Raw genomic sequence first — 57,671 nt, 5'->3', positions numbered from 1 at the left:
GGCCGGCGGTGCCGACGCCGAACACGGAGACGACCGAGCCGCCCTTGCGGTAGTCGTCGAATTCCAGCTGGTAGGGGACGAAGAAGGCGTGGCCGTCCGTGTAGAGGATGAACGAGAACTCGGGGTTGTCCTGGACTTTCCCCCCGTATTTCTCGGTGCCCTGCGGTAGGTGGAACAGCAGGTACGGGGTCTCCTTGCCGGTGCGCGGGTTCCAGTCGACCATGGCCGCGGGCTGCACGTCGTCCAGGCTGCCGCGGTAGAGGATCAGGTCGTCGCCGTTCATACGGACGGGGAGGACCGACTGGAAGCCCCGGCCCTGGAAAGTGGCGACGGCCTTGCCCTTCCCGATGTCGAATGCCGTGATGTGGTTCGCGGGCTTGAAGAGCGCGGTCGAGTCCTTGCTCATGACGAAGACCCGGTCGCGGCCGACCACGATGCCGGTGCACTTGTCGACGACTCCGAAGTAGCCGAGGATCTCGGGGTCGCAGTAGGGCTCGTACTTCTTCAGCGAGATGGTGGCCCGGAGGCTGCCCTTGTCGGGGTCCAGGGTGATCAGGTCCGTGACCGTGGTGTCCCCGGCCGCGACGGCGATCACGGGCGGGTCGGAGGACGGCAGGTAGACGGCCTGGATGCCCTTGCTGACCGGGTACTGCCAGAGGACCTTGCCGCTGCGCGGTGCGAGCTTCTCCACCCGGTAGGTCTTCTCATCGGACTGCTTGCAGACGACCAGGGCCAGCAGGGCAGGGCCCCCGGCGTAGCCCATGTCGTGGCACTGGGAGGTGGCGAGGGTGGTGTTCCACAGCCTCTTGCCGCTGTCCATGTCGTACGCCGCCGAGCCGTCGCCCCAGGCGATGGCCACGACGCCCCTGGTCAGGGCGATGTTTGTGTCGCTGACGTAGGCGAAGTCGGCCGCCGGGATCTTCTGCTTCCAGAGCTGTCTGCCGGTATCGACGTCGAACATGAGCACTTGGTCGCAGATGCCGTGCGCCGGCTGGACGACGACGGCGGTCCGGCCGTCGACGGTGACATCACGGCTGACGGCGCACACGGAGCCGTCGAGGCGCAGGGTCCAGGCCGTGTTGTCGGGGTCCAGCGTGTTGCCGATCTTGTAGCCCGTGATCCGGTTGGCGACGGCCCGCGCGACGATCTTGTCCGTGGCCCAGACACCGGGCGAGTACCGGGTGACGCCCTTGGCGAGGTCCTCGTCGTGCTTGACGACGGTCTGGCCCTCCGGGGAGACGGGCGCCCTCTCCGCGTTCAGGCGGTTGTCGCGCACCTCGTCCGGGGACTGCCGGACCGGCTTGGCGTCGGTGCGGCCCTTTCCGTTGCCGGCCGAGTGGTACCAGAACAGGCCACCGCCGACGCACAGCACGAGCGCCACGGCCGTGGCGATCGCCCCCAGCAGGCGTCGGCGGCGGCCGCGCGACCGGTCGGCCGCCAGCGCGGACTGCGTGTACACGGACGGGGGCGGGCCGAAGCTCACGCTGGGGGATCCTCCTCTTCGCCGCCTCGCCAGGGGCGGGCGGCCCGGCGGTGCGGGGCCTGGGTCACTTGCTGGTCATCGCGCGGGCCGCCGAGTACACGTCGAACACGGCGAGCGCGAGGGGAACCAGCGTGAGCAGGACGAAGCCCTCGACGATCTCCAGGAACCGGCCCCAGAAGGGGCTCAGGCCCTGGCGCGGGACGATGAGTCCGAGGGCCGCCACGAGGGCCGCGCCGCCCGCGATCGCCGCGGCGAGCCAGATGGCGCGGATGTCGAGGCCGGAGCGGTCCCCGGTGAGCGCGTCACGCAGGACGGACTGCGGCGGGTTGAGCGCCAGTCCGAGGCCGAGCAGGACGAGCGAGCCGAGTCCGGCTGCCAGGAGCGGGGCGACCTGGCCGGTGTAGCGGAAGAGCTGGGCGCGCATCAGCAGGGCCACGGCCGTGGCGAGGGCGAGCAGCTGGGCCCAGAGGTCGTCGGAGAAACCGAGCACCGCGCAGGAGGCGAGGGCGGTCAGCGCGCAGCCGCCGACGAGTCCGACGAGGATCTCGTGGCCGCGGCGGGCCTGGGCCTCGATCCGCTTCATGTCGACCGGCTCCTGTACGACGGTCTCCGTGCCGTAGGCGCTGCTCTGGGCGGAGTTCGGCGGCTCGAAGCCGATGGGCAGCCGGGCGAAGCGCATGGACAGGCCCGGCAGGAAGGCCAGGCCGCCGACCGCGAGGGGCGCGCACAGGGCGGCGATGTCCTTGGGTGTCCAGTGCACGAGGATCGCGGTGAACACGGTGACCAGGCCGAGCGCGGAGGCCAGGACGAAGGCGACGAACGGGGCGTCCCCGCCGGGCGTGCACAGGGTCAGGACGACCGAGGCGAGCAGGACGGCGGCGCAGGCGAGCAGGAACTGGAGCTTGCCGATGCCCTGGCCGTGCGCGAGGGCGAGAAGGCCGGAGCCGGCCACACCGGCGTTGGGCAGGGCGCCGAGACCCAGGGCGATGGCCGCGCCCCGGTCGTCGTAGACCCGGCCGCGGACGGCGGCGAAGACGACGAGGAGCACTCCGGCGACGGCCGCGAGGATGCCGGGCAGGCTGTGCATGTCGTGCCGGGGGTCGGCCTGCCAGGTGACGAAGGCGAGCAGCGTGGCCAGGACGCCCGCGCCGACCAGGCCCGCGGCGCGGGTGAGGTCGTCGCTCCACAGCGTGCGGTGCCGGGTCACCGAGGAGGCGACCGCCTCGGAGACGTCGTCGAAGACGGCCGGCGGCAGCGACTCGGAGAAGGGCCGCAGGGTGAGCAGTTCACCGTCGAGGATCCGCTGCGCGGAGAAGGAGCGCGCGCTGTCGAGGACGGTGCCGTCCCGGCGGACCAGGTGGTAGCCGACCGGGGCCCCCTCGGCGGGGTCCTGCCGGGAGAGCCGGAGGATCTCCGGGTAGATGTCGGCGACCGGGATGTCGTCGGGCAGCGCCACGTCGATCCGGCTGTCGGGTGCGACGATCGTGACCCGGCAGAAACCGAGCCCCGACCCCGGACCCGTGCCGGGCACCGCTGTTCCCGTGGTCGTCGTGGTCACCTCGTACTCCCCCTCAGTAATGGTCCTGCGCCCGTGATGTGAAAATCCTGCGCCTTCCCCCGGATGGAATTCCCGGGAATCGACGCAGTGGGCGCCGGCCGGCTCCACCGGGGGTGGTATGCGGCGACGCCTCGCACGGAATACCCCGGTTCACGGGGTTTGTTCGCGTGTGCTCAAGCGAACACCCGGCACCCTACCCCGCACCGGTGACTCATGGAGTCAGTAGGATCACGCGGCGGCCTGCGTCCGTCCGTCAACGGGGGACGGACCTCATTCGTGGGGCCTGGCAAAGGAATTGGGGAGCAGTGAGTCACATCGTCGTGAAGCGCCCGGCGCGGGCGCTGCCGTCCGAAGTGCCCACAGGGGAGGTCGTTCTCCAGCCTCCTCCGGAATTGCCGCGGGGGCCGCAGGAAAGCGTGCTCATGCAGTTGCTGCCGACGCTCGGTATGGGCGGTTCGGTGGTCTTCTTCTTCACGAACGGACAGCCGTTCATGAAGATCATGGGCATGGTGATGATCGCGTCGACCGTCGGTATGTCCATCGCCATGGTCATCCGATTCCGGCGCGGTTCGCAGGGCCAACTCGCCGATGTGCGGCGCGACTACATGCGCTATCTGTCGGAGACCCGCGGCGCGGCCGTGGACACCGCGAAGGCGCAGCGCGACGCGCAGTACTACCTGCACCCCTCGCCCGAGCAGTTGTGGGCGCTGGTCGCCGAGGGCAGCCGGGTGTGGGAACGCAGGCCGGGCGACGAGGACTTCGCGCAGGTGCGCATCGGGCTCGGCTCCCAGGAGCTGGCCACGCCGCTCATCGCGCCCGAGGCCGGCCCGGCCGGCCGGCTGGAGCCGCTCACGGCCGGGGCATTGGAGCGCTTCCTCGATGTCCACGGCACCCTGAACGATCTGCCGATGGCCGTGTCCCTGCGCGCCTTCTACCACGTCACCGTCAGCGGCGACGCGGAGTCCGCGCGCTCGACCGTCCGCGCCCTGACCGGTTCGCTGGCCGCGCTGCACGCCCCCGAGGACCTGATCGTCGCCTTGGCGGCGGGCCGCGAGACGCTGCCGCGCTGGGAGTGGGTCAAGTGGCTGCCGCACGCCCAGGCGCCCGGCGCCGTGGACGGGGCGGGCACGCGCCGGCTGATCGGCCCCGACGCCCGTGAGCTGGAGGACCTGCTGGCCGACCGGCTCGCCGGCCGCCCCCGGTTCCACCCGAGCGGCGCGCCGCTCCTGGACGAGCCGCACATCGTCGTCGTCCTCGACGGGGTGTCCCTGCCGCAGGACTCCGTGCTGTCCAACATGGAGGGGCTGCAGGGCGTGACGGTGATCGAGGTCGTGCCGGGCGAGCTCACCGCCGCCCGCGGCGACCTCATGGTCATCGCCCAGCCCGCCCTGCTGCGCCTGGAGTCGGCGAACGGCGACATCTACGAGGGCACTCCGGACGTCCTGTCGTACGAGTCCGCCGAGGCCCTCGCCCGTCAGCTGGCCCCGCTGCGGCTGGCCTCCGGCGGTGACGACGACGAACCCCTGCTGGCCAACCTGGAGTTCACCGAGCTGCTGAACCTCGGCGACGCGGCGTCCGTCGATCCGCAGCGCACCTGGCGGCCGCGGGGGCTCGCCGAGCGGCTGCGGGTGCCGATCGGTGTCGGCCCGGACGGCCGCCCCGTGATGCTGGACCTCAAGGAGGCCGCCCAGGAGGGCATGGGCCCGCACGGCCTGTGCGTGGGCGCGACCGGTTCCGGCAAGTCGGAGCTGCTGCGCACCCTGGTGCTCGGCCTCGCGGTCACCCACTCCTCGGAGACCCTGAACTTCGTCCTCGCCGACTTCAAGGGCGGTGCGACCTTCGCCGGTATGGCGCAGATGCCGCACGTGGCGGCGGTCATCACCAACCTGGCCGACGACCTCACCCTGGTCGACCGCATGGGCGACTCGATCCGCGGCGAGCTGAACCGCCGCCAGGAGATGCTGCGCGACGCGGGCAATTACGCCAACATCCACGACTACGAGAAGGCGCGCGCGGCCGGTGCCCCGCTGCAGCCGATCCCCTCGCTGGTGCTGGTGATCGACGAGTTCTCCGAGCTGCTGACCGCCAAACCCGATTTCATCGAGATGTTCGTGCAGATCGGCCGCATCGGCCGTTCGCTGGGCGTGCATCTGCTGCTGGCCTCGCAGCGCCTGGAGGAGGGCCGGCTGCGCGGTCTGGAGACGTATCTGTCGTACCGGATCGGTCTGCGCACCTTCTCCGCGGCCGAGTCCCGCGCGGCGCTCGGCGTCCCGGACGCCTATGAGCTGCCGAACGTGCCCGGTTCCGGCTTCCTGAAGTTCGGCACCGACGAGATGGTGCGCTTCAAGGCGGCGTACGTCTCCGGGGTGTACCGCTCCGGGGGCAGGCAGGGTGCCGCGGGCGGGGGGCTGCTGCCGGTGGACCGGCGGCCGGTGCTGTTCACGGCCGCGGAGGTGCCGGTGCACTATGCGCCGGTGCCGAAGCAGCGCACGGAGTCGGCGTCCCAGGTAGACGACGCGCTCGCGGACACGGTGCTCGATGTGATCGTGCGCCGGCTGGAGGCGCAGGGTCCGGCGGCGCACCGGGTGTGGCTGCCGCCGCTGGACAGCCCGCCCTCGCTGGACGGGCTGCTGCCCAGGCTCACGGCCGTCGAGGGGCGCGGGCTCACGCAGCCCGGTTACGAGGGTGCCGGACGGCTGGTCGTCCCGGTGGGCCTGGTCGACAAGCCGTACGAGCAGCGTCGTGAGCCGCTGTGGCTCGACTTCTCCGGTGCAGCGGGCCATCTGCAGCTGCTGGGCGGCCCGCAGTCCGGCAAGTCCACGCTGCTGCGCTCGCTGATCTGCTCCTTCGCGCTGACGCACACGCCGCACGAGGTGCAGATCTACGGCCTCGACTTCGGCGGCGGCGGTATGGCGGCGGTCTCCGGGCTGCCGCACGTGGGCGGCATCGCCTCGCGGCTGGACCCCGAGCGGGTGCGGCGTACGGTGTCCGAGGTCTACGGGGTGCTGCGGCGCCGCGAGGAGTACTTCCGTACGTCGGGCATCGCCTCGATCCAGGACTTCCGCACCCGGCGCGAGCGCGGCGAGATCTCGGTCACCGACCAGCCGTGGGGCGATGTCTTCCTGATCATCGATGGCTGGGGCAACTTCCGCACGGACTACGACAGTCTGGAGCCGGCCGTCCTGGAGATCGCCTCGCGCGGACTCGGTTACGGCATCCACCTGGTCCTGACGGCGTCGCGCTCGATGGAGGTCCGCGCGAACCTCAAGGACCACATCATGAACCGCCTCGAACTGCGGCTCGGCGACACCATGGACTCCGAGATCGACCGCAAGGTGGCGGCGAACGTGCCGGCGGGCGTGCCCGGTCGCGGTGTGTCGCCGCAGAAGCTGCACTTCATGGCGGCGGTGCCGCGCATCGACGGCCTGACCTCCGACACGGACCTGGCGGACGCGACGGCGGCGCTGGCCGCCGAGGTCTCCCGGCACTGGCAGGCGCCGGGTGCGCCGCAGGTGCGGATGCTGCCCCGGGAACTCCCCGTGGCGCAGCTGCCCGCGGGCGACCGGTTCCCCCGGCAGGGGGTCGCCTTCGGCCTCGACGAGAACGATCTGGAGCCGGTCTTCGTCGACTTCGAGACGGACCCGTTCTTCATGGTCTTCGGCGAGAGCGAGTCGGGTAAGTCGAACCTGCTGCGGCTGCTCATCACGCAGCTGACGCAGCGCTATTCGGGCGACGAGGCGAAGTTCTTCGTGGTCGACAACCGGCGCTCGCTGCTGGATGTCACTCCGGCCTCGCATCTGGCCGAGTACATCCCGATGTCCAACTCCATGGACCACCACATGGTGGCCCTCGCCGACCTGATGAACCGGCGTACGCCCACGGCCGATGTGACGGCCCAGCAGCTGCGGGATCGCAGCTGGTGGCGGGGTCCGACGGTGTACGTGGTCGTGGACGACTACGACCTGGTCTCGACGTCCAGCGGAAACCCGCTGAGCGGCCTCACCGATCTGCTGCCGTTCGCCCGTGACGTCGGCGTGCGGTTCATCATCGCGCGCTCCACGGCGGGCGCGGGCCGGGCGTCGTTCGAGGCGTTCATGCAGCGGATGATGGAACTGGGCGCGCAGGGCGTGGTACTGGCGGGCGACCCGAGCGAGGGCGACATCCTCGGCGGCGTACGCCCGCGTCCGATGCCGGCGGGCCGGGGCGTCTTCGTGTCGCGCAGGCGGGGGAAGATGCTGGTGCAGACGGGGTTGGTGGAGGTGGAGTACTGACGCGCGCGTCGAAAGGACACGGCAGCGCCTCCGCCGCGTCCTTTCGAACCGGGGGCCCGATCACTGAGCGCTGAGCGCGGCATGGGCCGATCCGCCGGTGACGGGCGAGTCCAACTGCGGCTGAATATAGGAGCCTTGGCGAACCGTAAAGGCTGAACTGGGCTCGTCGCCGCGGCCGACCGACGGCTTGCCGAGGCCCCCGCGCCGGGCGATCTCAGGAGACGGGGGAGGTGCCACGCGTGGCATGGGACGAAGGGGAACGGCTCAAGTCGGACGTGAAGCAGCGCGGTGCGCATATGCAGTTGAACCAGCTCGCCGTTCCGGACGGAGGGGGAGGCGCGGTCCCCACCGGTGATCTGACGGTGAGCCAGGGGATCTCAAAGCTGTGGGCGACGCCGCCTACTCGCTGTACACGGACTTCGATCAGTGCAACGACATGGCGCGCATATCGTCGATGAAGGCCGCCGGGGGGCTGACCGATCAAGGCTTCCTCCTGGGCGAGGCCCTCGACCATGTGGTGACACGGTGGGTGGATCAGGTCCAGTCCGCATCTCGACCCTGGACAAGGGCTTCGACCAGCACCGGGGGTACTGATGGATCTGAACGTGCTGCTGAACGGCGATTTCGCGGAACTCGGCCAGGCGATCACCGACTGGGAGTCGATGCCGAAGCGGCTCGCCACCCTTGAGAACAACGCGCGGAACAATCTCAAGGCCAAGGCCGAGAAGGCGCGTTGGGCAGGCGTCAACGCCACGGTCTCCCGGGAGTTCGTGGCGAAGACGGCGGACGAGTTCACGGACGCGCACACGCAGGCGCAGCGCATCACCAACATCCTCACGGACACCCGCGAGGAACTCATCGGCTATCGCCAGAATCTGCAGGAGACTCTCGACACCGCACGCAAGAAGAACCTGACGGTCGTGGACGACGGCTGCGGCATGTTCCACGTCCAGATGATCATCCATCCCGACCGGGCCGCCAAAGGCACGACCGTGCCCGAGCACACCGACGTCGACGAAGACCTGCTCCGCGACGAGGTGAAGCCGATCCTCGGCAAGGCGACGGAGAGCGACAGCTCGGCGGCCCGGGTGCTCAAGTCCCTCGTGCACAGCGTCAAGGAGGGCTTCGCGGACTCCGCCTCGCGAGTGAGCTGATGAACGACCTGAACTACCGCGGCCGGGACAGCCAGGAGGAGCTGCTGCTCGCCCAGAACCTGGCGGGCGGCGGGCTGAACGGGAAGATGTCGGACACCGAACGCCGGCTGCGCGACGCCCTGTCAGCCAGCCTCGCCACCGCCACGCGCCCCGACGCGCCCCTCGGCCCTGACGGCGGAGTGCCCTCGGAATGGGCGCGAAAGCTCCCGAAGACGGCCCGCGACGGCAACGACCTGCCCCCGCAGGCCCCGGCTGCCTCAGCGGCGGGGACACCGGCCTGAGGATCCTCACCAAGCTCATGGGCTCGGGCAACGCGGTCTACGACGGCAGCCTGTATCTCCGACAACTGGCAGGGCACCCAGGAGAACCCCATGGGTGGCCTGATGAAGGCCATGAGTCGTAACCCCCAGGCAGCGGAGTCCTACTTCGACCCGCACAAGAACGATAATCTCGACTACTTCCTCAAGGAACGCGACTGGCCGGGCTCCAACGTCGAAAGCCAGATGCCCGACGATCGACAAGACCATCAACTACTACGGTGATCAGTCCAAGGGGCAGCAGGACGCGCTGCCCGCCGTGCTACGCGGCGCCATGGGGCACATGATCGGCGACTACGCCTCGGACGTGCACGGCATCCTCGGAAAAAATCTCAACGGCCCCACCCAGTTCAACCACCTCGACATCAGCAGAAAAGCTCTGACCCGTGTGATGCGCGGCGCCGCGGAGGACCCCGATGCGTTCACGTCGATGCACCAGTCGCAGACCACCGTCATAGCCCATGGCCTGCAGCAGTTCGGGAAGGAATCCTTCGAGCATCCCGATCCCGCATTGCGGGACTGGATCAAACAGTCGTCCTCGGTCCTGGGATACATAGACGGTGTCCGAGGCGACGTCATCTACGACCCGGGACAAGCACACAAAGATGTCAACCCCTGGAACAAGATGATCAACTACCAGGTCATCGGTACACCGATCACCGCCATCCCGGTCGTCGGTGACACCATGCAGCGGCTGGTGGACGTGGGCACAGCCCAATACATGAACGACCTCAATGGCCAGGTGGACGAAGACACCCGGAAGCACATGGCCGATCACTTCTCCGCCGGCCGCCACCAGATGGACGCCATGCTGGAACGGCAGGCCCTGGACACAGGTATGAGCCGTGCGGACCTCGATCGCTCCCCCGGGGAGTACGAGGACAACCTGCAGGGTCTGGAGGAGACCTGGTACGACCTGGGGATCAGGGGGGCCGACCAGGCCACGGGAGAACGGTACTGACGCCATGACGCGACCCGGTTCTTCGCACTGCTCCGATCCCGACGCTGTCGTCTCGCCGCCCGAACCGAAGAAGGTACGCAACGTTCTGATCGCCGCGGTGGGTTTGGTCGCCGTCCTGGTCGTGTGCGCCGGGATCGAGTGGTGGCCGAGGGACAAGGGCACTGTTCCAGACGCACTGTGCTGGGGCGCGCTCTCCCCGGCACAGGCCAAGCCACTGCTCAGCACCGGGAAACCCGCCGCCACGGAAACACCCACAGCTGCGAACGACGCGAAGTGCGACGTCAAGACCGGTCCCGCCTTGCAAGACACACAGTTCGTAATGACGTTGGCCGATGGAATGCCGGACAGTCTCACCCCTCCCCAGGGAGCCCAGCCCCTGACGGGGGCTCGCACGGGGTGGGTCACGCAGGCCGAAGCCCGGATCGGTCTCGCGGATGCCTGCGCCTACAAGCTTCGCCCCGACGGTGGCGGCCAGGTTTACCTGGTCCTCAACACCACGATCGAGGTACGCAAGCACTTCGACTGGAAGTCCGCGGTCCTGATACCACGGATCAGCCGGGTGCTGACGGAAGCGGCGGAGGGAATCGAGCAGCACTACAAGTGCGGGACGAAGTAACGCGGGCGGGGCGAGGGGCGAGATCCCAGGACGACCGGAGTCATGCGGTGCGTGCGGGAAACGACGAGGCGCACTTCGCCGTCACGCCGGACCCGTACCTGCTCTGGTTGAACGGCTCGGGCTCGGATCACTGGTCTGCGACCTTGGCTCCCAAGGCAACCGCACGGAACAGGAAGAGAGGTGGGCACCTCCCGCGCGTGCCCACCCCTCGCCGTGCTCATGGCCTTCGATGTACTCGATCCGCTTTACTCGAAGTAGCTGGCGCCCTTGAGGTCGCCACCGCGGTAGTCACCGCCGGCAGAGTGCACCCGCTGGGTGATGGAGAGCAGCGCCTGGTGGATACCGTTGGCGTGCTGGTCCCACTTCACGGACTTGCGCTGGAACGAGTCGTACGCCTCGCCGCCCCAGCCCTCGGCCACGTCGAGGACGCCCTTCTTCAGCGCGCCGAGGTCTTCCTCGAGCTGCTTGGCCACGTTGCCCAGCTCGGTGGCGAGCGCGTCCATGGCGCCGTACTTGACGGACAGATCCTGGTAGTGCGGAGTCGTCATGTCTTCCTCTTCCTCGGGGGATCGATCCCGGTCAGTACAGGTTCAGCGCGGAGGTGCTCGCGCCCGCGTCGACCTCGATCTTGTTGATCGTCGAGTGGAGCTCGTCCTCGAGCGCGGTCTTGTCCTTCTTGTTGAGGTTGATGCCCTCAAGGAAGTCCTCGAGCATGCGGCCGATGGCGGCCATGTGCTCGTTGATCTCGTGCTGCTTCGTCTTGAACGCGTTGGAGCCGTGGCCCGTCCACTGGGTCTCGATCATGTCGATCGTGCCCTGGAGCCGGCCGAGGCACTTCTTGACCGAGTCGTAGCGGTCGATGACGTTCGTCTGGAGCTTTTGCGCGTGTTCATCTACAAACTTACGGCCGTCGGCCATTGCGGCACTCCCCTTCGTGAGAGCTGTGCTCTTGTTGACTGCGCATCACCGAGTGGTGACGCCTTTCCTGTGAACCGTCAGGCACGTCGGCGCGACCGGATCACGGCGAAGGCCGCGCCACCGATCACCACCAGTGCGGCGGCGGCTCCGACGACGACCCACGTCAGGTTGTTGCCGGACGACTTCGAGCTGGTGTCGGCGGCGGAGGTCTCGCCGCGGGGGGTGGATTTGGCGGGGGCCGAGGACGAGGTCTTCGGCTTGGCCACCCCGTCCTCCACAGCGAGCGGATCGACGTTCGCCGAGCCGGGGTTGAAGTTGGAGTTCTCCAACACCTTGCGGGGGCGGATGACGCCGTACCCGAGATAGCTGCTGGGGGTGTCCTTGGACCACTGCCGGCTGGCGGTGTCGATCAGCGAGCTGAGGACTTGGTTGGCGGTCCAGTCGGGATGGGCCGACCAGATGAGGGCGGCGGAGGCAGAGGCGATGGCCGTGGCATCACTGGTGCCGTTCACATGAGAGCAGTACGACTGGAACTTCGCGTTGCACCATGCGGGCAGGTCCACACCGGGAGCCGCCAGATCGACGGAGAAGCCGTGGTTCGAGAACTTCCCCACCGTCGCGGTCTTGTCAACGGCAGAGACGCCGACGACGTAGGGATACGAGGCCGGATACATCTTCTTGTTGGTGGTTTCGGCATCATTACCGGTGCCAGCGAACATCAGCTTGCCCTTGGAGGCGGCGTATTTGATCGCTGCTTGCTCGTCGTCATAGCTGATGTCGTCGGCGAAGGACATGTTGATGATCTTGACGTCACTGTCGGCGATGGCCTTGAACACCGCAACTGGGTCTGGTGCCTTGTTCTCCTCGGACAAGCTCATCCCACGCATCGCGACCCGGTAGGGAATGATCTTGGCACCGGGAGCAAGTCCCTTCAGCCCTCCTCCGTGACCAGTCCCGGCGATGAGCTCAGCCATCGTCGTACCGTGGCCATTGATGTCCGTCGTGGCTCCATAAGAGAGGGACTTCGGCACTTCGTCGCCCAGCACCTGTCCCTGGAGAGACGGGGTCGAGGGATTGACACCCGTGTCGACGACGGCGACCTTGACCCCCTTGCCCGTGCTCGTCTTCCACATCTCGTCGGCCTTCATCGCCGACAGGTACCACTGCTGCGACTGGACGTCGGCGGCAGCCGCGCTGGGAGCCAGGCCCACCGGCAGAGCCATCAGTGCGCCGAGCGCTGCACACGCGGCGGTCAGTCGTCTCGTGCTCGCTGACAACATGCCTCTCGTACGTCCTCGCTTCATCTCGTTACTCGGTCTCCGGCGCCTGCCGCCGGCGCGACTTCTTGTCGTCGCGGTCCCGCTTGGCACGTCGGGATGACGAACGTCCCGGCATGTGCTCGTCGTGGTCGGCCGCGCGAGCGCCGTTCCTCGCCGTCGGCGCCTTGCTGTTGGGCGCCCCGACCGCGCCGCCGGGGGTCACAGGCCTGCGCGAGGCCTGTCCCTCGGCACCCTCCGGCTCGGCGGCCCGGATCACTCCGCGCTGACCGGGTCGCTCGACGGCGTGCGGGTCACGCGCGGCGGGCTCGCCTCCGATGACCTTGCCGCGCGGCACCCTGGAGCCGTTGACGCCCTTCGCGGAGGGCGTGGTCGGCCGACCGCCGATGACACCACCGGTGCGCGCCGCACCGGTCGGGCCCGATTCACCGCTGCGCTCACCGGGCACGCCACCGGTCCGGGGCGTTCCACCGACGATGCTGCGGCCGACCGGCCCCCGGCCCACCGGAGCCTTGCCCATGGGGGACTGCCCCATGGGGGTCCTGCCCATCGGCGACGCCGGACCGCGTGCGCCTGCCTGACCGGGTACGACGGACTGCCGCACCCCGCTGATGGGACCGCGCCCCGTGCCGGTTCCGGCTTCCGGTTCCTCGACGGGGGGTACGGTCATCCGCGAAGTCCCGACCGGGCCCCGGACGCCGCCCGTTCCACCACGTGGCACGGGCATGCCCGCGGTCGGAACCATGGGGCCGGTGGGGAAGGGAGTGATCGGCCCCCCACCGCCGCCAGGGCCGGGTGCGGTCGGCGGCGCGACCGGCACCGTGGGCTTCGCGGTGTCCGGGGGAAGGGTGTTGACGCTGTCGATGTTGGTACCGACGTGCTGGGTCGGGTCCACATGCACAGGCTGGTCCGGTGGCAGGACCACGTGATGCAGCTTCGTCCCGGAATCGCTCCCCACCGCACCGGGACGGGCCGGGACGGCTACGGAGTAATCGTGCGTCTTTCCAGTCTCCGGTGTGTGCGCAAGAGACGTCTGGCCTCCATCTGCGCCGCCTTCAGTGACAGGAGCGCTGTGAGCCCTGGGCACCCCCATGTCCGGCATCTTCCCGAACTTGGGCTCCTCCAGCCCCCGCAGGTTCCCCTCCGAGACCGCGTAGTACGACGCCAGGCGGTTCATCTGGGTGATCGCCTCTTGGCGATGGTTCTCGACGGCCTGGGCCTGGATGCCGCCCGGGTCCAACTTGGCCTGCTCGGCCACCGAGAAGATCTTGGGCCGGTTGTCGCGGGGCGGCATGGAACTGCTCACGGAGGCGAGTCCCATGCTGGCCGCGGAGACCTGGGTCGCCACGTTGTCCGCGTAGAAGCCGAGTTCGTACGAGTGGTTGACGAGATCGCCGGCCCAGCTGTGGAACGAGTTGGCCGCCTCGCCGTGCCAGTCGACCCGGCCGATGTGCTCCAAGAGCTCGTCGGCGGCGCTCCAGATGGCGTCCCGCGCGTCCCAGAGGCCGTTGGCGGCATTCTCCAGGTGCTCGTGGTTCGCGGACTTCACCATGTCGACCATGTCGTTCAGCTGGTGGCCCTCGAAGTCGCTGACCTGGCAGCCGCCGCCCTTCTTGTTGAGGCTCGGCGCGGCGCACTGGCCGCCGCCCATGGCCGACTTCTCCTGCTTGAACTGCTGGTCGGCCGCCCAGCGATCGAACTGATGCAGATCCGGCTGCTTGTTGTGGTCGCCCATCAGAAGCCCCCGTCGGCCTTCTTGTCGCCGGTTTGCTTCTTGTGCTGCTGATCCTTCTGCGCATCGGCGTACTGCTCGTTGATCTTCATACGGATCTCGTGAAAGCGGCGCCGCTGATCGTCGTCCAGGTTGGCGAAACCGATATCCGCGCCATGCACCGCGATCTGCATCGCCTCGATCTGCAGCGTCAGCGACTGAGAGAGCGTCATCAGGCGGTCATGGACCCGCGTGTACTGACTGTGCAGTCCCGTGGCCTCGGGAAATCCGCCATTGCCGCAGAACGACGCGGCGGTGATCGTATGCATCGCCACCTTCTTCGCCGAACCGGGCGAACCCTCGAAAGTCTTGAGCACCGAGTCCACACGCGTCTTGAAGGTCTTCAGGGCCTCCAGACCGACCTTCAGTCCGCCCGTGCCGTCGTCAGGCCGCACGTTGCGCCACCCCCGTTTCCGTCCCCTGCTCGGGGCGGCAGCACTCCCCGAGCGTTCGTCTTCGCAATGCAATCACTGTAGTCAACGTGACTGACACCCCCAACTGACTTGTGTGACAAGTCTGCTGTAGCCCTGTGACCTTCACGCATCTTTCACGCCGTCGGGCGTCCCGGACCGCCACCCGCCGTACGCCGACGCGCGTCCCGAATCGCCACCGCCACCCCCGCGAGCGCGGCCACCAGCACGGCCGCTCCGACCGCGACGTACGTCGCCAGGCGGGTGTTGCGTTCGTCGGCGGTCTCGCCGAGCACCAGCCGGGCCGGGGTCGGGGCCTCGGCGCGGCTGAGGCCCTCGTGGGCGTCGGGCTTCTCGATGGGGTGTTCGTCGTCCGTCAGGGCGCGGACGGGGTCGACGACGCCCCAGCCGACCAGCATGTCGTGCCCGGCGACCGACCGTTCCGCGGTCTGCTCGATCTGGGCGACGATCTCGCGTGCCGTCCAGCCAGGGTGCTTCGCCTTGATGAGCGCGGCGACACCGGCGACATAGGGCGCCGAGAAGCTCGTACCGTTGTCCGAGCAGTGGCCGCCCTTGGGCACGGTGGAGATCATGTCGACGCCGGGGGCGGCGACGCCCACGAAGTCACCGGACTGGGAGAAGGACGCGCGCTCGTTGTTGCGGTCCGACGCGGCGACCGCCAGGACACCCGGGTAGGACGCCGGGTAGGTGAGCTTGACGTTGCCGTCGAGGCCGTCGTTGCCCGCGGAGGCGACCACCACGATCTGGTGCGCCAGCGCGTCGTTGATCGCGGTGTGCAGGCCGCCGGCCGGCTGGATGGCGTTCGCGGTGTCCTGGGAGATGTTGATGACCTGGGCCTTCTCCTGGATCGCGCGCTCGATCGCCTGGGCGAGCGTGGCGGCGGTGCCGTCGCCCTCCGCGTCGTTCTGCTTGATGGGGATGACGGTCGCCTCGGGTGCGAGGCCCACGAATCCCGTTCCCGACATGGGGCGGGCGGCGATGATGCCCGCCACGCGGGTGCCGTGGCCGACGGTGTCCGTCGTGCCGTTCGCCTTGCCGCGGTCGATCTTCTGGCCCTTGCCGTTCTTGGCCGGCAAGAAGTTGGCCCCGCTCGACGCGTCCACCGCGTGGGCGAGTTGGGGGTTCTGGATGTCCACGCCGGTGTCGATGACCGCGACGCGTACGCCCTTGCCCTTGGACTGGCTCCACAGCTCGTCCAGCAGCACGCGTTGCAGGGCCCAGGGGCGCCCGGGATACACCTTGTTGGGGAAGTTGCACTGGTCGGAGAAGGAGTCGGCGGCGGCGGGCGGGGCCAGGGTGACTGTGGCGGTGCACAGCGTGGCGGCCGTGATCGCCGCGGTACGGAGCAGACGCGGGTACGACACGTGGCTTCTCCTACGAACCCTGCGGCTGGCTCGCCGCGGTGGTCGACAGGCGGGGGCCGGTCGGCAGGAACACGGACCAGGCGACCGGGATCGGGGCGGGGTCGAGACCGGCGTATCCGAGCCGGGTCTGGGCCAGTTGGGCCTCCTGCTGGAGCTCCTTGCGCTGCTTGTCCGTCATGCCGTACTCGGTGCCCGTGGAGCCGCTGTCGGCGTTGGACTGCATGGCGTAGCGCAGGCCCGTGTCGGTGACGAGGAAGACACCGCCGGCCTTGGTGTCCGTGCCCTGGAACTGGCGGTAGAGCTGGCCCGAGCCGGGGGTGACATAGGCGCTCGACGATCCGGTGGGCAGCTCGGCCGGGAAGTCCGTGCCCGCCCAGGTGTTGAGGGTCGTGGTGCCGTTGCCGGAGTCGACGTGGTCGAGGACGTTGCAGACGGTGCCGCGGCCGCCGCTCGTGGTGCCCGCGTCATTGACGACCTTCGGGGTGAGGGCCGGCCACTTGCGGTCGGCCGCGAACGCGGTCGAGCCCGGCACGAAGGCGCCCGCGCTGACGTCGAGGGCCTTGCCCGCCTGGCCGAGGCCGACGAGGTCCTTGCTGTTGAGGAGCAGCTTGGCGGTGAAGTCGGAGACGGGCAGGACCTTGCCCTGTTCGACGACGTAGAACTGCTGGCGGTCGCCGTCGGGGGCCCGCAGCACCATGCCGACCTTGTTCGCGGCGGCCGGCAGGCTGCCCTGGACACCGGCGGGCGCGCTCACGCTGCCATCGACCTTGGGAAACCCGATCGGGTCGCCGGTGTGCAGGGTGTCGAGCCAGTCACGGGAGACGCGTTCGGGCTGCCGGCCGGCGCCGACGAGGGTGCGCAGCAGCAACTCGTCGTTCTTGTCGACCTCGTACGCGGTGCCGCGGGCGTCCACGATGTAGCGCTGCCCGTCCGGGGCGGCGACGTACAGGATGTCCCCGCCGCCGAGTTTCTGGCGGGTTCCCTCGGTCCTCTTCTTGTCCCGGGCGGCGAGTACGAACGCCGCTTTCTGGATGGCCCTGCCGCCCGCGCCCGGGCGCTCGCAGACGGCCCAGCGCTTGTCGGCGCCGGCCTCCTGGCTGGAGGGCAGGCGGTCGGGGGCGTACGGGATGCCGATGGTGACGCCGTGCGGGATCTTGCCGTTGTCGAGGATCGACTCGTCGACGGTGACCACGTCGCCCTTGCCGTCGGCGAGCAGGAGCTTGGCCGAGGCCATGTTGAGCACCGGGTGCAGCTGGGTCTTGCCGTCGGTCTTCAGGACGACGTACCGGGTGGTCGACTTGCTGGCGATGATCACCTTTTCACCCGGGGTGTCCCAGCCCTGCGGTGCGGTCGGGCGGAACATCCCCCAGGCGCCGAACACGGCCATGACGACCACTCCGACGATGGTGCCGGGCAGGACCGCCCGCAACGGCTTGGGGGCCGCTTCCTCCGAGCCGTCGGAGGAGGGCTGGACGAACGCCGCGAGCATGCGTCGCTTCGCAAAGGTGTAGGCGTTGAGTTGATCCCGCCGAGATGCCATCTGCCCCTGATTCTCCCCGTGTGGCCGTCCGGATACCGGTCGAAGACCACTGTCTCCGGCACGCCGTTGTCAGACCGAGCCCCTACTATGCCTGGTGTCCGGTCGGTTCCGTGGAGCGGGTAGGGTACCGGGGCCCTCGTGGGCTCTGCTCAGGGGCCGCACGGCAGGGAGTTGTGAGGAAAATGGGGGGATGAGTTGAGGGCTTCCGGGACGCGGTCTCGTACGCGCCGGCACGGACGGGGAACCGGCCCCTCGACGCCCGGTCCGCAACCGGCGGAGACGCGGTCGGCGCCGCCCCGGGAACAGCGGCTCCCGGATCCGGCGGGCCCGGGCGTCCGCCCGACGCTGTCCGGCTCGTTCCGCATGCAACGGCTCGTACTTCCGGAACTCGCGCTGGCCGTGCTCGTCGTCGGCTGGGTCATCGGCCCGATGGCCCTGGCGCCCGCCGCGGTCGTCGCCGTCCTGCTGGTCGCCCTCGCGTTCGTCCGGCGCCGGGGGCGCTCACTGCCCGAATGGCTGACCACCGCGCGGGAGTTGAAGGCCCGGCAGCGCCGTGCCGCGAACACCCCGATACCGCCGGGCACCGAACCCTCGCTGGTGCCCGCGCTCGAATGCGAGCCGAGCCTGCGCACGTACGCGTACGGCGGGCGCGACCGCAGCCCCGTCGGAATCGTCGGTGACGGCACCTTCGTCACCGCTGTTCTCCAGGTGGAGGCCGACGCGACGGCGTTGCGGGCGGAGCGGAGTCGGCAGCCGTTGCCGTTGGGGCTGGTGCGGGACGCGCTGGAGGTGGACGGGATACGGCTGGAGTCGGCGCAGGTGGTGCTGCACACGCAGCCGGCGCCCGCGTTGCATCTGCCGCAGCAGTCGGTGGCCGTCGCCAACTACCTGCCGTTGCAGGAACAGACCGGGGCCCCGGCCGTGCGGATCACCTGGATCGCGTTGAAGCTGGATCCGCAGGCGTGCGCGGAGGCGGTGGCGGCACGTGGGGGCGGGCTGCTCGGGGCGCAGAAGTGTGTCGTGCGCAGCGCGGACCATCTGGCGAGCCGGCTGACCGGCGCGGGTTTCCGGGCGCGGGTGCTCGACGAGGAGGAGCTGATCGCCGCGCTCGCCACCTCGGCCTGCGCCAATCCGCTGGTCACCGCGGAGGCGGGGCGCAGTGAGGCACGGGAGCGGCGTACGGAGGAGTCCGGGCGCAGCTGGCGTTGCGACAACCGTCGGCACACCACCTACTGGGTGCGGCGCTGGCCCGAACTGGGCGGCGGGCGCGGCGAATCGCTGCCGCAGCTGGTCGCGCAGGTCACGGCGATACCGGCGCTCGCCACCACCTTCAGCCTCACCCTCGCGCGCGGCGACCGGCAGGAGGTCTCGCTGTGCGGGCATCTGCGGGTGACCGGGCGCAGCGACGACGAACTCGTGGCGGCGCGCCGGGCGTTGGAGGCAGCGGCCCGCAAGGCCGGTGCCGGTCTGGCCCGCCTCGACCGTGAGCAACTGCCCGGCATGCTGGCCACACTGCCTCTCGGAGGTGCGCGGTGACGACGATTCCCACGACTTCCCCCGACCTGAACCGGCAGGCGGCGGACGGCTCCGGGCCGCGTGGCCTCGGTGAGCGGCTGCGGCACGGTCTCGGACTGCTCGGCCCCCGGCACGGCCGGCACTCGCTCTCCGCCCAGCTGCTGGACGCGCTCGCGCTGCCCATCGGAGACGACGGCGTGGTGGCCGGGGTGGACGCCGAGGGCCAGCCCGCCGTCCTGGGCATCAACCGGCCGACGCCCTACGACGTCGTCCTGATCGGCGGCCTGTGGACCGCGCAGGTACTGGCGCTGCGCTCGGCCGCCACCGGCGCGCGCGTGGCCGTGGAGACCGGTCGGCCGCAGGCCTGGATGCAGATGGTGCACGCCATGGGCGGCGGGCAGAACGGACTGTCCGTGTACGACGTCGGGCGCGTGCCCCCGCAGGGTGCCTCGGCCGGGACGCCGGTCGTGGTGGTGCGGGACTGCGGTATGCGGCCCCCGCGCGGCCGGGTGGTGTCCGGGCCCTGGCAGTCGGTGCTGACCCTGCTGCCGTATCTCAGCCCGGTCGCGCCCCGGCTGCTGCGCCAGGCCCGGCTCGCCGGTATCCAGCGGGTCTCGCCGGACGAGGCCGCCGAGCTCGGCCGCACCATGGGGCTCACCCGCACCGAGGTGGAGTCACTGCCGGCGCTGCCGGACGGTGTCACCCTGTGGTGTACCGACCGGGATCGGCAATATGTGCTGACCCAACCGACCGACGCCGAGACCGGATTGCTGGGCACACCTCGACGCATGGACTGAATTGCCCTTGCCTGTTGGTTTTATTCGCTTTCTCTCCCTTTCCCGTTCGTCATCTCTCTTCCGGTTGCTCCCGGTTTCGTGCGACAACTCGGGTGGCAGGCCGGGGGTTTCGGCATGCCTTCCGACCCGGTGTGCGCGAGCCGACAGGCGGGCGGGCCTGCCGAGGGGCGGCTCGTGGTGATTAGGCTGGGAGCGGGCGTGCCGGCAGGACCCGTGGCTCGGACTGCCCCTGACCACTACGGACGACTCGAACGACACGACATGGTCGCCCCGCCACGGCATGAGGGTGCTCGACCACACCAGGAGGAACTGTGAGCAGCGATCGGGACGGGATGCGCGGGGGCTGGGGCACACCCGGCGATGACCAGCCCGACGCGGAGGCCGTCGAGACCACCGGCGAGTTCACCATCGACTACGCTCCCCCGGCCTGGTACACGCAGAACGCGGGTGCCTCCGGCGGCTCCGGCGCTTCGATCGGGGGCGCGGGGGGCGTGAGCAGCGCGCAGGGCGGGACCGACGGGGCGGGAGCCCCGGGTGTCTCGGATGCCACCGGGTCCTCGGGTGCGGCCGGGCTTCCGCCGTTCTCGTCGCCGGGGGGTACGGGGGCGCCGGGGCCGGGGCCAGGGCCGGCTGCCGGGATGATGCCGCCGCCGGTCGGGGCTCAGCCTGTCGGCGCCCCGCCGGTCGGTACGCCGCCGGTCGGTACGCCGCCGGTCGGTACGCCGCCGCAGGGGACGCCGTTCGCTCCGCCGATGCCGCCGCCCGTGCCGCCTCAGGCGCCCGCGCAGCCCTCGCAGTCGTTCGGTGATTCCGTTCCGATGCCCAGGCTTCCCGACGGGTTCGAGCTCCAGCAGCCGCAGCAGCAGCCGGGCCAGCCCGTCCAACCCGTCCAGCCGGAGGCCGTGCCCGTCGCGCCGTCGGCCGTCGAGCCGGAGACCTCCAACGGGGATCTGGAGAGCGGGGCGACCATGCGGTTCTCCGCCGTCGCCCTGAAGCGTGAGATGGCCGAGATCGCCGAGCAGGCGGCCGCCATGCAGAAGGCCGCCGCCGAGTCCGAGGCGGCGGACCAGGGCAAGGAGAGCGAGCCGGAGGCGGAGGCCGGGGGCTCGGAGGAAGGTGCCTCCGCCGTCGAGCCCGAGTCCGAGCCCGAGTCCGAATCCGGTGCGCATGGGGAGCAGGGGGCCGGGAGCGGAGACGGGGACGCGGGTGCGGACGCCGACAGCGCGGTGACCGGCGACGGCGTCTCGGACTCCGTGGCCGCCACGGACGCCGACTCCGCGCCGGAGAGCTCCACTCAGGAAGGGGCCGTAGCGGAGGCGGCTCCCGAGGACGCCCAGGACGCCGCCCCGCAGACCACCGTTCCGCAGGACGCGGCTCCGCAGGCCCCCGTTCCGCAAGGCGCGGCCCCGCAGGACGCCGTCCCTCAGCCCGCTCCCCCGGCGCCGCAGGACTTCCCGGCCGCCTGGACGCCGCCGCCCGCGCCGCAGCACGGTGTGCCCCCGCTGCCGCCGTCGTACCAGCCCGCGGCCCCGGCCCCGGCGACCCAGTGGCCCGCGCAGCAGCCCCTGCCGCCGCAGACGGAACCGCAGCAGCCCATGCCCCAGCAGGCCGGGCCTCAGCAGTCCGCGCCGCAGCAGCCTGGTCCGGCGCAGCCCGGTCCGGTGCAGGGGCAGCAGCAGCCGTTCCAGCCGCAGGCGCCGCAGCCCGCGCCCGCGGTGTGGAACCAGCCGAACCACCCCGGCATGCCCACGCCCCCCGCCCAGCCGGGCCCCCAGGGCGCCCCGCAGCCGAACCAGGCCGGCGGCTACGGCTTCCCGCCGCCCCCGGCACCCCAGCCCCAGCCCAACCCCCCGGTCCCGGCCCCCAACGCCCCCACCCCCGCCCCTGACGGGGGTTACGGCTTCCCCCAGCAGGGCCAGGGTCCGGCCAATCCTCCGGCTCAGCAGGGCGCCTACGGCTTCCCCCAGCCCAACAACCCCCCGCAGCAGGGCGGTTACGGCTTCCCGCAGCAAGGCCAGCAGCCGCAGGCACAGCCCGACGCCCCCCAGCCCCCCGCCGACCCCCGCGCCGGGGCCGCCTGGCCACAGCCGATCCAGCACGATGAGCGGCAGCCCACCAACCCCGGTGCCGCGCCGCTGGGTTACACCGCGGCCGTGGAGCTGTCCTCGGACCGGCTGCTGAACAACCGTCGGCAGAAGGCGAAGAGCGGGCGGCCCGCGGCGGCCGGGTCCCGGTTCAAGCTGGGCGGCAAGAAGGAAGAGGCGGAGCGGCAGCGGAAGTTGGAGCTGATCCGTACGCCGGTGCTGTCCTGCTACCGGATCGCGGTCATCAGCCTCAAGGGCGGCGTGGGCAAGACCACCACGACCACCGCGCTGGGCTCCACCCTCGCCACCGAGCGGCAGGACAAGATCCTCGCCATCGACGCCAACCCGGACGCCGGCACCCTCGGCCGACGGGTCCGCCGGGAGACCGGGGCCACCATCCGCGACCTGGTCCAGGCGATCCCGTATCTGAACTCCTACATGGACATCCGCCGGTTCACCTCGCAGGCGCCCTCCGGCCTGGAGATCATCGCCAATGACGTGGACCCGGCCGTCTCGACCACGTTCAACGACGAGGACTACCGGCGCGCGATCGATGTGCTCGGCCGCCAGTACCCGATCATCCTCACCGACTCCGGCACCGGTCTGCTGTACAGCGCCATGCGCGGGGTGCTCGACCTCGCCGACCAGCTGATCATCATCTCCACGCCGTCGGTGGACGGTGCCTCCAGCGCCAGTACGACGCTGGACTGGCTGGCCGCGCACGGGTACTCCGACCTGGTCTCCCGCTCGCTGACCGTGATCTCCGGGGTCCGCGAGACCGGCAAGATGATCAAGGTCGAGGACATCGTGTCGCACTTCGAGACCCGCACTCGCGGGGTCGTGGTCGTGCCCTTCGACGAGCATCTGTCCGCCGGTGCCGAGGTGGACCTCGACATGATGCGGCCGCGCACCCGGGAGGCGTACTTCAACCTCGCCGCGATGATCGCCGAGGACTTCGTGCGCCACCAGCAGGCGCACGGGCTGTGGACCAGCGACGGCAACCCGCCGCCGGTGGCCGCCCCGCCGATGCCGGGCCCGCAACAGGTGCCACAGCAGGTGCCGGGCCAGGGCCAGCCCTATCCGCAGGCCCCGGGCCAGCAGTACCCGCAGGGGCCGGGCCAGCCGTACCCGCAAGGTCCGGGCCAGCAGTACCCCGGGCAGCCCGCACCCGGCCAGCCCTACCCGCCCCAGGCCCCGCAGCCCCAGCCCTACCCCCCGCAGCAGCAACCGCAGCCGGGCCAGCAGCCCTACCCCTCGCAGCCGGGCCAGCCGTACCCCGGCCAGCCCTACCCGCAGGGGCAGCCCCCGCAGCAGCAGTAGCGACACGGCAGCCGTAGCGGCATGACGAAAGGGCGGCCGGTGCTCCACGCACCGGCCGCCCTTTCATTGTCGTAAGGCGGAAAGCCCGACGCCGGGACTACTCCTCCGCCGCCACGATCTCCTTGCACCGCTTCACGTCCGCCGCCATCTGCTCCAGCAGCGCTTCCAGCGAGTCGAACTTCGCCTGGCCGCGGACGTAGGCGAGGAAGTCGACGGCGACATGCAGGCCGTACAGGTCGAGGCCGACGCGGTCGATGGCGTACGCCTCCACCGTGCGCTCGGTGCCGTCGAACTGCGGGTTCGTGCCCACCGAGATCGCGGCCGGCATGATCTCGCCCTGCGCGTGCAGATAACCGGCGTACACACCGTCCGCGGGGACGGCGGTGTGCGGCAGCGTCTCGACGTTCGCCGTGGGGAAGCCCATCTCGCGGCCGCGCTGGGCGCCGCGCACCACCACGCCCTCCACCCGGTGCGGGCGGCCCAGGATCTCGCGGGCGCCCTCGACATCGCCCTCGGCGACCAGGCGCCGGGTCAGGGTCGAGGAGAACGGCAGCCCGCCACCCGCCGCGCCGGACACGTACAGGTCGATGACCTCGACCTCGAAGTCGTAGACCTTGCCCTGCTCGGCGAGGAACTCGACGTTGCCGGCCGCCTTGTGGCCGAAGCGGAAGTTCGGGCCCTCCACGACCGACTTGGCGTGCAGCTTGTCCACCAGGACCTTCACCACGAAGTCGGCGGGCGACAGCTTGGAGAACTCGCTGGTGAAGGGGAGGATCAGCACCGCGTCGACGCCCAGCTCGGCCATCAGCTCGCAGCGGCGGTGGTGCGGGGCGAGCAGCGGCGGGTGGCTGCCGGGGCGCACGACCTCGCTGGGGTGCGGGTCGAAGGTGACGACGACGGCCGGGACGCCCAGCTCGCGGGCGCGGTCGACGGCGTGCTTGATGATCAGCTGGTGGCCTCGGTGGACACCGTCGTAGGAACCGATGGTGACGACGCTGCGCCCCCAGTCCTCGGGGATGTCCTCCAAGCCACGCCAGCGCTGCACTGTGACCGCTCCTCGAACCCGTGTCCGTGTCTACCTTGACGATTGTGCAGGTCTAAGGGTGCCATGCCGGGTGCCCGGTGCCCGCATCGGTACGGGCGCTGTGACCGGGCGCACGTTCGCCGCGGCAGCTCAGGGGCGGTGTCAGGCCGGTACCCGCGCGCCCCCGAGATTCTCCAGGGTGCGGCGGGTGCTGGGGCCCACCACGGCGGCCCACTCGTCCGGGGTGCAGGCGAGCCAGCGGGTCATCCGGGTGGCGAACCCGGGGACGTGCCGGCCGAGGTCGACCAGGGCGCGGTCGAAGCGGGTGGCGCCCTCGGGGGTGCGGCCCAGGAGCAGCCCGGTGCGGTGCACGAGGGCGCGGACGTCGTCCGCCGGACCGGTCTCCGAGGCCGCCGCGTGCAGGACGGCGACCAGCACGGACGGCTCCTGTTCGCGGGCGAGCAGGAAGTCCAGGAGTTCGGCGCGCGGCGTACCGGAGGCGCGGCTTTCGACGGTACGACCACCGGGTGTACGGCGGTCGGAGGCGGCGAGCACGGTGGCCAGCGCGGCCCGCAGTGGCTCGGGTCCGTCCCGGAGCAGGCCGGTGACCAGGGGGAACAGGACCGGACGGGCGGCGGGGCCGTGGTCCAGGCGGCGGTCGACGGCGGTGGCGATGCGTCCCGCGGTCTCCGGGTGCGGGCGCGCCGCCTCCCGCAGCAGGGTCGCGGCGGCGCGGGCGAGGGCCGGGGTGGTGGCGTCGGCGAGGAGGCGGCGCAGGCAGTCGGCCGCCGCCCGGTGCGGGCCGCGCAGCCGGGTCCGGAAGGCGTCGAGGACCGGGTCCGGGTGGCTGGCCAGGGCGGGCAGCAGAGCGGTCGCGGGGACGAGCGGATCGCCCTCGGCGAAGTGGCGCAGCGCCTCGGCCAGGTGCCGCTCGCGGGTGCCCGGGGCCCCGGCCAGCAGGGCGTGGGCACCACCGTGCAGGGCGTGTTCGGCGGGGCGCGCGAGCACGGCGTCCGCGGCGCGGCACAGCAGCTCGCGATCGGCGGCCGTCCGCAGATGCGGGGCGGCACGCAGCGCGAGCGTCATGGCGGCCGGATGCCGGGCCGTGCACCGCTCGTCGTGCGCCCAGCGGTGCACGGCCCGGCACAGCGCCGACGGCTCCTCCTCGGCGAGCACGGTGAGCAGTTCCTCCGCGTGCCGGTGGCCGCTCGCGGCGAGCGCCTCCGTGAGCGCGTCCAGTGCGCCCTGGCGATGGGTGTGCAGCAGGGCCTGCGCGGCGGTCGCCACGGTGGCGTGCGGGGCCGCGGGCAACGGCCGTTCGTCCTCGAACCACCGTGTCAGACAAGGCTGTACGGCATCGGGTGCGGCGGCCAGCAGCCGGGCCACGGCATCGAGGTACCGCTCCCCGGGCGCGCCCGCGGCCGGATCGGCGAGGACGAGCCGGCGCAGCAGGTCCAGTCGCTCGGCGGCGGGTACCGGCAGGCCGGTCCAGAAGGCGGGCCCGAACTCCCCCGGCACCGGCCGCAGTTCGCGCCGCCAGGCCACGACGCGCTCGGCGAGCAGCCGCAGCACCTCGGTGTACGGCGTCGCGTCCGGCACCTGCCCCAGGGTCCCGGCGAGCAGCCGTGCGGCCCACCAGGAGCCGGTGTCCAGATCCAGGGCGTCCACCAACTCACGCAACTGAAAGGCGAGTTGACGGGATCCCTGGCGGCGGCCGAGGTGCAGCAGGGCCTGTACGACGGGTCCGACGCGATGGCGCGGCACCGCCACCGCCACTGGTACCGGCACCGGCACGGGCACCCCGCCCTCCTCCGCCCTGGGGTCCCGGGCGCGGTGCACCAGGGTGTGCACGGCCTCGTCCAGGTCGAGATGCAGGCCCTGGAGCCAGTCGGCCAGTTCCTCATGGGCGAAGCGGTAGCCGCGCCCGGCCGGCACGAGCAGGCCCTCGGCGAGCACGGCGGAGGCCCAGCCGGTGCCGCCGCCGAGCCGCTCGGGGGCCGGCCCCCACGGGAACACCGCCTCGAAGGACGCCCGGTCCAGCTCCCCCTGCCCCGGCCCGAGGCTGCGCCGGGCGGCCTCGTGCACCTGCCCGGCGACCCGCGCGGCGAGCCGTCGTACGGCCGCGCCGCGCAGCCCCCGCTCGGCGGCGAGCCGTACCGCGATGCGCAGGCACATCAGGTCGAGGTGGGCCGTGAACACCTGGTGGCGGTCGACCGGACCGTCGAACCGCGCCGTCCGCAGTACGGCCCACACCTCGGACAGCAGCCGCAGGGTGAGCGGATGCCGGGCCTCCCGCGCGGCGAGCAGCCCCTCGGGAATCCCGTACCGCGCCCGCGCCTTCCCGGCCTCCTCGATGCCGAGGTCGCCAAGTGCCGTTGCCTGTACGAGCGTTGGGGTGAACCCGGCCTGCTCCCAGTACTCCTCCCGGCAGGCCACCACCAGGCGGGCGCCGGTCTCCCGGAGCCAGGCGACGGTGCCCTCGGTCCACTCGGGGAGCCGGTGGGCCAGGGCCGGGGGCATCTCCTCGGGGCCGTCGAGGAGGAGCAGAAGGGGGCGGCCCGCGCGGGCGGCGAGATGCTCGGGAGAGAGATCGCCGAGGTCGGAGGGGTCGACATGACGGGCGGCGGCGACGATGCGGGCGGCCCGTTCCAGGGCGCGCCGCGCCGCGTCGGCCACCGAGCCGTCGCCCTCCTCCAGATCGGCGCCGCGCAGCCACAGCGTGGGCTCCGCGCACCGGGCGCGGCGGGCGGCGAGCGCCGCGAGTTCCGTCGTACGACCGCTGCCCGGGGCGCCGACCAGGCCGAGCACGCATCGGTCTCCGTCCGCGAACTCAGCCAACTCCACTGCCGCAGAGGGGCGTTCGACCGGCTGCACAAGCGCCCTCGGCGGCCCGTCCTGGCCCACCGAGGTGGCGGTCAGCTCCAGGACGCCCGCGAGGTTGAGGTCGGCGCCGTACGCGGGCACGGTGGCCGCGTTGCGGGCCAGCAGCTCGGCGAGGGGGCCGGCGGCGGCGCGGGGCGGCACCGCGAAGCCTGCGTCGCGGTGCGGGGCGTGCAGCACGGTGCCGAGGACGCCGAGGACAGCGCCCGTACGCGCGTCCACCACCGGTCCCCCGGCCGCCCCGCCCCCGGGGCGCAGCGCGTCCCGGCCCGTCGTCCCGATGGCCAGCTCCAGCGCGTCGCCGATCAGATGGCGGCCGTACGACACCTCGGCGGCGGCCAGCACCCGCGCCTCGCGCCAGCAGCCGGCGGCGACCCGGACGTAGGTACCGGCCGCAACGCTCCCGCGGCAGCTCAGCGGCAGCGGGGGCGCGTCCAGGCCCTCGGCGCGCACCAGGGCCAGATTCCGGGCGGGCAGCGCGGTCACGTCCTCGGCGGCGACCACCCGGGTGCGGTCTCCGGCGCGCAGCACCAGCCGGTCGAGACCGTCGACGGCTTCGTGGCTGGTGAGGAGGGTGCCCTGATGGTCGGCGAGGAATCCGATGCCGCGGGGGCGGCCGGCGGGGTCCTGGATGTGGACCAGGGGGTCGGCGGTGCCGGGGTCCGCGAGGGGGCCGGGGTCCGTGCGGCGGATGCCGAGGGCGGCGTCCGTGCGCGGGCGGGGGGTCGTGAGCACCCGCGCGCCGCGCGCCCCCTCCGTGCGAGCGGGTGTCGATCCCGCCGCGTCCGCCATGTCACCCGTGCCGTGCGCCGTGGCCCCGCGGGCGCTGCCGGTTCGCGGGTCTCCTGCCGTCATCGTCTTGCCTTCCCGCCCTTGCCCGTGCCTGTGGCGACGGTAGGCGGGTGATGATCGGCGGGGCGGCGTGGTCGTGGAACGCGCCCCCTTCCGCTCCCCCGGTTCACTCCGAGCGCCTGCCCGGACGGGTGAATAGACGGGGGCGGCTGGACAGTCCTAGGGGTGGGGGAAGTGGGGGGACCGTGGAGCGGCGGCAGGGGCACACCCGGTGCCGGCCGCCGCTCCACGGCGAAAGCCCTCGCTCAAGCCGCTCAGGCCTTCACCCAGGCCCGCAGGCACTCAGGCCCTCAGGCCCTCAGGCCGTCGCTCAGGCGAAGACGGCCAGGCTCTTGGCCTTGCCCTTGTGCAGCTCGACGAGCGCCAGGAAACGGCCCTCGGGGTCGAACACGGCGACGGGACCGGCGTCCGCGTACTCGTCGGGCATCTCCAGGCGGACCCCGTTCAGCAGCAGCCTGGCGCGCTTGGCGTCCACCCCCCAGCGCGGGAAGGCGGCCTCGGCGGCCTCGGCGATCGGCATCACGGTCAGCTCCTCCTGGAGCTGGTCCAGCGTCTTCGCCGAGTCGAGCTTGTACGGCCCGACGCGCGTACGGCGCAGCGCGGTGAGGTGTCCGCCGACGCCGAGGTCGGCGCCCAGGTCGCGGGCGAGCGCGCGGATGTAGGTGCCGGAGGAGCAGACGACGGAGACGACCAGGTCCAGGACCGGGGTGCCGTCCTCGGCGACGGCGTCGCGGACGTCGTACACCGTGAAGGAGGAGACGGTCACCGGGCGTGCCGGGATCTCGAACTCCTCGCCCTCGCGGGCCCGCTTGTACGACCGTACGCCGTCGATCTTGATGGCGCTGACCTTGGACGGGACCTGCATGATGGCGCCGGACAGCTTGGCGATACCGGCGTCGATGGCCTCCCGGGTCACCTTGGAGGCGTCGGTGGACGAGGTGATCTCGCCCTCGGCGTCGTCGGTGAGGGTGTTCTGGCCCAGCCGTACGGTGCCCAGGTACTCCTTCTCGGTCAGCGCGAGGTGACCGAGGAGCTTGGTGGCGCGCTCGACACCGAGGACCAGCACGCCGGTCGCCATCGGGTCGAGGGTGCCGGCGTGGCCGACGCGGCGGGTCCGGGCGATTCCGCGCATCTTGGCGACCACGTCGTGCGAAGTGAAGCCCGACGGCTTGTCGACGATGACAAGGCCGTCGGGCGTGGTGTGCTTCTGCGTCATTCCGCGGCGTCGCCGTCCGTCTCGTCGTCCGCCGGCTTGCGGTACGGGTCCGCGCCGCCGGCGTAGGTGGCGCCCGAGGAGGTCTCGCGCACCTTGGCGTCGGACTGCCGGGCCTTGTCGAGGAGGTCCTCGATGGTCCGGGCGGTGTCCGGCAGGGCGTCCGCGACAAAGGTGAGGGTCGGGGTGAACTTCACCCCGGCCGCGCGGCCGACCTCGGAGCGCAGGATGCCCTTGGCGCTCTCCAGGCCCGCCGCAGCGGCCGTCCGCTCTTCTTCGTCCCCGTACACCGTGTAGAAGACGGTCGCCTCCCGCAGGTCACCCGTCACGCGGGTGTCCGTGATGGTGACGTGCGAGCCGAGCCGCGGGTCCTTGATCCCGCGCTGCAGCTTCTGGGCAACCACCTCTCGGATGAGGTCCGCCAGCCTTTTCGCCCGCGCGTTGTCGGCCACTGGTCCAGCTCCCGTTCTTTCCTTGTTCCTGAGTCTTTGTTCTGCGGTCTGTGCTCTGTGGATCTGTGGTGCTGTCTCAGTCGTCGTCGCCGTGGAAGCGGCGGCGTACGGACAGCAGCTCCACCTCCGGGCGGGCGGCGACCAGCCGTTCGCACCGGTCCAGTACGTCCGTGAGGTGCGCCGCGTCGCCGGAGACCACGGCCAGGCCGATGATCGTCCGCCGGTGGAGGTTCATGTGATCCACCTCGGCCGCGCTCACCGCGTACTTCCGCTGGAGTTCGGCGACGATCGGGCGGACGACGGAGCGCTTCTCCTTCAGCGAGTGGACGTCGCCGAGGAGGAGGTCGAAGGACAGAGTCCCCACGTACATGTGTGTTGCCGGTTCACCCGCCGGTACGGGATCGATGGCCCCTGCGCCGGGTGGCCGGGGACATCAAGAAACGGTACCGCGTGCGGGGCGGTGGCTCGACAGGGTTTCACCGCGGGGGGGGCTTCGGCGGCGGCCCTCGCCCACCCACCCGACTCGGTCGGCCGAAAGCCGGACGCCACGGGGCTGCGCCCCGGACCCCGGCCTCCCACCACCCACCCGACTCGGTCGGCTGCAAGGCCCAACCCACGGGACTCCGCCCCGGCCCCCACCCCCGCCCAGCCACCACCCGACTCGGTCGGCTGTGAGGCCGGAGAACGAAACGGATGGCCGGGGACCGAAGGCGCTCGGGCGCCGAGGACCGAAGACCCACCGGCCAACGGCCAACGGCCTCCAGGCTGCCGACCCGGCTGATGCCTCTCGGCTGCCGACCCGGCCAACCTCGAAGCCCTGCCGATTCGGCGGCACGGACACCGACGCCCCTGCCAGGGCGCGGAGACCCCACCGAGTCGCCTTGGGACGACGTGGTGCCCCCTCGGTCGGCCGAGAGCCACAGGCCCTCCAGCCGCCTCAAGGCCGAAGCCTCACGGAGTCCGCCGAGACCCGAACGCCCACCGATGACCGGCCATGGCCCAGAGGCCCCGCCCGATCGACTGAGCACTGCAGGCCCGCTGGCCAATCGAGACCTAAGGCCCCACGGCGTCGCCCGAAGACCGCCTAAGGCCCCCGCAGCGTCGACCGAAGACCCAAAGGCCCACGGCACCAACCAAGGCCCAAGGCCCCACAGGCCCCACAACCTCAGCCGAGGGCCAGAGACCCGCGGCGTCGGCCGAGACCCAAGGCCCCACAACGTCGACCGAGAGCCAGAGACCCACAGCCTCAGCCGAGGGCCAGAGTCCCGCCGCGTCGGCCGAGGGCCGAAGGCCCGTTGATCAGTCGATGTGCCGAGGCCCGTCGGGATGGCTCACGACCGGACCCTGCCGGGTCGGTCGAAGGCCGGAGGCCGGAGGCTTGCCGGAAGTCGGAGACCGGTCCGGTCAGCCGGGGCCCGAAGGCCCAGCCGGCCACCCGACCGGCGGCCGCTGGGCCGGAGGCCAGAGGCACCTCCCAGCCGCCGCCACTCACCCACTCCGGTCAGACAGGGCGAGCCGGACACCCCGGGGCACTGCCCCGAGCCGTCCGGCCACTGTCCAGCCGACCGAGTCGGGTGGGTGGGCAAAAAACCGCCGCCCCAGGAACGGCACCGCCGGCCGACAGGAACCCCCGTCGGCCAGCGGCAACCGTCCGCCGGTTACGCCCGCGGCTTCTCGCGCATCTCGTACGTCGCGATGACGTCGTCGATCTTGATGTCGTTGAAGTTTCCGAGGTTGATACCGCCCTCGAAGCCTTCGCGGATCTCGGTGACGTCGTCCTTGAAGCGACGCAGGCCCTCGATGGTGAGGTTCTCCGCGATGACCTTGCCGTCGCGCAGGAGGCGGGCCTTCGTGTTTCGGCGGACCTCGCCGGACCTGACGAGCACACCGGCGAGGTTGCCCAGCTTGGACGAGCGGAAGACCTCGCGGATCTCCGCCGTACCGAGCTCGACCTCTTCGTACTCCGGCTTGAGCATGCCCTTGAGGGCCGCCTCGATCTCCTCGATCGCCTGGTAGATGACCGAGTAGTACCGGACGTCGACGCCCTCGCGCTCCGCCATCTGCGCGGCACGACCGGCCGCACGGACGTTGAAGCCGATGACGATGGCGTCCGAGCCCATGGCCAGGTCGATGTCGGACTCCGTGACCGCACCGACACCGCGGTGCAGGACGCGGATGTCGACCTCTTCGCCGACGTCCAGCTGGAGCAGCGAGGACTCGAGAGCCTCGACCGAACCGGAAGCGTCACCCTTGATGATCAGGTTCAGCTGCTGGACCTCGCCGGCCTTGAGCACCTTGTCCAGGTCCTCCAGGGAGACACGGCGCGTGCGCTTCGCGAAGGCCGCGTTGCGCTCACGGGCCGCACGCTTCTCCGCGATCTGGCGGGCCGTACGGTCCTCCTCGACCACGATGAAGTTGTCACCGGCACCCGGGACATTGGTCAGACCCAGGACCTGGACCGGCGTCGACGGGCCGGCCTCGGCGACGGTGTTGCCGCTGTCGTCCAGCATCGCGCGGACTCGGCCGTACGCGTCGCCGACCACCATGGTGTCGCCGACCCGCAGCGTGCCTCGCTGCACCAGGACCGTCGCGACCGCACCGCGACCGCGGTCCAGGCGGGACTCGATCGCAATACCCTGCGCGTCCTGGTGGGGGTTGGCACGGAGGTCCAGCGCCGCGTCCGCGGTGAGGACGACCGCCTCCAGGAGGCTGTCGATGTGCAGACCCTGCTTGGCGGAGATGTCGACGAACATGGTGTCGCCGCCGTACTCCTCGGCCACCAGGCCGTACTCGGTCAGCTGACCGCGCACCTTGGTCGGGTCGGCGCCCTCGACGTCGATCTTGTTGACCGCGACCACGATCGGCACCTCGGCCGCCTTGGCGTGGTTCAGCGCCTCGACCGTCTGCGGCATGACGCCGTCGTTGGCCGCGACGACCAGGATCGCGATGTCCGTCGACCGGGCACCACGGGCACGCATGGCGGTGAACGCCTCGTGACCCGGGGTGTCGATGAAGGTGATCGCGCGGTCCTCGCCGTTGACGTGGGTCGCGACCTGGTAGGCACCGATGTGCTGGGTGATGCCGCCGGCCTCGCCCGCGATGACGTTCGTCTTGCGGATGGCGTCGAGGAGTCGGGTCTTACCGTGGTCGACGTGACCCATGACGGTCACGACCGGCGGACGGACGACCAGGTCTTCCTCGGTGCCCTCGTTCTCGCCGAACTCCAGGTCGAAGGACTCGAGCAGCTCGCGGTCCTCCTCCTCGGGGCTGACGATCTGAACCGTGTAGTTCATCTCGCCGGCGAGCAGGTGCAGCGTCTCGTCGGAGACGGACTGCGTCGCGGTGACCATCTCGCCGAGGTTCATCATGACCGCGACGAGGGACGCCGGGTTGGCGTTGATCTTCTCCGCGAAGTCGGTGAGCGACGCGCCACGGGAGAGACGGATGGTCTCGCCGCCGCCGCGCGGCAGCATCACGCCGCCGACGCTCGGGGCCTGCATGGCCTCGTACTCCTGGCGACGCTGCCGCTTCGACTTGCGACCACGACGCGCGGGACCACCGGGACGGCCGAAGGCGCCCTGCGTGCCACCACGGCCACCGGGACCGCCGGGACGACCACCGAAGCCGGGACGACCGCCGCCACCGGGGCCGCCGCCGAAGCCGCCGCCACCGCCACCGGGACGACCGGCGAAACCGCCGCCGCCACCCGGACGGGCACCGCCGCCACCGCCACCGGGACGGCCGGCGAAGCCGCCGCCACCGGGACGACCGCCGCCGCCACCGCCGGGACGACCGGCGCCGGCCGGACCACGGCCGCCGGGGCCGGGACGCGGGCCGGCAGCGGGACGCTGCGGCATCATGCCGGGGTTCGGACGCGGGCCGCCGGGACGCGGGGCGCCGCCCTGCGGACGGGGCATCGCACCCGGAGTCGGACGCGCGCCACCGGGAGCCTGCGGACGCGGACCGCCGCCCTGGGCGCCGGGCGCCTGCGGACGGGGACCGGCGCCGGGGGCGCCGCCGGGACGCGGGCCACCCTGCGGACGGGGCGCCTGCGGGCGCGCCATGCCGGTGGAGCCGCCGGAAGTGAAGGGGTTGTTACCCGGGCGCGGGCCGGAGGGACGGGCACCCGGACGCGGGGCCTGACCACCGGAGCGCGGCGCACCCTGGCCCGGACGGGCCTGACCCTGACCCTGGCCGGGGGCCGGACGGCCACCGGGCTTGGGGGCGCCGGGACGGGTGCCACCGGGACGCGGACCCTGCGCGGCCGGAGCCTGCGGGGTCTGGGCGGCCGGAGCGGCCGGCGGAGCGGTGAACTCCGGGGCGGCCGGGGCCGGACGCGGCGCGGGCTTGGGGCCCGGACGCGGACCCGGGGCCGGCGCGGACGCCGCGGGGGCCTGCGGAGCCGCGGGAGCCGCCGGGGCGGCGGGCTGCTGCGCGGCCGGCGTCGCGGGCTTGGGCGCCGGCGGCTTCGGGGCAGCCGGACGTGCCGCCTGCACCGGAGAGGGTGCGGCGGGCTTGGGGGAAGCCTTGCGCGGGGCGGGCTTGGCGGACTTGCCGCTGCCACCACCCTGGAAGGCGTCGGTCAGCTTACGTACAACCGGCGCTTCGATGGTCGAAGACGCCGAACGGACGAATTCACCGAGTTCCTGGAGCTTGGCCATGACGACCTTGCTCTCGACACCGAACTCCTTGGCGAGTTCGTAGACCCGGACCTTAGCCACTTCGCTCCTTTGAGGTCCGGGTGAAGCCGGACCGTCGCTAGTTCATGGGCGTACTCATCGCGTACTCATCGAGTGCTCATCGCAATCTCGACCTGCTTTCGACTCGCGAGGTACCAAGCCGCACGGGGTTCCGTACGGCATGTCTTACGGCGTTGCCTGCTCGGCAACTGTTGCCTGCTCGACGTATCGGCGCAACGCCTTTGTGTCGAGCGCTCCCGGGGCGCGCAGTGCCCGCGGCAACACCCGGCGGCGTACCGCCTGGTCGAGACAGACCAGGGCGGGGTGCAGATACGCACCCCGGCCGGGCAGCGTACCGCGCGGATCGGGGACACATTCGTCCTCGCTCCGCACGATCCGCAGGAGATCGTTCTTGGCCGCCCGCTCCCGGCACCCCACACAGGTGCGTTCAGGGCATGCTCCGGCGTGCGTCCGGCCAGACACGGCTAAGTCTACCTCCCCGCACCGACCTCACCCCTTCGGGGGAAAGATCGAACGGCTGTTGTCGTAATCCAAGCCACTCGCGGCCTGGATCCATTCCCTGGCGGTGTCTACTCCGCAGGCTGCTCGGTGTCGGGCCGGATGTCGATGCGCCAGCCGGTGAGGCGGGCGGCGAGGCGGGCGTTCTGCCCCTCCTTGCCGATCGCCAGCGACAGCTGATAGTCCGGCACGGTCACCCGGGCGGAGCGGGAGGCGAGGTCCACGACCTCCACCTTGCTCACCCGAGCGGGTGACAGGGCGTTCGCCACCATCTCCGCCGGGTCGTCCGACCAGTCGACGATGTCGATCTTCTCGCCGTTCAGCTCGCCCATCACATTGCGCACCCGGCCGCCCATCGGGCCGATGCAGGCACCCTTGGCGTTCAGACCCGAGCGGGTGGAGCGGACGGCGATCTTGGTGCGGTGGCCGGCCTCGCGGGCGATGGCCGCGATCTCCACCGAACCGTCGGCGATCTCCGGCACCTCCAGGGCGAAGAGCTTCTTCACCAGGTTCGGGTGGGTGCGCGAGAGCGTCACGGACGGGCCGCGCACGCCCTTGGCGACCCGGACCACGTAGGACCGCAGGCGCTGGCCGTGCGGGTAGGTCTCGCCGGGCACCTGCTCCTGCACCGGCAGGATGGCCTCCAGCTTGCCGATGTCCACCAGCACGTTCTTCGGGTCACGGCCCTGCTGGACCACGCCGGTGACGATGTCGCCCTCACGCCCCGCGTACTCGCCGAGCGTCGCGTCGTCCTCGGCGTCGCGCAGACGCTGGAGGATCACCTGCTTGGCGGTGGTGGCGGCGATGCGCCCGAAGCCCGAGGGGGTGTCGTCGAACTCCCGCGGCTCCTGCCCCTCCTCCAGGTCCTCGGGGTCCTCCTTCGCCCACACGGTCACATGCCCGGTCTGCCGGTTGAGCTCCACGCGCGCGTGTCGGCGGCTTCCCTCGGTGCGGTGGTAGGCGATGAGGAGGGCCGACTCGATCGCTTCGACCAGCAGGTCGAAGGAGATCTCCTTCTCCCTGACCAAGCCCCGCAGGGCGCTCATGTCGATATCCACGGCTACGCCTCCTCTTCCTTCTTGTCCTTGGTGTCCTTGCGGTTGAACTCGACCTGCACACGGGCCTTCGCGATCTCCGGGAAGGCGATCCGGCGCGTGGTGGCCTTGCGGCCCTTGACGCCGGGCACCTCGACGTCGAGGCCCTCCTCGTCCACGGCCAGGATCCGCGCGACCAGTTCGCCGTCCTCGGTGAGCTGGAACTTCACGAGCCGGTCCGTGGCGCGCACGTAGTGCCGGTGCTCGGTGAGGGGGCGTTCGGCGCCGGGGGTCCCGACCTCCAGGTCGTACGCGGCGTCACCCATCGCCTCGGTCTCGTCCAGCTTCGCCGAGAGCGCACGGCTCACATCGGCGATCGCGTCCAGGTCCGCCCCGGAGTCGGAGTCGACGACCACGCGCAGCACCCGCTTGCGTCCGACGGAGTCGACAGCGATCTCTTCGAGATCCAGCCCCTGGGAGGTGACGAGCGGTTCGAGCAGCTCTCGCAGCCTCTCGCTCTGGGTGGTGCTCATCCGGGTGACTCCTCGGCCGCGTGTGCTGTTGTGTGATGGGTCGCGTGTCTGGTCAAAGGGTATCCGGTCGCGGGGTGTGTTGCCGTCCACCTGTGGACAACCCCGCGTGGGACGGGTGAGCCGGGGCGGTGCCGGTGACCGGTATCGGACAGGTGCGCGGGTACGGTGATCACGGGCGCCTCGCCGCGCACCGCTCTTCTTCTTGTCGTTTCTTCTTGCTGTTTCTTCTTGCCGTTTCTTTTGTCGTTCTTGTCGTACGAGTTCCCCGAGGACGTCTGCCGTGCCGTATCCCTCGCCACCGCGCACCCCCTCGGGGCCGCGCGTCCGCAGAAGAACCCTGCTCGCCTCGGCCGCCGGCGCCGCCCTGCTGGCGGGCTGCACATCCGGCGCCGACTCCGGCGGCGACGATCCCTCGGCCACCGAACGGGCCCGCGCGCAGGCCGCCGCGGACAGCGCGACGCTGCTGGGACGCTACGACGCCGTGCTCAAGGCGTTCCCCGACCTCGCGGAGCGGCTGCGTCCGCTGCGCACCGAGGTCGCGGCCCATGCCGCCGCGTTCCGGGAGGGTACGACCCCCACGGCGACCCCCTCGACCTCCCCCTCTCCCTCCGCCTCGCCGACGCCGGTACCGGTACCGGCGACCGCGAAGGACGCCCTCGCCTCGCTGGCCGCCGCCGAGCGGGCGCTCGCCGACCGGCGGGCCAAGGCGCTGCTGGACGTGCCGGGCGAGTCGGCGCGGCTGCTGGCCGCCACGGCGGCGGCCGGTGCCGCGCACGCGTATCTGCTGACGACGGGGGCCGCGAAGTGAGCGACGACGGCGAGAAGACCGAACTGGCCGCGTTTCAAGCCGCGTTGGCGGCAGAGCACGCGGCGGTGTACGGGTACGGCGTGGTCGGCGGCCGCGTCGACGACCGGCGCCGGAGCGAGGCGAAGGCGGCGTACGACGCCCACCGGGCCCGGCGGGACGCGCTGGCCCGTGAGGTGCGGGACCTGGGCGGCCGGCCGGTGGCGGCGAGCGCGGCCTACGCCCTGCCGTTCGCGGTCCACGACCCGGCCGACGCGGTACGGCTCGCCGCGCGCCTGGAGCAGCGGGTGGCCGGGGTCTACGCCGACCTGGTGCGCTCGACGTCCGGTGCGCGGCGCACCTCGGCCGCGGGGTCGCTGCGCGAGGCCGCGGTGCGGGCGGTGGCCTGGAGCGGACAGAGCGTAGCCTTCCCGGGGCTCGCCGAACGGGCGGGCGAGGGCACGGGGACCGGCACGGACACCGGGACCGGCACGGACACGGGATCCGGGACGGGGGCCGCGGGCGCGGCGCCGTCGGGGTCCGCGGCGACGGCCCGCTGAGCGTCGTACGAGCTACGAGCGTTGTGAGGGCTGCGTACGACGGCCACCGGACGGACGAGGACACGGACGAGGATCACGAGGAAGGGAACGGCTCGCGCATGGCTTTCGAACCGCCGCGGCGCCTGGTGCGGGCGCTCGGGGAGACGGCACCGGCCGGGGACGACTGGCTGGCCCGGCTGCCCGAGTTGGCCGAACGGGCCGTGGCGCGGCGGGAGTTGACCGTCGAGCGGGTGCAGGTGCCCGGGGGTCGCAGCAGCCTGGTGGTGCTGGTGCGGCAGGCGGACGGCACCCCTGCGGTGCTGAAGCTGGCTCCACCGAGGGCCCGGCCGGAAAGCGAGCGGGCGGCGCTGGCCCACTGGGGCGGGCGGGGTGCCGTACACCTGCTGGCGTCGGACGCGGGCGACAGCGCGGAGGGGGCGCTGCTGCTGGAGCGGCTGCACCCGGATGTCTCGGTGCGCTCGCTGCCGGAGGCGAAGGCGCTGCTGGAGGCGGCGGGCACGCTGCGGCGGCTGTGGGTGGAGCCGCCCGCGGACCATGTCTTCGAGACCGTCGCCGAGCGCACCGGGCGGCAGGCGGTGGCGATGCGGGCGGGCGCGGAGCACGATCCCGAGGTGGCGGCGCTGGTGGACGCGGCGCTGGCGGCACGGGAGGACCTGCTGGTGGCGCCGCCGGAGGAGCGGTTGCTGCACGGCACGTTCCGGCAGAGCAAGGTGCTGTCCGGCGAGCGGCTGCCGTGGCTCGCGGTGGGTCCCGATCCGGTGGTCGGGGAGAACGCGTTCGATCTGGCGCGGCTGGTGCGGGACCGGGTGGAGGATCTGATCGCCTCGCCCGCGGGCGCGTCCATCACCCGGCGGCGGATCAAGCGGCTCGCGGAGTCGCTGGAGGTGGACCAGGAGCGGCTGCGGGGGTGGACGCTGTTCCGGGCGGTGGAGTCGGGGGTCCGTGCGGTGCGGGTCGGCAGGCCGCGGGACGGGGAGCTGCTGCTGGAGTTCGCCGGGTGGCTCTAGTCGGCCCGGTGAAGGATGGTTTCCTCCCGAGGTGAACGCGACGACGCCCCCGGGAGGACCCGAGGGCGTCGGTCGTACGTCGGCCGGTGCTTACGCGGTCAGGCGCGCGATCGCGTCCTCCACGGACACTTCCTCGCGCTCGCCGGTCTTGCGGTCCTTCAGTTCCAGGACGCCCTCGGCCGAGCGGCGGCCGGCGACCAGGATCTGGGGGACGCCGATCAGTTCGGCGTCGGTGAACTTGACGCCCGGGGAGACACCGGCGCGGTCGTCGACGAGGACGCGGACGCCCGCGGCGGCCAGCTTGCCCGCGACGTCCAGGGCCAGCTCGGTCTGGAGGGCCTTGCCCGCGGCGACCACGTGCACATCGGCGGGGGCGATCTCCTTGGGCCAGCACAGGCCCTGCTCGTCGGCGGTCTGCTCAGCGAGCGCGGCGACGGCGCGGGAGACTCCGATGCCGTAGGAGCCCATGGTGACGCGGACGGGCTTGCCGTTCTGGCCGAGGACGTCGAGCTTGAGGGCGTCGGCGTACTTGCGGCCCAGCTGGAAGATGTGGCCGATCTCGATGGCGCGGTCCAGCTTCAGGCCGGTGCCGCACTTGGGGCAGGGGTCGCCCTCCTGGACCACGACGACGTCCACGTACTCGTCGACCTCGAAGTCACGCCCGGCGACGACGTTCTTGGCGTGGGTGTCCGCTTTGTTGGCGCCGGTGATCCAGGCGGTGCCGGGGGCGACGCGGGGGTCGGCGATGTAGGTGACCTTCTCGCCGAGGCCCTGCGGGCCGACGTAGCCGCGCACCAGGTCGGGGCGGTCCGCGAAGTCCGCCTCGGTGACCATCTCGACGGTGGCGGGCGCGAAGTGCTCCTCGACCTTGCCGAGGTCCACCTCGCGGTCGCCGGGCACACCCACGGCGACGATCTCGCCGTCCACCTTGACCAGCAGGTTCTTCAGCGTGTCGGAGGCCTGGACGCCGAGCGAGGCGGCCAGCGTCTCGATGGTCGGGGTGGCGGGCGTGGGGATCTCCTCCAGCGCGGGCACGGCGGAGCCGTCGACGGGCTGGAGCGCGTAGTTGATCGCCTCGGTGTTGGCGGCGAAGTCGCAGTTCGGGCAGTCCGCGAAGGTGTCCTCACCGGCCTCGGCGGGGGCCAGGAACTCCTCCGACTTGGAGCCGCCCATGGCGCCGGCGGTGGCCGCGACGATGCGGTAGTCCAGGCCGAGGCGCGCGAAGATCCGCTGGTAGGCCTCGCGGTGCCGGGCGTACGCCTCGGCGAGGCCCTCGTCGGCGGTGTCGAAGGAGTACGAGTCCTTCATCAGGAACTCGCGGCCGCGCAGGATGCCGGCGCGGGGGCGGGCCTCGTCACGGAACTTGCTCTGGATCTGGTAGAGGATCACCGGCAGGTCCTTGTAGGACGTGCACTGGTCCTTGACCAGCAGGGTGAAGATCTCCTCGTGCGTGGGGCCGAGGAGGTAGTCGCCGCCCTTGCGGTCCTTGAGCCGGAACAGCTCCTGGCCGTACTCGTCCCAGCGGCCGGTGGCGTCGTAGGGCTCGCGGGGCAGCAGGGCGGGAAGCAGCACTTCCTGGGCGCCGATGGCGTCCATCTCCTCGCGTACGACGCGCTCCACGTTGGCGAGGACCTTCTTGCCCAGGGGCAGCCAGGACCAGATGCCGGCGGCGGTGCGGCGGACGTAGCCGGCGCGGACGAGGAGCTTGTGGCTGAGGACCTCGGCGTCCGCCGGGTCGTCGCGCAGCGTCTTCGCCATCAACTGGGACATGCGCTGGACCTGTGCGTTGGCCATGGTTCTCGTACTCCTGCCAGATATGCGGTGATGGCATAGGAGGTTAGCCGGGCTTGCCGGGCGGGTGGAAATCGGTTAACGCCCTATCGCCTGCGCAGCGGCAGCGGGGCTCCCATCACGGCGTACGGGCGCGGTGCGCTCGGGAAGTGGACGCGGCGGGCGAGGTCGGTGTAGCCCAGGGAGTGGTAGAGGCCGCGGGCGGGGCTGTCGGTGTCGATCGCGGAGAGGATCGAGCGGGGTTCGGCGGCCGAGTCGGTGATCCTGGTGATCAGCCGGCGTCCGATGCCCCGGTTCTGGTGGTCCGGGTGGACATGCAGCTCGGTGATCACGAAGGAGTCGTCCAGCCACTCGGCGTTTCCGGCCGCGCGCAGATACGGCTCGACGACCGTCGACCACCAGTGGGTGCGGGAGTTGGGCATGCCGTAGACGAAGCCGACGAGGAGCCCCCCGGCGGTCGCGCCGAGGGCCCGTGCGCCCGGGAACTGCATATGGCGCTGGACGATCTGGCGCCGTACGGAGACTTCGTCCGGGCCGAGTCCGAACGCCACCGCTTGGACCGCCAGGGCCTCGTCCACGCGGGCCGACAGGTCCAGGGGGCCGATCGCTAGATCCATGCCGGGAGCGTATCCGGGTTCAGAACAGCACACTCATGAAGGCGCCGATCTCCTGGAAGCCCACCCTGCGGTAGGTGCGGCGGGCCGCGGTGTTGAAGTCGTTGACGTACAAGCTGACCATGGGGGCCACGTCGGCCAGGGCGTAGCGCAGGACGGCCGCCATGGCCGGGGCGGCGAGGCCCTTGCCGCGGTGTTCGGGGGCCACCCACACGCCCTGGATCTGGCAGGCCTGGGAGGTCGCCGCGCCGATCTCGGCCTTGAAGACGACCTTGCCGTCCTTGTCCAGGCGGGCGAAGGACCGCCCGGAGCCGACGAGTTCGGCGACCCGGGCCTGGTAGAGCAGACCGCCGTCGCCCGCCAGCGGCGACACCCCGACCTCCTCGGTGAACATCGCCACGCACGCCGGCATGATCGTCTCCATCTCGTCCTTGCGGACGCGGCGGACGTAGGGGTCCGGGGCGATGTCGTCGGGCATCCGGTCGGTGACCATCAGGGGCTGCTGGGACCTGACCTCCCGGGCGGGGCCCCAGTGGGGTTCCAGCAGCCGCCACAGCCCGGAGGTGGCGTCGGCGGGACCGACGATGGAGGAGCAGCGCCGCCCGGCCCGCCGGGCCCGGTCGGCGAAGCCGCGTACGGCCCGCTCGGTGGCGCAGATCGGGACCAGGTTGGCGCCCGCGTAGCACAGGGACGTGAGCATGCCGTCCTCGTACCAGCCCCACATCTCACCGCCGAGGCGCCAGGGGTCGAGCCCGGCGATCTGGACGCGAGCGGTCACGAAGGCGTTCACGACCGGCTCGCGGTCGAGAACGGCGAGCGCGGCGTCGAGGTCGCTCGGATCGAGCACCCGTGAGGTGGTCTGGGTCAACAAGTGCGGGGGCCTCACCCTGGGGTTTGTGCTGGTCTTGGCACTATAGCCGCGCGTTCCCGGCGACGCGTCGAACAGTCCGGGATCCCGCTGGCTCCCCGATCGACGGAGCCGCGCTCACCGCTCTCCTGGAGCAGGAAGCAGTAGCAGCCCGCAGGAAACTCCGGCCCGGCGAAGCTGCTTGCCGACGGGGTTTCGCACTGAGGTCTCAGTCCTGCCAGGACCCGACCCGTGCAGTTTCGTGCTACGTGACAGCCGCAATTGTGTCAGCAGCGTACAGGAAAGGGCGGCCTTGAGGCGTCCCGGACCAGTCGGTGCAGCAGACCTCGGGCCCGAGTCCTTGCTTCAACCTCCGACACCTTGCCACCTTTTCATCACCCGCAGGCTCAAAGGCTTTTCAGGCCACGCATCAATCCTGATCCGCTCGATCGTCTCAGGAGACTCATCCGATTCAAGGTCAGCCAGTACGGCGTTCTTCAGGTTCGACTTCTGAATTCGCAGGCGAACCCACCCTGGCCAGACCTTCATCCGGAAGGCGTCCGGGGAATAATCAGTGCATCCCATGATGACCATTTCTCCCGATGCAATCTCCAGACTCACCTCCACGACATGGTCAAAGAGGTTCACATCTAGCACAGGCGGCGTCGCCGTCCAGCCAACGTTGACTTCAACATCAACGTTGACCTCAGTGCGAACCGTAAGGCTGTCACCAGTGATGGCAACGCGATCAGCCAGCGATTCCGGTGTCCAGACCTTCACCAGACCGGCCGCAGACTGCCCATCGAGGATGCATACCTGAAAATAGTCGGCAAACAGCCGTAGTTGCATACCAGAAAGTACTCTCTGCGTGACTCAGATCAAGGCGATCTTCACTTGCGAACCGTCCGGAAGGTCTTTGGTCTGCGTATAGACGTGAGCCCTCATACGCGCCACATCCAGATCTCGCTTCTCCTTCAACGCTTCCGCCTTAAATTCCCCACCAAGGAAGAACGGAACGGCGGGAGTCAAACGAAATCCGCACCTCAAGGGACCATTCAAGGATTGCCAAAGATGCGCTACCGAATACCCTGTGAGTTCATCGAACTCTTCGAGAATACAGTCAGCCCACTCTCCCGAAGAGGCGGCAACAGGATCCAGTTCCGCCGTCTCGGGATCAAACATGTAGAACCTCTCGTCATCAACCGCAAACTGAAATCCGAAAACATCCTCTGCGAAGAATGTCAGACCATTCGCCGATTCTCCATACGCATAAAAGCCATTTTTGACATCGAGCAACGGATGCAGACGAGAGGGAACCTTGTCATAGTCAACCATGCGCGGCGCCAACGCCGACGAGGCGATCTCGATAAGTTCTTCTACTGCCATTACGGAATCCTAGAGTCGATGATTTCGATCTTTACTCGTGCCCCATCGGGATATGGACGCAACGTGTTGCCTATACGTGCACCTGCTCCGCCACTGTCACTACCATCGATCGCTCTGACACTCGCCCCTGCACCGCCTTCTTCGAACATGGCCGGCGGGCATTCATCAAGCTGCTTTCCAGGAACCTTTGGAATTCCCTTCAGGGAAGCTTTTCTGTTTGCTCGCGCACCACCACGGTTGATGGTCAGATCGTCACGTCAGCGTTGCCGTCAAATACATCAGAAAGCCCCGCCGACGCTCTGGCCGGTGGGGCTCTCTGGCAATTTGGCGAACTAGCTCCTACTTTCTCAACACACCATCCGAAGGGCGCGCTACGTCTTTCGCGTAAGCGATCGCTTCGGCCACTACGTTCACGTCGACCTCCCTCGGTGTCGGCATGAGGCAGAGGACATCCGCAGCATCTATGCGGATCTCACAGACGCAATCCCCAGTGTCCATGGCTCGACATTCCACATAGTTGACCTCTTCATGAATGCTGGCCACAAGGAAGAGGCGATACTTACGTCCCGCGATCTCTACTACCCTCATCCGAGGAACCCTTCGAATGTGAGCCCGCCTCCGCGCATACTCCAGCGTGCACCGTAGCTACCGTCCGGATGCCAGATGTCGCGAACCGTACCTCCATAGTGCGCCGAGGCAGAACCCACTGTGTCTGTACTACCTGGATTGGTCAGCAACTCAAGGACCATGTTGTCGCCCATTTCAGTGCGCTCCGAATCCGAAGCAAGAGTCGGGAACTTACTCGCATGAACCGGCCCTCGACTGGGGTCCGCATGCTTCTGCAATGCCCTCCCAGCATTGCTTTGACCGCGAGCGATTTTTCCGGTACGAGTATCGATTTTGGCCTTCTTGTAAGGCCCAGTCGCTGCATCGGCAAGCTCGTCAACGGAAGCGTTTCCACAATTATGAACCAGGACCGGCGTGGCGCCCGCCAGCACATAGTACGTATGCAGGCCGGCGATGGTGAGGTCGTAGGTGACCGCGGTGCTGTGGTAGTTGCGGACATTGGTGACAGCGGCGTAGGTGCCGTCGGGTTCGCGGAGGTGGGTTCCCCGGGTGAGGTGGGAGGCTTCGACCCACTGGCCTGTGGTGGCGTCCCAGAAGGGGTGGTGCCAGGTGGTGGTGAGGGTCGCGCTGTGAGCACCGGCTTGGTTCTTGCCGGGCTTGGTGGGCCGGATCGTGAGGTTGGTGAAGTCGCGGTCGGTCGTGGTCTTGATGACGCGTTCGACGGTGTGGGCGGCGGTGACTCCGGTCTGGGGGTCGGTGGCTTCGACCTTGTCGCCGGGCTTGATGTCCTTGATGGGCTCGCTGTGGCCGTCGGCTTTCAGGACGGGGGTGGTGCCGATGAAGCTGTGGGGAACCTCCGCCTCTTCCTCACACGCCTCCCCCACTCTCTCGGCGACGGACGCCCCGTCGTCCTCAGCCGCTTCCAGCGCTGCTACTTCGAGTTCGTCCTCACCACCGGTGGCGACGAAACCGAGGACGAGTGTTCCTGCCTTGACACATCCGCTGAGGGTGGGGTTCGTGGCGCAGCCGACTACGTCCTTCGCGCCCGAGTAGTCGTAGGCGACGCTGGCGGCCTTCTTGAGATAGGAAGTCCAGCTGATGCCGGACGACTTCTTCTTGGGCTTCGGCTGCGGATGCGTCGCCTGGTAGTAGTAGGCGTCCCAGTCCCGGTTGTAGTCGCTGAGATAGTTCTGGTACTTCTGCGTGGATTTGCCGTGGCTGTCGGTGTAGCCCTCGTCGTGCATCCAGTCCTGGAGCACATGCGCGTTGCCGAACGACCCGAACTGCGGGTCGACGAGCATCTGGCCGGTGGGGTCGGAGTTGGTGACGGGGTCGTTGCCGGCGTAGTCGTAGCCGCCGAGCTGGGTGGGAGACGTGGTCTCCAGGACGGGGTCGGCGGAGATGAAGCGACCGGTGCTGGGGTCGTACTCGCGGGCGCCGAGGTTCTCCAGGCCGGTTGACGTGTCGGGGGTGCCGCCGATGTAGCCGTCGTCGCCGGGCCAGTTCGAGGGCGGGGTGCCGCGGTCCTGGCCGAAGGGCAGGTAGGCGCGGCGGGTGACCGCGTAGGTCAGGTAGTCGACGGCGAGGGTGTCGGTGCCCTGCCGGTCCGGGATGAGGTACTGGATGTCGCCGTTGCTGGAGTGCTCGGCGACGGTGGTGCCGCCCAGGGTGATGTAGCGGGTGCCGCTGATGGCCTGCGTGGAGGTGTTCTCCACGATCTGGTCGCCGTCGACGAAGAGGGTGGCCTGTCCGGGGTCGGCGCGCAGGACGAGGTTGCCGTCGGTGTCGTAGAGGTAGCTGGTGGTGCCGCCGGTGGCGGTGTCGGAGACGGACGCGAGGTCGCCCTGGTCGTCCCAGCTCATGGTCTGGGTGCCGGCCTGGCTGGTGACGGTGGCCTCGTTGCCGGAGTCGTCGTAGGTCAGGCTCTCCGTCCGTGCCGTCGCTCCGGGCCCGGTCGCGGTCGTCTTGGTCAGGGTGTGCGGCTGGTCGGAGCCCGAGCCCTGAGCCGGGTAGTCGTACGTGGTGGTCGTGTCGTCCGCGGTGTTGCCCGCGGTGTCGTGGTCGGTCTGGGTCTTGCGGTCGCCGGCCGCGTCGTAGGTCCAGGACTGCCAGTAGGGCTGCGGGCCGCCGACGGTGGAACTGTCACCCGGGCTCGGGGACTTGGCGCACTGGTCGGTGGCGGTCCAGGCCTGGGCGAGGCGGGTGGCGTAGTCGTACGTGTAGCACTGGGTGTCGGTGGTCGCGCCGCCGTTCTGCTTGTCCGTGGTCGAGGTGACCAGCCCGGCACCGGCCGAGACACCGCCGGTGGCGGGATCGCTGCTCCCGTAGGAGTAGCCGGTGTCGTCGATCACCGTGGACGAGGCGAGGTCGGTGGTCTTGGTGTCGGTGAGCCGCTGGGTCTGCTGGTCGTAACCCAGCGTGTCGTAGACGGAGTTGGCGCCGCCGCCCATCGTGTACTGAAGCGGTTTGCCGAGCTCGTCGTAGCCGACCGCTTGTACATAGGTCCAGTTGTTGCCCGTGCCGTAGGCGCCCGCGGCGCTGGTCGGCTCGCCGTACTTGTCGTAGCCGTAGGTGACGTTCTCACCGGCCAGGGAACCGATGGCGGGGTAGCTCCGGGAAGCTTCCAGGCCCGCGACGGCGGTGTAGCCGGTGGTGGTGACGTAGCCGGCGGAGGGTGCCAGGGCCGCCTCGTTGGCGGGCAGGTTGGCGAGGGTCTCGCGCTGGGTGCCGGGCAGGCCCAGGGTGTTGTAGCTGAGGACGGTGTCGGTGACCGAGGGGCTGGTGGTGCCCTTCTGGTACGACGTGGACGCGGTCGGCAGGCCCTTCTTCAGGGTGTCGTACGTCCACGCGGCGGTCTGGTTGCCCGCGGCGGGCGCGGCGCCGCCGGTGGTGTCGTAGGTGGCCTTCTTCCGGCCGTCGAGGTCGTACTGATAGGTGGTCTGCTTGCCGCGGGCGTCGGTCACGGTGAGCAGCTGGCCGGCGTTGTCGTAGGTGGAGTCGGTGGTGCCGGTGTCCGGGTCGGTGGCCTTGGTCTGGTTGCCGAGCAGGTCGTAGGTCCAGGACCAGGAGTTGCCCGCCGCGTCCTTCTCCCCGGTCCGGTTGCCGCTCGGGTCGTAGTGGTAGGTCGTGTCGGAGTAGTCGGACGTGTCGGTGTCCGTCGGGTCCGGGGTGACGCCCGTGTGGTACTGGCGCAGGTCACTGGTGTTGCCGCGGGCGTCGGTGAACACGGACTCGGCGGTGGCGCCCTTGGGCGGGACGGTCGTCGTGACGTCGCCGCCGTAGCCGGTGGTGGTGCGCCAGGTCTCGGTGCCCAGCTTGTACGAGACCGCCGCGGTCTGACGCCCCGCGCCGTCGTAGAGGTAGCCGGTCTCGGACGGTACGTCACCGTCCTGGGCCAGGACCGGCGTCGGGGAGAGCGCGAGCTTCGCGTAATAGGGATCGGTCACCTTGGCCTTGAGGCCGTCGGTGTTGTAGACGGTGTCGGTGACGTCGACCCCGCCGTCCATGGTCGCCGACTGCGTCTCGAACTGCCGCAGCATCGCGTCGTAGATCGTTTCGCTGCTGCGGTACGACTGGTCGTCGTCAAGGGTCTGTGTCGTCACCACGGAGGGTGCGCTGTTCGAGATCGAGTAGCTGTACTTGTCGTAGGCGGACGTGATGCCCGGCTTGAAGTCGGCGGTGGCGCGGCCGAGAGCGTCGTACTGGTGCTTGGTGACGTAGCCGGCCGGGTCGGTGGTCTGGAGGGTCAGGCCGCGGGCCGGGTCGAAGCTGGTCGTGGTGGCCAGGCTCATCGGGTCGGTCGTCTTGACCTGGGTGGGCTCGGCGCCCGTGGCCGGAGTGTACGCGGTGGTGGTCGTGCGGTTGTCCGCGTCGGTCGTGCTCAGGGCCCGGCCGTACGCGTCGACCTTCGTGACCGTCGACATGGTGGTGTAGGTGGGCGTGCTGCCGGTGTACGAGGACGCGTTCTGCGTCATCGTGACGTCGCCCGCCGACGGTGCCGCGCCGAAGGTGGTGGAGCCGTCGTAGAAGGTACGGGTGTCGGAGACCACGTCGTCGGGGACGGTGGGCGTCTTGTCGCAGTCGACCGAGACGGTGACGTTCTCGTCCGGCTTGTCGAAGATCCAGGCGCCGGTGTTGTCGTCGTAGGTGACGGTGGCGCACTGGTCGTCGTCGGCGGTGGAGACGTCGCCGAGGTCGTCGGTCTTGGTGATGCGGCCCCGGTCGTCGTGCGTGTAGTCGGTCTCGGTCTCACGGGTGGAGCCGTCGGCGAGCGGGGTGTAGACCCGCTCCTCGCTCTGGCCGGTGAGGAAGGCCTGGCTGTCGGGGAGGCCGCCACCGAGCTTCTGGGTGGCCTGTGCGGCGGAGGTCCACGGGTCGGTGACGGTGTCGCCGACGACCTTGCCGCTGCCGCTTCCGTCGTACTGGACGGTCTCGTACGGCATGCCCGCGTACTGGTTCAGGTCCTTGACCGCGGGATCGCCCCGGCTGTCGGTGACCGTGGCCGAACGGGTGCCGCCGCTGGGCAGGGTGTCGCCGTCCATGCCGCGGAAGTAGGTGTAGTCGGTCTCGGTCACCGGGTCGGGTGCCGTGCCGACGGTCACCTTCATGCCCGCGAAGCCGCGGAACTGGTTCCAGGTGCGCTGCTTGTCCGGGGTGAGCGAGTTGTCGTCGTAGTGCCAGGCGGGCGTCCCGACCGGGGTGTAGTGCGTGGCGATGGTGTCGTTGATGCCGAGCGGTTTGCCGTCGGCGTCCTTGAGGGTGGGGTCCTGCTGGGTGACACCCGTGACGATGTACTTGTTGAAGTAGTCCTTGACCGGGTCGGTCTGTCCGGTGGGGACCCAGTAGGCGGGGTAGCACAGCTTCGCGTTGGTGCTGTCGTCGCTGGGTGTGGCCGAGCCGCAGGCCGCCGAGGAGTAGGCGACGTCGATCGTCTCGCCGGTCTCGGTGGTGATGGTGTTCAGCCGCTGCCGGGTGATGGGCGGATAGCCGTCGGTCACGTCGACGCGGTTGGACAGCGGCGTGCCGGTGAGGGTGAGGGGCGGCATGCTCACCGGGGTGGTGGGCCCTCCGCCGCCGGTGTCCTGGCCGGTGCGGGTGATCGACGACAGCCACAGCGCCGGGGTGGTCGCGTCCCCGGTCGCGGGGAAGGTGTGCGTCAGGGCGAAGGAGTCGACGTTCGTCTCCGTGGTCCCTTCCAGCACCTGGGTCTGGATGCCGGTCAGTTCCTCCTCGGACCAGAAGGTCGGCGAGGTGACGGAGCAGGTGGCGTTCTGTGCGCAGTAGAGGTCGTAGGGGACGTCCGGCCAGTTGCTCGCCGTCGAGGTGGAGAGGGTGGAGGTGTCGCAGCCCGTGGTGGAGGTGTCGCAGCGTCCCTTCACCGTGAACAGCACCTGGGCGGCGGGCGAGGTGGAGTAGACCGAGCCGTCCCGCTGGCCGTAAGTGATCTTGGTCAGGTAGCCGTCGCGGGTGTAGGGGGTGTTGGCCGTGGTCCCCTTGTCCCGCGCGTAGTAGGCCGTGTCCTTGGCGTACCAGTAGGACAGGGCGTCCTTGTGGGTGTCGACGACGTAGTCGAGGTTCCACCGGTAGGCCTGCTGGCACCAGGAGTCGGCGAAGGTGGCGTTGTAGCAGGGCTGACCCGAGGCGGTGGCGTAGACCGGCTCGGTCCACACGGAGTCGGTGGCGGTGTCCCCGGAGGCGTAGCCGGGCAGTTGGTCGAGCCCGAAGTAGTACTGCGTGCCGTCGTCGGTGGTGACGACCCAGTACTCGCCGTCGTTGTCGCCGTTGGGCGCGCCGGTCTTCAGCTGGACGCGCTCACCGGCGTCGTTCTGCGGATGCCAGTCACCGGTCGCGTCGTCCTTGACCAGCGGGGAGGCCGAGCCGCCCAGGGACATGGTGAGCGTGTTCTCGTCCGACCAGCAGTTGTCGTTGGTCTTCGTGGTGCCTGCGGGGTTCTGGTCGCAGGACTGGTAGGAGCGTTCGATGAAGCCGGGGCTGTAGTCGAAGCCGTCGCCGATCACCGACGCCTGGTTGTTGGTCGAGGAGGTCAGGCCGTCCTGGGACTGGGAGTTGTAGCCGAGGGAGACGGTCGGCTTCAGGCCGCCGGGGACGCTCGGTACGGAGACCGGGTAGGCCCAGGTGAAGGCGTCCGAGCTGCCGCCCGCCTGCCACTGGCTGGACGGGTTGAGGGAGGTCGCCGAGAAGTCGCCGCCGCCGCCGGCGGGAGCGGAGACCGCGGCGATCAGGGTGGTGGCCCGCGCTGCCGTGGCGTTGGGCTTGGCGGCCGCGCCCTTCGCCGCGGTGGCTCCGTCAACTGCCTTCGTGGGTACGGTGGTTGCCGCCGCCAGGGTGACATCACCGGTGAGCTTGTGCGCCTTGGCGTCGTCGCTGGACGCGACCGGGGTCTGCGTGCGGCAGGCCGCCTTCGTGGGCGTGGTCAGCGCGCAGGCGGGAAGCGAGACGAGGTGGAGGCGGGAGGCCCAGTCGGCGCCGAAGGCGTCGGCGAACGCGCTGGTGTCCACGGTCAGCCCGGCGTCGGCCTTCCGGGTGGCGTCCTTGGTCCGGCTCAGGCTGAGGACGACGCCGTCGACACCGGCGGCCTTTGCAACGGCCCGGGACTCGACCCGGACATCGACACTCGTCGGAGCCTGCTGTCCGGCCGTGGCGTTCCTGGTCCGGGTGCGGTGGGCCGCGGGTCCCAGCCAGACGGGGAGCGAGCCCGCGCGCACGGGCGTCGACCGGTCCGCAGAGGCGGTGGCGGAGCCGGAGGGCCAGGAGACCTTTCCGGGGTGGAAGGCCGGCATCTTCTTCGGCCGTGGGTAGTGCGAGCGCAGCCGCTCGACCGGCACGGGCTTGGTCTGCTGCGGGGTCGGCCGCTTCCCCGAAGCCGCGGCCGCGGGCAGCGCACCGGCCTGCAACAGCCCGGCGCACAGGGCGAGGACGGTCACGAGGGCGGCGGCCCAGGTATATGGCGTTACACGTCTGGACCATCCGGCGAAGAGCCGGCCGGCTCTGCCACGTCTGCGCCTACGCCCACCCGGTACCACGGTGCCCCGCCCTCACTTCGACGATCATGAACCGGAACAGTAAGTATCAGTTGACGCTGTGCACTCAACGTTCACAACTAAGGACTGACCAACTATTTGCCTGCACATGGCATGCACATTTTGGCCACAACAAGGCCGAACCATCTCCTCTCGTCAACTTCCCCCACCGGTTTGCAGGTTCGTGTGCTTTAGCGTCGACGCGGCCCGGTGATCTCCGGGTCGTGACCCACAGGAGATGCCGTGACGCACTGGCACGCAGGCCGCCGCAGACGTGAAAGACCTCGCCCGACACCCCTCTCGAAAGCCGCCGTTGTGGGCACCGTGCTCGCAGCGGCCCTCGCCACCCCGGCGGTACCCGCGGTCGCCGCCGTACCGTCGGACGTCTCCGGGAGCACGGCGAACTACTCGTCCGGACAGCCCGCCCCGGTCACGAACCAGCCCCCGGCCTCCCCCGACACCCCGGTCATGTCCGACGGTTACGGTCCGACGGGCGATGAGCAGCAGGCCATGCAGGCCGCGGCGGAGCAGGCGCGGTCCTCGGGCAAGCCGGTCGTGGTGAACGCGCTGACCACACCCGTGCAGCAGGTCGCGGCGCAGCCGGGCGGAGGCTTCGCGCTCACCGCCACTCCCGACCCCGTCCGGACCCGGCAGAACAACCACTGGGTCGCGGTGAACACCGGTCTGCGCAGGACGACTTCGGGCTCATGGAGTCCAAAGGCGACCGCGTACGGCAGTGTCTCCTTCTCCGGCGGCGGCACCACCCCCCTGGTCACCAGCCGTTACGACGGCGTCACCATGACCGTCAAGTGGCCCAAGCCCCTTCCGGTCCCGATCGTCAACGGCACGACGGCCACGTACCGTTCGGTCTTCCCCTCCGTCGATCTGGTGCTCACCGCCACGGCGAGCGGTGGCTTCACCGACACCCTGGTCGTCAAGTCCTTTGCGGCCGCGAAGAATTCGGCCGTGCGCGACCTCGAACTCGCGACCTCGGTGAGCGGTGGCAGGCTCGCGGCCGACGAGGGCGCGGGGCTGACTGTGCGTGACCGGCACGGCCGGGAACTCATGACAGCCGCCAGTCCGCAGATGTGGGACTCCAACACCAAGCTTCCCGCGGCCGTGTCCCGGAAGGCAGGCTCGGCGAAGGTCGCGGCGGACCCCTCCGACACCGCTCACCCGGGCCTGGCGGCACGCGTCGCGCCCGTCCGCACGAGCGCCACCTCCTCCCGCCTCGCGCTCAAGCCGGACACCCGTCTGCTCTCGGCGCGTTCGACGGTCTACCCGGTCTACATCGACCCCACGTTCAACTGGCACCCCTACGACCCGTCGGCTCCCGCGTACGACGAGGTCAAGCAGGGCTGCCCGAACAGCAAGTTCTACAACGACTCGGGCTCCGACGCGGACGGCGGACGCCTCGGCGTCGGCTACAACGCCTGGCCCGAGGGCACCTGCGGCAAGGGCAGCGAACACGCCGTCTACCAGTGGAAGCTGTCGTCGACCATCTTCGGGGCCACGATCAACAGCGCCACCGTCGAGGCCACCGAGGTCTATTCCGCCTCCTGCTCGGGTGACTACACCGTCAACCTGCACGCCTCCGGCGGCCTCGGCTCGGGCACCGACTGGAGCAACCGCCCCAAGTACAACAGCTACTCCACCTCCGCCGCGTTCGGGCGCGCCTGGAACCCCGATCTGTGCCCGTCACAGGGCAATGTGTCGAAGGGCCTGAGCGTGCTCACCCCGATCAAGAGCGCCGCCTCCGGGCATTCGACGTCGTTCACCGCGACGCTGGCCGAGGACAGCGCCGAGAGCAGCCACCTCAGCGGCGGCTTCTCCCGCTTCTCCCACAACCCGGCCCTCCAGATCGAGTACGACACCACGCCCACCGTCCCCAGCGCCTCGGGCATGTCGGCCGCGTCCGGGTCCAACATCGCCGCCTGCGACACCACCGCGCCGTACCCGTTCATGGGCAAGACCCTGGCGAGCACCCCGCCGGTGCTGCGGACGAAGGTGTCCGACAAGGACGGCGACAAGCTCCAGGCCACCTTCCAGTACTGGGTCGACGGGTCGAGCACCAAGGCCACCGGCAAGAGCGGCGACAACGTCTCCAGCGGCTCCACCGCGTCCTTCGGCCTGCCCGCCGCTTTCGTCGATTCACTGACCGACGGCACCACCGTCGACTGGCAGGCCCAGGTCACCGACGGCAAGGCGACCACCACCTTCGCCCAGTCCCCCACCTGCCACTTCACCGCCGAACCGACCGCGCCGGATGCCCCCACGGTTGCTTCCGCGGACGGCAAGTACCCGGACACGGACAATGGCGGCGGCGCCGTGTCCACCGCCGGAACCGCGGGCGACTTCACCCTGACCGGCAGCGGGGGCAGCACCCCCACCGAGTTCGTCTACTCCCTCGACGTGCCGCCGGCCACCAGCAACCCCCCGGCCGCCGAGGTCAAGAAGATCACCTCCGGCACCTCCGCCACGGTCACGGTCACTCCCCCCTCTCCCGGCCCCCACACACTGTGGGTCTACGCGGCCGACGCCGCGGGCGACGACTCCGGTACGACGGGCTACTCGTTCCTGGCCACCGGCGACAAGGGCGACTACCCGCACGCCAACTGCACCAGCCTGGCCGACTGCTACGACAATGTCGGCATCAGCTCCGACTCCACTCCCGCACAGGGCAACCTCGACGGCGACGGCAACAGCTTCTCGGCCACCGATCTGACCAACGCCGGCTGGGCCAGCGGCGGGAAGGTCACCGTCGACGGCGCCACCTTCCAACTGCCGTCCTTCGGCGCCGGAAAGCCCGACAACATCCTCGCCGCGAACCAGACCATCCCGTTCAGCGCCTCCGGCAACGCCCTGGAATTCCTGGCCACTTCGGGCTACACCAGTATCGCCACCCCCGGGGCCATCAACGGCGAGCAGACCGCGCCCTACACACCCGCGGGTATGCGGGTCAGCGGCACCTACTGCTTCGACGGCACCGATCCGCAGGGCGCATGCCCGGCCCAGGGCACCATCACGTACACCGACGGCTCCACCAAGGCGTACTACCTGACCGTGCCCGACTGGACGAATGCCGACACCAGCATCGCCGCGGTCACCCTGCCCCATGTGAACACCGCCACCACCACCAAGGCCGGCGCCCGCAACCTCTACGCCTTCTCGGTCCCCCTCGACCCGTCGAAGACCGTGGCCTCGGTGACCCTGCCGGACGTGAGCGAGCGGGCCGGCAACCACACTCAGACGCTGCACATCTTCTCCATGGCCACCCGCGACACCACGCACTCCACCCCGGAGGCCAACGGCACCGCGGCGGCGGCCCCCTCCGGCCAGTCCTGGACCGGCGCCTGGGCCAACCCCACCGAGGGTCAGTACAACTTCCAGGGCGGCGACTTCTCCAATCAGACCTTCCGCATCGCCCTGAAGCCTTCACTGTCCGGCAGCACCCTGCGGGTCAAGCTGGACAATGCGCTCGGCACCAGCAAGTTGTCCATCGGTCACGCCACCGTCGCCACCGACTCCGGATCGGGCACGCCTTCCCCGCTGCCCACCGGCACCCCCACCACGCTGAAATTCGGCGGTAGCCAGAGCGTGACCGTCCCCGCGGGCGGATCCGTCTACAGCGACCCGCTGACCTTCCCCGTCACCGCGGGCCAGTACCTGCTGGTCTCCTACCAGCTCAGCAATGACGTCCCGTACCTCGTCCAGCACTCCTTCGCGAACAACGCCTACGAGTACCTGACGGCCACCGGGGCCGGCGACAAGACGACCGACACCACCGGCACCCCCTTCGCGCAGCAATGGCAGGGCTGGTACACCGACCTGGTCACCAACCTCGACATCACCTCCTCCGGCACCCCCACCCAGGCCGTCCTCGGTGACGGTCTCGTCGACGCATTCCAGCCGAACACCCACCCCGTCACCAACGGCAGCCGCGTCTCCGACGCCCTGGCCGCCGCCGAGCCCACCACTCCGAGCCCCTACGGCACCATCGCCGAAGGCATCGAGTCCAACAGCCTGATGACCGACAACCCCCAGACCTACCAGGGCAAGGCCATCGGCGGCCCGTCGGTCCTCTCCCGCATCGACCGCGACATCCTCGACCAGCCCGGCGTCGACAACGTCGTCGTCACCGAAGGCCTGGAAGACCTCCTCGCGGGCACCGGCAGCGACGACCTGGAGGCCAACGGATACACGGCCCTCATCCAGCAGCTCCAGGGCTGGGGCATCACCTCCACCCTCGCCTCCCTCACCCCCTGCGAGGGCTACGCCGGTGACGGCGCCACCCCCAACGACCCCTGCACGACGGACATCGACTCCGGCCGCCAGGACGTCAACGCCTGGCTCGACAGCCAGTACAACCCCTGGGACCCCAGCATCCCGCTCGTCTACTACGCCGATTTCGACGGCGCCGTAGCGGTCACCGACGCGACCACGGGCGAGGAGAAGCTCAGCGCGAAGGCCGACACCGGTGACCACGTCAACCTGACCAACGCCGGATACGCGGCCGAGGTGAACTCGATCCTCTCCCCGCACGACACCTGGGCCCTCGACGACGGCCCCGACTCCGTCCAGGCCGCCGACACCGCCCGCACCGACACCCCGTCCACCGTCGACGACTACAGCGTGGGCAGCAGCCCCCTCACCCTGAACGGCACCACCACCTGGACCGACGACGCCACCCGGGGCGAGTCCCTCACCCTTGACGGCACCACGGCCGACGCCACCGCCCCGGGCCAGGTCCTCGACACCACCGGCAGCTATTCCGTCTCCGCCTGGGTGAACCTCTCCTCGCTGCCCACCCGCAACGCGACCGTCGCCTCCCAGCCGGGCGACCAGAACAGCCCCTTCTACCTGAAGTACGACACCGCCCACACCGGCACACCCGGCTGGTCCCTGCACTTCACCCAGACCGACACCGCCGGCCCGACCAACAAGATCGCCTACGTCTCAGGAGCCACCGCGGGCACCTGGACCCACCTGGTGGGCACCTTCGACGCCACCACGGACACCGGCCGCCTGTACGTCAACGGCAGCCTCGCCGCGACCGTCACGGGCGTCACACCGTGGGCCTCGACCGGACCCTTCACCGTCGGCAGCGCCAAATACAACGGCGCCGTCTCCGACTACCTCCCCGGCACGGTCAGCGACGTCCAAGCCTGGAACTACACCCTCGACACCGACCAGGTGACGGCCCTCTACGACCAGATCCCCTGACAGGAAGGGGCGCGACGGATCACACGTCGCGCCCCCGCCGTCGTAGTCCTCTCAGGCCTGTACGAGCCCCAGGAACGCCTGCCACGCGGTGGTCGGGACGGAGAGGGTGGGGGCGGTGGTGGGGGGCTGCTTGGAGTCGCGGATGTGGATGGTGGTGGGGCAGGTGGCGATCTCGACGCACTCGCCGCCACCGCCACTGCTGTAGCTCGACTTGTGCCAGGTGAGGGCGACTTCGAGGCACTGTCCGCCATCGCCGGTGCTGTAGCTGCTCTTGAACCAGGTCAGGTCCGACGGCTTTGTGACGTTCATGTCTCTCCAAGCACCTTCTCTACGAGGGCCAGCGAATGTCGTGGGGTCAGGGCCTGTGCACGCAGGATGCCGTACCGCTCCTCCATCTCCCTGACCGTCTGAGCGTCGGAGTAGAGGCGGCTGCCCTTGTGAGCGTCCGCGTAGGCGAACCTGCGCCCCTTCGCCGTGTCAATCAAGGTGAAGGTACCAAACAGCGCCACGTGCTCCTCCCGGTCGTTCGGCAGGACCTGGATCTCCACGTTACGCCGTTGCCCGATGAGCAGGATCTGCTCCAACTGGCCCCGCGTAACCTGCAGTCCACCCAGACGCTTGTACAGAAGGGACTCCTCCAACACGAAGCTGATGGTTGGCGTGGACTTCCGCTCGAAGATCTCTTGTCGAGCCAGCCGCGCGACGACTCGCTGTTCGATCGTCTCTTGGTCCAGCAGAGGCCGCCACATCGTGAACACGGCCCGCGCATACTCCTCCGTCTGCAACAGGCCGTTGAACACCAGCGCGTCGTACACGTGCAGCCCGACCGCTTCTCTCTCCAGCTTCGCCGCGTCCTGAAACGTCGCCGGATACTGTGCCCTCTCCATGTCCTCGATGAAGTCGATCAGTATCCCGCCCGCGTCCAGCACCCCATCCGCCTGCCGAATGAACTTCGCGTTCGGGATCCGCCTGCCCACCTCGTACGACGTGATCGTCGCGGCCGAGTAACCCGTACGGCGGCCCAACTCGGCCCGCTCCATGCCCGCTTGGACGCGCAGCCGCTTCAACACCCGCCCGAAGACGAGTGGAATGCCCGAGCCCGTTGCTTCCTGGCCATCCTGCTCTTCCTGTGCTTCCTCGCTCATGTACACCCCCAATGCCTGTGCGCCACCCTCGGTCACGGTGCGCTCGTGTACAGCGGCACCTCGCCCTTGTACAACGCCTGGTGGTCCTGGTGCGGCCGCTGTTCAACGCTACTGAGCGTGCGGGACCGTAACCGCGTGAAATCA

The 57,671-nt window shown here is 70.3% G+C and carries 41 protein-coding genes (2 of these 41 only partly in view); 14 read left to right on the top strand and 27 right to left on the bottom strand.

The window, feature by feature from the left end:
• Positions 1-1,483 carry the 5' portion of a PQQ-binding-like beta-propeller repeat protein gene (locus AB0N90_RS07180; RefSeq protein ID WP_365193558.1) on the bottom strand. It extends 11 nt beyond the left edge of the window, so the window shows 1,483 of its 1,494 coding nt (coding positions 1-1,483); the start codon lies at positions 1,481-1,483; the stop codon falls past the left edge of the window.
• Positions 1,484-1,547: 64 nt separating this feature from the next.
• Positions 1,548-3,041, bottom strand: coding sequence for a type VII secretion integral membrane protein EccD (gene eccD / locus AB0N90_RS07175; RefSeq protein ID WP_361676836.1), 1,494 nt, complete (start codon positions 3,039-3,041; stop codon positions 1,548-1,550).
• Between the two features lie 305 nt (positions 3,042-3,346).
• On the opposite strand from eccD, the gene eccCa reads away from it, so the two are divergent.
• The 6 genes from eccCa to AB0N90_RS07145 all read left to right on the top strand — a co-directional run bounded on the left by eccCa (position 3,347) and on the right by AB0N90_RS07145 (position 10,360).
• Positions 3,347-7,312 carry a type VII secretion protein EccCa gene (gene eccCa, locus AB0N90_RS07170; RefSeq protein ID WP_365193555.1) on the top strand — a complete coding sequence of 1,322 codons (3,966 nt, stop codon included), beginning with the start codon at positions 3,347-3,349 and terminating at the stop codon, positions 7,310-7,312.
• A gap of 593 nt (positions 7,313-7,905) precedes the next feature.
• A complete protein-coding gene (locus tag AB0N90_RS07165) occupies positions 7,906-8,466 on the top strand; it encodes a hypothetical protein (RefSeq protein ID WP_365193554.1) in 561 nt (186 codons plus the stop codon).
• Complete coding sequence (locus AB0N90_RS07160; RefSeq protein WP_365193551.1) at positions 8,466-8,747, top strand: hypothetical protein; 282 nt, start codon at positions 8,466-8,468, stop codon at positions 8,745-8,747. Before AB0N90_RS07165 ends, AB0N90_RS07160 begins: the two co-directional genes overlap by 1 nt.
• Before the next feature lie 90 nt (positions 8,748-8,837).
• Positions 8,838-9,008 (top strand): hypothetical protein, encoded by a 171-nt coding sequence (locus AB0N90_RS07155; protein ID WP_365193549.1) that lies wholly within the window; start codon positions 8,838-8,840, stop codon positions 9,006-9,008.
• 58 nt (positions 9,009-9,066) lie between these two features.
• Positions 9,067-9,744: a hypothetical protein gene (locus tag AB0N90_RS07150; RefSeq protein ID WP_365193547.1), complete on the top strand. Its 678-nt coding sequence runs from the start codon at positions 9,067-9,069 to the stop codon at positions 9,742-9,744.
• A gap of 4 nt (positions 9,745-9,748) precedes the next feature.
• Positions 9,749-10,360, top strand: coding sequence for a hypothetical protein (locus AB0N90_RS07145; RefSeq protein WP_365193546.1), 612 nt, complete (start codon positions 9,749-9,751; stop codon positions 10,358-10,360).
• A 245-nt stretch (positions 10,361-10,605) separates the two neighbouring features.
• On the opposite strand, the gene AB0N90_RS07140 is transcribed toward AB0N90_RS07145, so the two are convergent.
• From AB0N90_RS07140 to eccB, 7 genes are all read right to left on the bottom strand, one after another.
• A complete protein-coding gene (locus AB0N90_RS07140) occupies positions 10,606-10,908 on the bottom strand; it encodes a WXG100 family type VII secretion target (protein WP_037654435.1) in 303 nt (100 codons plus the stop codon).
• 31 nt (positions 10,909-10,939) lie between these two features.
• A complete protein-coding gene (locus tag AB0N90_RS07135; protein ID WP_037654437.1) occupies positions 10,940-11,278 on the bottom strand; it encodes a WXG100 family type VII secretion target in 339 nt (112 codons plus the stop codon).
• A 77-nt stretch (positions 11,279-11,355) separates the two neighbouring features.
• A complete protein-coding gene (locus AB0N90_RS07130) occupies positions 11,356-12,558 on the bottom strand; it encodes a S8 family serine peptidase (protein WP_365193543.1) in 1,203 nt (400 codons plus the stop codon).
• Positions 12,559-12,586: 28 nt separating this feature from the next.
• Entirely contained in the window at positions 12,587-14,290 is a 1,704-nt protein-coding gene (locus AB0N90_RS07125) for a hypothetical protein (RefSeq protein ID WP_365193541.1), read from the bottom strand.
• Positions 14,290-14,721 carry a hypothetical protein gene (locus AB0N90_RS07120; RefSeq protein WP_232985593.1) on the bottom strand — a complete coding sequence of 144 codons (432 nt, stop codon included), beginning with the start codon at positions 14,719-14,721 and terminating at the stop codon, positions 14,290-14,292. Before AB0N90_RS07120 ends, AB0N90_RS07125 begins: the two co-directional genes overlap by 1 nt.
• A 152-nt stretch (positions 14,722-14,873) precedes the next feature.
• Positions 14,874-16,088 carry a type VII secretion-associated serine protease mycosin gene (gene mycP / locus AB0N90_RS07115; RefSeq protein WP_365193625.1) on the bottom strand — a complete coding sequence of 405 codons (1,215 nt, stop codon included), beginning with the start codon at positions 16,086-16,088 and terminating at the stop codon, positions 14,874-14,876.
• Between the two features lie 43 nt (positions 16,089-16,131).
• Positions 16,132-17,661 carry a type VII secretion protein EccB gene (gene eccB, locus AB0N90_RS07110; RefSeq protein WP_365193538.1) on the bottom strand — a complete coding sequence of 510 codons (1,530 nt, stop codon included), beginning with the start codon at positions 17,659-17,661 and terminating at the stop codon, positions 16,132-16,134.
• A 363-nt stretch (positions 17,662-18,024) separates the two neighbouring features.
• Between eccB and eccE the strand changes: the two genes are divergently transcribed.
• From eccE to AB0N90_RS07095, 3 genes are all read left to right on the top strand, one after another.
• Positions 18,025-19,197, top strand: a complete 1,173-nt coding sequence (gene eccE, locus AB0N90_RS07105; RefSeq protein WP_365193535.1) for a type VII secretion protein EccE — start codon at positions 18,025-18,027, stop codon at positions 19,195-19,197.
• Positions 19,198-19,223: 26 nt separating this feature from the next.
• The gene (locus tag AB0N90_RS07100) at positions 19,224-19,973 is read left to right on the top strand and encodes a hypothetical protein (protein ID WP_361677490.1); all 750 of its coding nucleotides are present in this window, start codon (positions 19,224-19,226) and stop codon (positions 19,971-19,973) included.
• Positions 19,974-20,284: 311 nt separating this feature from the next.
• The gene (locus AB0N90_RS07095) at positions 20,285-23,377 is read left to right on the top strand and encodes an SCO5717 family growth-regulating ATPase (protein WP_365193532.1); all 3,093 of its coding nucleotides are present in this window, start codon (positions 20,285-20,287) and stop codon (positions 23,375-23,377) included.
• A 97-nt stretch (positions 23,378-23,474) separates the two neighbouring features.
• Here AB0N90_RS07095 and AB0N90_RS07090 read toward each other — a convergent pair whose 3' ends face one another.
• From AB0N90_RS07090 to rimP, 9 genes are all read right to left on the bottom strand, one after another.
• The gene (locus AB0N90_RS07090) at positions 23,475-24,422 is read right to left on the bottom strand and encodes a bifunctional riboflavin kinase/FAD synthetase (RefSeq protein WP_365193529.1); all 948 of its coding nucleotides are present in this window, start codon (positions 24,420-24,422) and stop codon (positions 23,475-23,477) included.
• A gap of 141 nt (positions 24,423-24,563) precedes the next feature.
• A complete protein-coding gene (locus AB0N90_RS07085; RefSeq protein ID WP_365193526.1) occupies positions 24,564-28,136 on the bottom strand; it encodes a trypsin-like peptidase domain-containing protein in 3,573 nt (1,190 codons plus the stop codon).
• A gap of 307 nt (positions 28,137-28,443) precedes the next feature.
• Positions 28,444-29,349, bottom strand: a complete 906-nt coding sequence (gene truB / locus AB0N90_RS07080; RefSeq protein WP_093679790.1) for a tRNA pseudouridine(55) synthase TruB — start codon at positions 29,347-29,349, stop codon at positions 28,444-28,446.
• A complete protein-coding gene (gene rbfA / locus AB0N90_RS07075; RefSeq protein ID WP_037654448.1) occupies positions 29,346-29,798 on the bottom strand; it encodes a 30S ribosome-binding factor RbfA in 453 nt (150 codons plus the stop codon). The genes truB and rbfA overlap by 4 nt, the downstream gene beginning before the upstream one ends.
• A gap of 76 nt (positions 29,799-29,874) precedes the next feature.
• Positions 29,875-30,168: a DUF503 domain-containing protein gene (locus tag AB0N90_RS07070; RefSeq protein ID WP_365193523.1), complete on the bottom strand. Its 294-nt coding sequence runs from the start codon at positions 30,166-30,168 to the stop codon at positions 29,875-29,877.
• Positions 30,169-31,456: 1,288 nt separating this feature from the next.
• Positions 31,457-34,519 (bottom strand): translation initiation factor IF-2, encoded by a 3,063-nt coding sequence (gene infB / locus AB0N90_RS07065; protein WP_365193521.1) that lies wholly within the window; start codon positions 34,517-34,519, stop codon positions 31,457-31,459.
• A gap of 144 nt (positions 34,520-34,663) precedes the next feature.
• Entirely contained in the window at positions 34,664-34,960 is a 297-nt protein-coding gene (locus AB0N90_RS07060; RefSeq protein ID WP_078967300.1) for a YlxR family protein, read from the bottom strand.
• Between the two features lie 107 nt (positions 34,961-35,067).
• Positions 35,068-36,054, bottom strand: a complete 987-nt coding sequence (gene nusA, locus AB0N90_RS07055) for a transcription termination factor NusA (RefSeq protein ID WP_037654457.1) — start codon at positions 36,052-36,054, stop codon at positions 35,068-35,070.
• 2 nt (positions 36,055-36,056) lie between these two features.
• Positions 36,057-36,563, bottom strand: a complete 507-nt coding sequence (gene rimP, locus AB0N90_RS07050) for a ribosome maturation factor RimP (protein WP_361676887.1) — start codon at positions 36,561-36,563, stop codon at positions 36,057-36,059.
• A gap of 280 nt (positions 36,564-36,843) precedes the next feature.
• On the opposite strand from rimP, the gene AB0N90_RS07045 reads away from it, so the two are divergent.
• From AB0N90_RS07045 to AB0N90_RS07035, 3 genes are all read left to right on the top strand, one after another.
• Positions 36,844-37,371: a hypothetical protein gene (locus AB0N90_RS07045; RefSeq protein ID WP_365193517.1), complete on the top strand. Its 528-nt coding sequence runs from the start codon at positions 36,844-36,846 to the stop codon at positions 37,369-37,371.
• On the top strand, positions 37,368-37,907 hold the full coding sequence (locus AB0N90_RS07040; RefSeq protein WP_365193514.1) for a ferritin-like domain-containing protein: 540 nt from the start codon (positions 37,368-37,370) through the stop codon (positions 37,905-37,907). Before AB0N90_RS07045 ends, AB0N90_RS07040 begins: the two co-directional genes overlap by 4 nt.
• Positions 37,908-38,005: 98 nt before the next feature.
• Positions 38,006-38,914, top strand: a complete 909-nt coding sequence (locus AB0N90_RS07035) for an aminoglycoside phosphotransferase family protein (protein WP_365193513.1) — start codon at positions 38,006-38,008, stop codon at positions 38,912-38,914.
• A 90-nt stretch (positions 38,915-39,004) separates the two neighbouring features.
• Here the strand turns inward: AB0N90_RS07035 and AB0N90_RS07030 are convergent, their stop codons facing one another.
• From AB0N90_RS07030 to AB0N90_RS07000, 7 genes are all read right to left on the bottom strand, one after another.
• Positions 39,005-40,708, bottom strand: a complete 1,704-nt coding sequence (locus AB0N90_RS07030) for a proline--tRNA ligase (protein WP_085566823.1) — start codon at positions 40,706-40,708, stop codon at positions 39,005-39,007.
• Positions 40,709-40,791: 83 nt separating this feature from the next.
• Complete coding sequence (locus AB0N90_RS07025) at positions 40,792-41,322, bottom strand: GNAT family N-acetyltransferase (protein ID WP_365193509.1); 531 nt, start codon at positions 41,320-41,322, stop codon at positions 40,792-40,794.
• 19 nt (positions 41,323-41,341) lie between these two features.
• Positions 41,342-42,190: a GNAT family N-acetyltransferase gene (locus AB0N90_RS07020; protein WP_365193507.1), complete on the bottom strand. Its 849-nt coding sequence runs from the start codon at positions 42,188-42,190 to the stop codon at positions 41,342-41,344.
• 342 nt (positions 42,191-42,532) lie between these two features.
• On the bottom strand, positions 42,533-43,015 hold the full coding sequence (locus tag AB0N90_RS07015) for a hypothetical protein (protein ID WP_365193505.1): 483 nt from the start codon (positions 43,013-43,015) through the stop codon (positions 42,533-42,535).
• A gap of 24 nt (positions 43,016-43,039) precedes the next feature.
• The gene (locus tag AB0N90_RS07010; protein ID WP_365193502.1) at positions 43,040-43,552 is read right to left on the bottom strand and encodes a hypothetical protein; all 513 of its coding nucleotides are present in this window, start codon (positions 43,550-43,552) and stop codon (positions 43,040-43,042) included.
• Positions 43,552-43,746 carry a NucA/NucB deoxyribonuclease domain-containing protein gene (locus AB0N90_RS07005; protein WP_365193624.1) on the bottom strand — a complete coding sequence of 65 codons (195 nt, stop codon included), beginning with the start codon at positions 43,744-43,746 and terminating at the stop codon, positions 43,552-43,554. Before AB0N90_RS07005 ends, AB0N90_RS07010 begins: the two co-directional genes overlap by 1 nt.
• 390 nt (positions 43,747-44,136) lie before the next feature.
• Complete coding sequence (locus AB0N90_RS07000) at positions 44,137-51,063, bottom strand: RHS repeat-associated core domain-containing protein (protein ID WP_365193500.1); 6,927 nt, start codon at positions 51,061-51,063, stop codon at positions 44,137-44,139.
• Positions 51,064-51,483: 420 nt separating this feature from the next.
• On the opposite strand from AB0N90_RS07000, the gene AB0N90_RS06995 reads away from it, so the two are divergent.
• Positions 51,484-56,382 carry a LamG-like jellyroll fold domain-containing protein gene (locus AB0N90_RS06995; protein WP_365193498.1) on the top strand — a complete coding sequence of 1,633 codons (4,899 nt, stop codon included), beginning with the start codon at positions 51,484-51,486 and terminating at the stop codon, positions 56,380-56,382.
• Positions 56,383-56,433: 51 nt separating this feature from the next.
• Here AB0N90_RS06995 and AB0N90_RS06990 read toward each other — a convergent pair whose 3' ends face one another.
• Both AB0N90_RS06990 and AB0N90_RS06985 read right to left on the bottom strand, forming a co-directional pair.
• Positions 56,434-56,691, bottom strand: coding sequence for a DUF397 domain-containing protein (locus AB0N90_RS06990; protein ID WP_365193495.1), 258 nt, complete (start codon positions 56,689-56,691; stop codon positions 56,434-56,436).
• Positions 56,688-57,527: a helix-turn-helix transcriptional regulator gene (locus AB0N90_RS06985; protein WP_365193493.1), complete on the bottom strand. Its 840-nt coding sequence runs from the start codon at positions 57,525-57,527 to the stop codon at positions 56,688-56,690. The genes AB0N90_RS06990 and AB0N90_RS06985 overlap by 4 nt, the downstream gene beginning before the upstream one ends.
• A gap of 135 nt (positions 57,528-57,662) precedes the next feature.
• Between AB0N90_RS06985 and AB0N90_RS06980 the strand changes: the two genes are divergently transcribed.
• Positions 57,663-57,671: the beginning of an ATP-binding protein gene (locus AB0N90_RS06980; protein ID WP_232986539.1), read on the top strand. 411 nt of this gene lie beyond the right edge of the window; the window shows 9 of its 420 coding nt (coding positions 1-9); its start codon is at positions 57,663-57,665; the stop codon falls past the right edge of the window.

Origin of the sequence: Streptomyces sp. NPDC093018, from assembly GCF_040684035.1 — a bacterium.
Lineage (GTDB): Bacteria > Actinomycetota > Actinomycetes > Streptomycetales > Streptomycetaceae > Streptomyces > Streptomyces murinus.
This window is presented reverse-complemented; position numbering and strand designations above follow the sequence as displayed.

Bases quoted from the DNA above. Each gene is read 5' to 3' on its own strand.
- AB0N90_RS07135 (WP_037654437.1), bottom strand. From the start codon at position 11,278: ATGGCCGACGGCCGTAAGTTTGTAGATGAACACGCGCAAAAGCTCCAG.
- AB0N90_RS07150 (WP_365193547.1), top strand. From the start codon at position 9,067: ATGATCGGCGACTACGCCTCGGACGTGCACGGCATCCTCGGAAAAAAT.
- AB0N90_RS07010 (WP_365193502.1), bottom strand. From the start codon at position 43,552: ATGGCAGTAGAAGAACTTATCGAGATCGCCTCGTCGGCGTTGGCGCCG.
- AB0N90_RS07160 (WP_365193551.1), top strand. From the start codon at position 8,466: ATGAACGACCTGAACTACCGCGGCCGGGACAGCCAGGAGGAGCTGCTG.
- AB0N90_RS07155 (WP_365193549.1), top strand. From the start codon at position 8,838: ATGGGTGGCCTGATGAAGGCCATGAGTCGTAACCCCCAGGCAGCGGAG.
- AB0N90_RS07165 (WP_365193554.1), top strand. From the start codon at position 7,906: ATGGATCTGAACGTGCTGCTGAACGGCGATTTCGCGGAACTCGGCCAG.
- AB0N90_RS06990 (WP_365193495.1), bottom strand. From the start codon at position 56,691: ATGAACGTCACAAAGCCGTCGGACCTGACCTGGTTCAAGAGCAGCTAC.
- AB0N90_RS07015 (WP_365193505.1), bottom strand. From the start codon at position 43,015: ATGCAACTACGGCTGTTTGCCGACTATTTTCAGGTATGCATCCTCGAT.
- eccB (WP_365193538.1), bottom strand. From the start codon at position 17,661: ATGGCATCTCGGCGGGATCAACTCAACGCCTACACCTTTGCGAAGCGA.
- rimP (WP_361676887.1), bottom strand. From the start codon at position 36,563: ATGAGCACCACCCAGAGCGAGAGGCTGCGAGAGCTGCTCGAACCGCTC.
- AB0N90_RS07070 (WP_365193523.1), bottom strand. From the start codon at position 30,168: ATGTACGTGGGGACTCTGTCCTTCGACCTCCTCCTCGGCGACGTCCAC.
- AB0N90_RS07125 (WP_365193541.1), bottom strand. From the start codon at position 14,290: ATGGGCGACCACAACAAGCAGCCGGATCTGCATCAGTTCGATCGCTGG.
- truB (WP_093679790.1), bottom strand. From the start codon at position 29,349: ATGACGCAGAAGCACACCACGCCCGACGGCCTTGTCATCGTCGACAAG.
- AB0N90_RS07145 (WP_365193546.1), top strand. From the start codon at position 9,749: ATGACGCGACCCGGTTCTTCGCACTGCTCCGATCCCGACGCTGTCGTC.
- AB0N90_RS07130 (WP_365193543.1), bottom strand. From the start codon at position 12,558: ATGTTGTCAGCGAGCACGAGACGACTGACCGCCGCGTGTGCAGCGCTC.
- AB0N90_RS07025 (WP_365193509.1), bottom strand. From the start codon at position 41,322: ATGGATCTAGCGATCGGCCCCCTGGACCTGTCGGCCCGCGTGGACGAG.
- AB0N90_RS07085 (WP_365193526.1), bottom strand. From the start codon at position 28,136: ATGACGGCAGGAGACCCGCGAACCGGCAGCGCCCGCGGGGCCACGGCG.
- eccE (WP_365193535.1), top strand. From the start codon at position 18,025: ATGCAACGGCTCGTACTTCCGGAACTCGCGCTGGCCGTGCTCGTCGTC.
- AB0N90_RS07140 (WP_037654435.1), bottom strand. From the start codon at position 10,908: ATGACGACTCCGCACTACCAGGATCTGTCCGTCAAGTACGGCGCCATG.
- AB0N90_RS06985 (WP_365193493.1), bottom strand. From the start codon at position 57,527: ATGAGCGAGGAAGCACAGGAAGAGCAGGATGGCCAGGAAGCAACGGGC.
- AB0N90_RS07030 (WP_085566823.1), bottom strand. From the start codon at position 40,708: ATGGCCAACGCACAGGTCCAGCGCATGTCCCAGTTGATGGCGAAGACG.
- AB0N90_RS07035 (WP_365193513.1), top strand. From the start codon at position 38,006: ATGGCTTTCGAACCGCCGCGGCGCCTGGTGCGGGCGCTCGGGGAGACG.